This window comes from Hyphomicrobium sp. (assembly GCF_036833075.1).
Taxonomy (GTDB): domain Bacteria; phylum Pseudomonadota; class Alphaproteobacteria; order Rhizobiales; family Hyphomicrobiaceae; genus Hyphomicrobium_C.
The window spans coordinates 1-45,565 of record NZ_DAITQL010000032.1; the positions used below are offsets into that span (position 1 = coordinate 1).

General features: G+C 64.6%; 40 protein-coding genes, 2 tRNA genes and 2 pseudogenes. 25 read left to right on the top strand and 19 right to left on the bottom strand.

Going from position 1 to position 45,565, the window contains the following annotated elements:
• Window positions 1-240: 240 nt before the first annotated feature.
• Window positions 241-1,548: an O-acetylhomoserine aminocarboxypropyltransferase/cysteine synthase family protein gene (locus tag V7082_RS10965; RefSeq protein WP_334148446.1), complete on the bottom strand. Its 1,308-nt coding sequence runs from the start codon at window positions 1,546-1,548 to the stop codon at window positions 241-243.
• Between the two features lie 126 nt (window positions 1,549-1,674).
• A complete protein-coding gene (gene hemP, locus V7082_RS10970; protein ID WP_334148448.1) occupies window positions 1,675-1,857 on the bottom strand; it encodes a hemin uptake protein HemP in 183 nt (60 codons plus the stop codon).
• Window positions 1,858-2,175: 318 nt separating this feature from the next.
• Here hemP and V7082_RS10975 point away from each other — a divergent pair, with 318 nt between their 5' ends.
• Both V7082_RS10975 and V7082_RS10980 read left to right on the top strand, forming a co-directional pair.
• A complete protein-coding gene (locus tag V7082_RS10975; protein WP_334148450.1) occupies window positions 2,176-2,661 on the top strand; it encodes a hypothetical protein in 486 nt (161 codons plus the stop codon).
• A gap of 93 nt (window positions 2,662-2,754) precedes the next feature.
• Window positions 2,755-4,434: an OmpA family protein gene (locus V7082_RS10980; protein ID WP_334148452.1), complete on the top strand. Its 1,680-nt coding sequence runs from the start codon at window positions 2,755-2,757 to the stop codon at window positions 4,432-4,434.
• Between the two features lie 158 nt (window positions 4,435-4,592).
• Here the strand turns inward: V7082_RS10980 and V7082_RS10985 are convergent, their stop codons facing one another.
• On the bottom strand, window positions 4,593-5,939 hold the full coding sequence (locus V7082_RS10985; protein ID WP_334148454.1) for an NAD(P)/FAD-dependent oxidoreductase: 1,347 nt from the start codon (window positions 5,937-5,939) through the stop codon (window positions 4,593-4,595).
• Between the two features lie 105 nt (window positions 5,940-6,044).
• Complete coding sequence (locus tag V7082_RS10990; protein WP_334148456.1) at window positions 6,045-9,308, bottom strand: O-linked N-acetylglucosamine transferase family protein; 3,264 nt, start codon at window positions 9,306-9,308, stop codon at window positions 6,045-6,047.
• A 229-nt stretch (window positions 9,309-9,537) separates the two neighbouring features.
• Here V7082_RS10990 and rfbC point away from each other — a divergent pair, with 229 nt between their 5' ends.
• The 11 genes from rfbC (at window position 9,538) to ccmE (ending at window position 20,782) form a co-directional block, all read left to right on the top strand.
• The gene (gene rfbC / locus V7082_RS10995; RefSeq protein ID WP_334148458.1) at window positions 9,538-10,080 is read left to right on the top strand and encodes a dTDP-4-dehydrorhamnose 3,5-epimerase; all 543 of its coding nucleotides are present in this window, start codon (window positions 9,538-9,540) and stop codon (window positions 10,078-10,080) included.
• A gap of 241 nt (window positions 10,081-10,321) precedes the next feature.
• Window positions 10,322-12,040 carry a multiheme c-type cytochrome gene (locus V7082_RS11000; protein WP_334148459.1) on the top strand — a complete coding sequence of 573 codons (1,719 nt, stop codon included), beginning with the start codon at window positions 10,322-10,324 and terminating at the stop codon, window positions 12,038-12,040.
• A gap of 84 nt (window positions 12,041-12,124) precedes the next feature.
• On the top strand, window positions 12,125-13,159 hold the full coding sequence (haoB, locus tag V7082_RS11005; protein WP_334148461.1) for a hydroxylamine oxidation protein HaoB: 1,035 nt from the start codon (window positions 12,125-12,127) through the stop codon (window positions 13,157-13,159).
• 211 nt (window positions 13,160-13,370) lie between these two features.
• On the top strand, window positions 13,371-14,210 hold the full coding sequence (locus tag V7082_RS11010) for a PLP-dependent aminotransferase family protein (RefSeq protein WP_334148463.1): 840 nt from the start codon (window positions 13,371-13,373) through the stop codon (window positions 14,208-14,210).
• Window positions 14,207-14,911, top strand: coding sequence for an aminotransferase-like domain-containing protein (locus V7082_RS11015; RefSeq protein ID WP_334148465.1), 705 nt, complete (start codon window positions 14,207-14,209; stop codon window positions 14,909-14,911). The genes V7082_RS11010 and V7082_RS11015 overlap by 4 nt, the downstream gene beginning before the upstream one ends.
• The gene (locus V7082_RS11020; RefSeq protein ID WP_334148467.1) at window positions 14,908-16,908 is read left to right on the top strand and encodes a heme lyase CcmF/NrfE family subunit; all 2,001 of its coding nucleotides are present in this window, start codon (window positions 14,908-14,910) and stop codon (window positions 16,906-16,908) included. Before V7082_RS11015 ends, V7082_RS11020 begins: the two co-directional genes overlap by 4 nt.
• Window positions 16,905-17,474, top strand: coding sequence for a DsbE family thiol:disulfide interchange protein (locus V7082_RS11025; RefSeq protein WP_334148469.1), 570 nt, complete (start codon window positions 16,905-16,907; stop codon window positions 17,472-17,474). The genes V7082_RS11020 and V7082_RS11025 overlap by 4 nt, the downstream gene beginning before the upstream one ends.
• Window positions 17,471-17,935 carry a cytochrome c-type biogenesis protein gene (locus tag V7082_RS11030; protein ID WP_334148471.1) on the top strand — a complete coding sequence of 155 codons (465 nt, stop codon included), beginning with the start codon at window positions 17,471-17,473 and terminating at the stop codon, window positions 17,933-17,935. The genes V7082_RS11025 and V7082_RS11030 overlap by 4 nt, the downstream gene beginning before the upstream one ends.
• Window positions 17,932-19,035: a tetratricopeptide repeat protein gene (locus tag V7082_RS11035; protein ID WP_334148473.1), complete on the top strand. Its 1,104-nt coding sequence runs from the start codon at window positions 17,932-17,934 to the stop codon at window positions 19,033-19,035. Before V7082_RS11030 ends, V7082_RS11035 begins: the two co-directional genes overlap by 4 nt.
• Window positions 19,036-19,124: 89 nt before the next feature.
• Window positions 19,125-20,324 (top strand): 5-aminolevulinate synthase, encoded by a 1,200-nt coding sequence (hemA, locus tag V7082_RS11040; protein ID WP_442909779.1) that lies wholly within the window; start codon window positions 19,125-19,127, stop codon window positions 20,322-20,324.
• Between the two features lie 26 nt (window positions 20,325-20,350).
• Complete coding sequence (gene ccmE / locus V7082_RS11045) at window positions 20,351-20,782, top strand: cytochrome c maturation protein CcmE (protein WP_334148477.1); 432 nt, start codon at window positions 20,351-20,353, stop codon at window positions 20,780-20,782.
• A gap of 83 nt (window positions 20,783-20,865) precedes the next feature.
• Here the strand turns inward: ccmE and V7082_RS11050 are convergent, their stop codons facing one another.
• Window positions 20,866-21,558: an MOSC domain-containing protein gene (locus tag V7082_RS11050; RefSeq protein WP_334148478.1), complete on the bottom strand. Its 693-nt coding sequence runs from the start codon at window positions 21,556-21,558 to the stop codon at window positions 20,866-20,868.
• A 218-nt stretch (window positions 21,559-21,776) separates the two neighbouring features.
• Between V7082_RS11050 and pdxR the strand changes: the two genes are divergently transcribed.
• Together pdxR and nhaD are read left to right on the top strand one after the other, a co-directional pair.
• Window positions 21,777-23,288: a MocR-like pyridoxine biosynthesis transcription factor PdxR gene (pdxR, locus tag V7082_RS11055; protein WP_334148479.1), complete on the top strand. Its 1,512-nt coding sequence runs from the start codon at window positions 21,777-21,779 to the stop codon at window positions 23,286-23,288.
• A 215-nt stretch (window positions 23,289-23,503) separates the two neighbouring features.
• The gene (gene nhaD, locus V7082_RS11060) at window positions 23,504-24,895 is read left to right on the top strand and encodes a sodium:proton antiporter NhaD (RefSeq protein ID WP_334148481.1); all 1,392 of its coding nucleotides are present in this window, start codon (window positions 23,504-23,506) and stop codon (window positions 24,893-24,895) included.
• Between the two features lie 30 nt (window positions 24,896-24,925).
• On the opposite strand, the gene V7082_RS11065 is transcribed toward nhaD, so the two are convergent.
• From V7082_RS11065 to V7082_RS11085, 5 genes and pseudogenes are all read right to left on the bottom strand, one after another.
• Window positions 24,926-25,378 (bottom strand): MgtC/SapB family protein, encoded by a 453-nt coding sequence (locus V7082_RS11065; protein WP_334148483.1) that lies wholly within the window; start codon window positions 25,376-25,378, stop codon window positions 24,926-24,928.
• Window positions 25,379-26,458: 1,080 nt separating this feature from the next.
• The gene (locus V7082_RS11070) at window positions 26,459-27,061 is read right to left on the bottom strand and encodes an ANTAR domain-containing response regulator (RefSeq protein ID WP_334148485.1); all 603 of its coding nucleotides are present in this window, start codon (window positions 27,059-27,061) and stop codon (window positions 26,459-26,461) included.
• Window positions 27,062-27,190: 129 nt separating this feature from the next.
• Window positions 27,191-28,342, bottom strand: coding sequence for a transporter substrate-binding domain-containing protein (locus tag V7082_RS11075; RefSeq protein WP_334148487.1), 1,152 nt, complete (start codon window positions 28,340-28,342; stop codon window positions 27,191-27,193).
• 591 nt (window positions 28,343-28,933) lie between these two features.
• Complete coding sequence (locus V7082_RS11080; protein WP_334148489.1) at window positions 28,934-29,113, bottom strand: hypothetical protein; 180 nt, start codon at window positions 29,111-29,113, stop codon at window positions 28,934-28,936.
• Window positions 29,114-29,455: 342 nt separating this feature from the next.
• A pseudogene (locus tag V7082_RS11085) lies at window positions 29,456-30,251 on the bottom strand (SDR family NAD(P)-dependent oxidoreductase).
• A 102-nt stretch (window positions 30,252-30,353) separates the two neighbouring features.
• Here V7082_RS11085 and V7082_RS11090 point away from each other — a divergent pair.
• Window positions 30,354-31,344, top strand: a pseudogene (locus tag V7082_RS11090) (GlxA family transcriptional regulator).
• A gap of 99 nt (window positions 31,345-31,443) precedes the next feature.
• Here the strand turns inward: V7082_RS11090 and V7082_RS11095 are convergent.
• A tRNA-Tyr gene (locus tag V7082_RS11095) sits at window positions 31,444-31,528 on the bottom strand.
• Window positions 31,529-31,746: 218 nt separating this feature from the next.
• On the opposite strand from V7082_RS11095, the gene rlmB reads away from it, so the two are divergent.
• Entirely contained in the window at window positions 31,747-32,601 is an 855-nt protein-coding gene (gene rlmB / locus V7082_RS11100; protein ID WP_334148491.1) for a 23S rRNA (guanosine(2251)-2'-O)-methyltransferase RlmB, read from the top strand.
• Window positions 32,602-32,661: 60 nt separating this feature from the next.
• On the opposite strand, the gene V7082_RS11105 is transcribed toward rlmB, so the two are convergent.
• Together V7082_RS11105 and V7082_RS11110 are read right to left on the bottom strand one after the other, a co-directional pair.
• The gene (locus V7082_RS11105) at window positions 32,662-32,976 is read right to left on the bottom strand and encodes a hypothetical protein (RefSeq protein WP_334148493.1); all 315 of its coding nucleotides are present in this window, start codon (window positions 32,974-32,976) and stop codon (window positions 32,662-32,664) included.
• A gap of 190 nt (window positions 32,977-33,166) precedes the next feature.
• Window positions 33,167-33,538 (bottom strand): hypothetical protein, encoded by a 372-nt coding sequence (locus V7082_RS11110; protein WP_334148495.1) that lies wholly within the window; start codon window positions 33,536-33,538, stop codon window positions 33,167-33,169.
• A gap of 171 nt (window positions 33,539-33,709) precedes the next feature.
• On the opposite strand from V7082_RS11110, the gene galE reads away from it, so the two are divergent.
• Window positions 33,710-34,687, top strand: a complete 978-nt coding sequence (gene galE, locus V7082_RS11115; protein ID WP_334148497.1) for a UDP-glucose 4-epimerase GalE — start codon at window positions 33,710-33,712, stop codon at window positions 34,685-34,687.
• Between the two features lie 73 nt (window positions 34,688-34,760).
• A tRNA-Thr gene (locus V7082_RS11120) sits at window positions 34,761-34,835 on the top strand.
• A 166-nt stretch (window positions 34,836-35,001) separates the two neighbouring features.
• On the opposite strand, the gene fae is transcribed toward V7082_RS11120, so the two are convergent.
• Window positions 35,002-35,535, bottom strand: coding sequence for a formaldehyde-activating enzyme (gene fae, locus V7082_RS11125; RefSeq protein ID WP_334148499.1), 534 nt, complete (start codon window positions 35,533-35,535; stop codon window positions 35,002-35,004).
• Window positions 35,536-35,740: 205 nt separating this feature from the next.
• Between fae and V7082_RS11130 the strand changes: the two genes are divergently transcribed.
• Window positions 35,741-36,601: a TIGR01459 family HAD-type hydrolase gene (locus V7082_RS11130; protein WP_334148501.1), complete on the top strand. Its 861-nt coding sequence runs from the start codon at window positions 35,741-35,743 to the stop codon at window positions 36,599-36,601.
• Between the two features lie 60 nt (window positions 36,602-36,661).
• Here V7082_RS11130 and ribA read toward each other — a convergent pair whose 3' ends face one another.
• Entirely contained in the window at window positions 36,662-37,297 is a 636-nt protein-coding gene (gene ribA, locus V7082_RS11135) for a GTP cyclohydrolase II (protein ID WP_334148503.1), read from the bottom strand.
• 153 nt (window positions 37,298-37,450) lie between these two features.
• On the opposite strand from ribA, the gene bglX reads away from it, so the two are divergent.
• A complete protein-coding gene (gene bglX / locus V7082_RS11140; protein ID WP_334148505.1) occupies window positions 37,451-39,658 on the top strand; it encodes a beta-glucosidase BglX in 2,208 nt (735 codons plus the stop codon).
• Between the two features lie 36 nt (window positions 39,659-39,694).
• Here the strand turns inward: bglX and V7082_RS11145 are convergent, their stop codons facing one another.
• The 3 genes from V7082_RS11145 to V7082_RS11155 all read right to left on the bottom strand — a co-directional run bounded on the left by V7082_RS11145 (window position 39,695) and on the right by V7082_RS11155 (window position 41,541).
• Complete coding sequence (locus V7082_RS11145; protein WP_334148507.1) at window positions 39,695-40,102, bottom strand: VOC family protein; 408 nt, start codon at window positions 40,100-40,102, stop codon at window positions 39,695-39,697.
• Complete coding sequence (locus V7082_RS11150) at window positions 40,103-40,915, bottom strand: enoyl-CoA hydratase (protein ID WP_334148521.1); 813 nt, start codon at window positions 40,913-40,915, stop codon at window positions 40,103-40,105.
• A 62-nt stretch (window positions 40,916-40,977) separates the two neighbouring features.
• Entirely contained in the window at window positions 40,978-41,541 is a 564-nt protein-coding gene (locus tag V7082_RS11155; RefSeq protein ID WP_334148509.1) for a hypothetical protein, read from the bottom strand.
• A gap of 452 nt (window positions 41,542-41,993) precedes the next feature.
• Between V7082_RS11155 and rplM the strand changes: the two genes are divergently transcribed.
• The 4 genes from rplM to argC all read left to right on the top strand — a co-directional run bounded on the left by rplM (window position 41,994) and on the right by argC (window position 44,738).
• Window positions 41,994-42,455 carry a 50S ribosomal protein L13 gene (gene rplM, locus V7082_RS11160; RefSeq protein WP_334148511.1) on the top strand — a complete coding sequence of 154 codons (462 nt, stop codon included), beginning with the start codon at window positions 41,994-41,996 and terminating at the stop codon, window positions 42,453-42,455.
• Window positions 42,456-42,458: 3 nt separating this feature from the next.
• On the top strand, window positions 42,459-42,938 hold the full coding sequence (gene rpsI / locus V7082_RS11165) for a 30S ribosomal protein S9 (RefSeq protein WP_334148513.1): 480 nt from the start codon (window positions 42,459-42,461) through the stop codon (window positions 42,936-42,938).
• A 145-nt stretch (window positions 42,939-43,083) separates the two neighbouring features.
• A complete protein-coding gene (locus V7082_RS11170; protein WP_334148515.1) occupies window positions 43,084-43,812 on the top strand; it encodes a TerC family protein in 729 nt (242 codons plus the stop codon).
• The gene (gene argC / locus V7082_RS11175) at window positions 43,809-44,738 is read left to right on the top strand and encodes an N-acetyl-gamma-glutamyl-phosphate reductase (RefSeq protein ID WP_334148517.1); all 930 of its coding nucleotides are present in this window, start codon (window positions 43,809-43,811) and stop codon (window positions 44,736-44,738) included. The genes V7082_RS11170 and argC overlap by 4 nt, the downstream gene beginning before the upstream one ends.
• Window positions 44,739-44,949: 211 nt before the next feature.
• On the opposite strand, the gene V7082_RS11180 is transcribed toward argC, so the two are convergent.
• Window positions 44,950-45,565: COX15/CtaA family protein (locus tag V7082_RS11180; RefSeq protein WP_334148519.1), on the bottom strand; the 616-nt coding region annotated here is incomplete at its 5' end.

Genomic DNA, 45,565 nt, shown 5'->3' on the forward strand with positions numbered 1-45,565 from the left:
TCACACTGTGGGCTTCGGGCCAGAACCTCACGGACGAGTTCTACGTTTCCGATCGTAGCGACGGCGCAAAGCCCGGTGTCGGACGCACTCTGTGGGCAGGCTTCACGCTCAAGTTCGACTAAAGATCCGGGGTTCTAGGACCCAACTGCGCACATGCTTCGGGCCCGATGATGTTCCAACCCATCATCGGGCCCGGAGTTTTTATCTCCTCGGAAAGCCGACATTCGCGCTGCGGGAAATTTACCGGGATGCGGCGTCAAGCGCTTGGCTGAGATCGGCGAGAATGTCGTCGATGTGCTCGAGACCGATCGAAAGGCGCACGTAGCCGTCCGTGACGCCGGTGGCGGCGAGCTCATCGCCCGACAGCTGGGAGTGCGTCGTCGAAGCCGGATGGATGGCGAGGCTGCGCACGTCCCCGATGTTGGCCACATGATAGAAGAGCTTCAGCGCGTCGATGAAGCGGCGCCCGGCGTCGCGGCCGCCGGCCAGCTCGAAGCCCAAGAGGCCGCCCTCTCCACCTTTGAGATAGCGTTCCGCCCGCGCGCGGTCGGCGCCCGTCTGCTGCGAGGGGTGGATCACCCGCGTGATCTCCGGGCGCGTCGTCAGCCAGCGCACAACGGCCGCCGTGTTCTCGCAATGGCGCGCCATGCGCAGCGGAACCGTCTCGATGCCCTGGAGAAGCAGGAAGGCATTGAACGGCGAGAGCGCCGCCCCGAGGTCGCGCAGCAGCGTCACGCGCGCCTTGATGATGTAGGCGATGGGACCGAGCGGCTTCACAGCCTCGTTCCAGACGGCGCCGTGGTAGCTCGGGTCGGGAGAACTCAGCGCCGGCTGGCGCACGGGATGCGCCGCCCAGTCGAAATTACCGCCGTCCACGATCACGCCGCCGATCGAGTTGCCGTGGCCGCCGAGATATTTCGTCGACGAGTAGACGATGATCGCGGCGCCGTGCTCGAGCGGGCGACAGAGCACGGGGGCGGCAGTGTTGTCGACGATCAGCGGGATGCCAAGCGGGCGGCCGATCGCGGCCACCTCAGCGATCGGGAAGACGGTGAGCTTGGGATTGGGCAGCGTCTCGGCGTAGTAGGCGCGTGTGCGCTCGTCGGTCGCGCGGCGGAAATTCTCGGGATCTGACGGATCGACGAAGCGCACCTCGAGCCCCTGGTCCTTCAGCGTGTTGGCAAAGAGGTTCCAGGTGCCGCCATAAAGGTTGGTCGAGCTCACGATGTTGTCGCCGGCGTGGGCGATGTTCTGCAAGGCGTAGGCGGACGCGGACTGGCCGGAGGCGACGGCAAGCGCCGCAACGCCGCCTTCGAGGGCCGCGACGCGTTTTTCCAGCACGTCGGTCGTGGGGTTCATGATGCGCGTATAAATGTTGCCGAGCTCTTTCAGGGCGAACAGGCTCTCGGCGTGCGCGGTGTCGCGGAACTGGTAGGACGTTGTCTGGTAGATTGGCACGGCGACGGCGCCGGTCGCGGGATCGGCGCGCCAGCCCGCGTGAAGCGCGATCGTCTCCGGGTGCAGCGCCTTGCTCGTCTCGTCGCTCACGGTGGTCCTCCCTCAACCTCTCATGCCAGGACGGAGATCCTTAGCGCAGGTGTTTTATCCCAGCGCTTCGCTCGCGTCATGAGGGAGTTGGGTGCCGGCGCGCCCAGGAAAACCGAGCGATCTTCACTATTTGGTCAGGATCAGCCGGCCTCGCGCCGTGATGCGCAAGCGATACTCCGCCCCGTCGTGCAAGAGGATCGCCTCGCGCCCCCCGCCGAGAAGATCTGGGATGGCGTATCTCGGGATCGCACCGTCCCCCTCCTTGGGGGAGGGCTTCTTTTCGCGATCTTTTTCGTCGTCGGGCGGCATGCGCTGCATCCAGGGAAAAACGGCGATCTGCGGCGCAGGGTCGAATATCTGCTCTCGCGTGCTCTTTATTGTTGACTATATAATTCCACATTACTATGGTGCGCAAGTCCGCAGCGTCCTGCGGGCACCGCATCCAAAGGCGGACTTTCCGCCATCCGAGTCTTGGGGCCCAGTCTCCTCCCGCACTGCCTGGGACCCCCAAGTTGGCGGCGGCGCACCTCCCCGGTTGTTCTTCCGAGACCGGACCATGCGCCGCCGCCCTTCGGCTCGCCCGCTCAGCTTGCCGGCGTCCCGAGGCGACGCCTTGGAGGTCTCCGCATGTGCACCCGAGATCATGCTCTCACGGATATCCAATCGACCAACCTCGGCGAGATGGAACGCGAGTGGCTGCATCTCCTGCGGCTGCACTGCATCAGCTTCGAGCACAACCGTGCGGACGGCCTGGACCGCGCGATCGATCACGCCGAGGCGCGTTACGGCGCGGACGACGGGCCGGCGATCGCCTCACGGATCGCCGTTCTCATCCGGGCCATGCGCGCGGAGCGTCGCGGAGGGTTCGGCTATCTGTCCCCGTTCTGCCCCAATTGCCGGCGGAACGTGACGGATGATGAGTGCCAGTTGCTGACGCTCATGCAGGCCGGCTACCGCGGCATTCCGCACGAGATCGAGGAAGCCGCGGCCGGAGTTGCCCGCCGCGCCGAGGCTCCGGTGCTGACGGCGGCTGCGGCCCGGTTCGGCAAAGCCGTCGCCGCCGCCCTGTGCCCGGGCCGCGCGCCTCCTCCGGTGCGCGCCACGCTGCATTAAGCTCGATCAAGCTCGACCATCATTTGCGCGTGTTCAGGATCTAAGGTGGCGCAATCGTGCCGATTTGGCATCGCATCAGCCGCTGGACATCCCATGACCGCTATCCGTGCCTTCCTTGCCTCTTTCCTTCTCGCTCCCCTGGCCATTGCTACCGATCCCGACGCATCGCGCGCCGGGACGATCGCGCATGAGCAGGCCGGGGCGCGCGCCGGAAACGACGCCGGGCCGCTTCTGCAGCTCGCGCAGAAAATCGATGCCGTCAAAGAGGACAACAAGCGGAAGGGGAAGGGTAAGAACAAGGGCAAGGAGGCCAAGCCGAAGGGCGGCAGCCCTCCGTCCGGCGACAAGGCTGAGGGAAAGCCACGCAAGGGTAAGGACGCGCAGAAATCCAAGCCCCAAGCGCGCAAGCAGAAAGAGCCTGAGCAGAACCAGCCGAAAGACCAGGTGCAGCCGCAAAAGCAGGACGCCGAGAGGGCGCGCCGGAAGGACCTCGACGAGAGACGCCGCGAGCTTCAGCAGACGAAGGACAACGCCCGCAAGCAGAAGCAGCTCGAGGCGCAGCAGGCCAAGGAGAACGCCCTCAAGGCCAGGAAGGACGCGGAGGCGGCAAAGCAGAAAGCGATCCAAGACAAGCGCGATGCCGATGCGGCCCGCCTCAAGGCCATCAAGGACAAGCAGGAAGCGGACGCCGCGCGCCAGAAGGCTCTTCAGGACCAGAAAGGCAAGGACGGCCGGGCCAGCCCGCGCCGCCCCGGCAAGTTCGACCGCGCCAAGGCGGACCAGGAGTTCGAGCGCGCGCGCAAGGACGCGCAGCGGAAAGGCGGAAGCGGGCGCGACGAGACGTTCAAAGCTTCCAAGGCGACCAAGTTCGAGACGTTGCGGCGGGAGCGCAAGGTGCGCGAGGCGGGCTCGCGCGACATCATCGTCGAGCCCGACAAGCGCGTCATTGTCCGCGACGACAAGCGCCTCTTCATCCGCCACGACGACGGCGAACGGTTCCGGCGCAAGGGTAAGGAGGTCCGCCGCGAGCGGCGCAAGGACGGCACATGGATGGTCATCACCGCGAGTCTCGCCGGGGCCTTGATCTACTCGATCCTGGACGACAACGACCGCGTCCTGCGCCGCAGCCGGCGCGACCGGGACGGGCATGAATACGTGTTCTTCGACGACCGGCGGTCTTATCGCGATCACTACGGCCCGGAACACTATTCCTACATCGACCTGCCACCACCGATCGTGCGCATCCCGCGCGACCGCTACATCGTCGAATACGACCGTGCGTCTCCGGACGACCTCTTCGAGGCTCTCAACGCGCCGCCGATCGAGGTCCTGGACCGCGGCTACACGCTCGACGAGGTGCGGCAGAACTACAGCGTTCTCGAGCGCATGCGCCGCGTGGACCTCAATGTGATCAATTTCGAGTTCGCGTCGTGGGATGTGGCGCCCGAAGAATACTCCAAGCTCGACCGCATCGCGCACGCCATGCAGCGCGTGCTCGACCGCTCGCCGGGAGAACTCTTCCTCATCGAGGGGCATACGGATGCCGTCGGCTCGGAGATCGACAACCTCTCGCTTTCCGACCGGCGGGCGGAGGCGGTCGCCATCATCCTCACGGACGAGTTCGGCATTCCACCCGAGAACCTCACCACGCAGGGCTACGGCGAGGAGTATCTCAAGGAGCCGACGGAGGGGCCGTCCTGGGTCAACCGGCGCGTCGGCGTGCGGCGCGTCACGCCACTGCTCTCCCGCGAAGGGTGGGACGATGCGGGTTGATCAGTGCAGGGCCCCCTCACCCGCGCAGCTCACGCTATGCGACCTCTCCCCAGTGGGGAGAGGTCGCCAGCGATCGTCATGGCGGAGCCATGCTCCGCATGGACGATCGCTTACGGGTGAGGGGGACGGGCGATTCAATCCAGATAGACTTTAGCCGCTCAGATGTTTGCCGCGTCGCGGATGCGGTACCACGTCTCGACGACCGGCACGGCCTGCTTGGCGACAGAGTGCACGGGAAAGCTCGGGAAGGCGAGATCGTCGAATGCCGTGCGGCCTCCGGCGTCGCCCAGCACCTGCAGCGCGATCTTGTGCCCGAAGTAGGTGGCGCGGGAGACACCGGTTCCGCAATAGCCGATGGCGTAGTGGACACCCCGGGCGGTGCGGCCGAGGTGCGGGACCTCGTCATAGGTGTAGCCGATCCGGCCGTCCCAGACGTGCGTGACCGGCACCTCTGACAGCGCCGGGAATACGTGCAGCATGTCGCGCGCGAGATGGCGAAAGGCCTTCGGCGAGGTGTCGGCAGCCAGCCGGCCCGCGCGTCCGCCCCAGATGATGCGGCGCTCGCCGGGCGCGGTGCGGAAATAATAGAAGACCCGGTTTGTGTTCCCGTAGGCGCGGTCCTTCGGCAGCAGCCCCGAGAACACGGCCTCCCCAATCTCGCCCGTCGCGATGAGACCCGATCCGATCGGCACGATCCGCCGCCCCAGCTCGGGCACCAGCCCGTCCGTGTGGCCATTGGTGGCGATGACGACATTCCTGCACGTAATCTCGCCCAATGGCGTGCGGACGGTGAAACCCGTATCGGTATGGGATATGGCCTCTGCCGCGGCGTTGCCAATGACGTGGCCGCCCGCGTCCGCGATGCGCTGCATCAGTCCGGCATGATAGAGGCCGGGATGCAGCGTCGCATCGCCGGGCAGGACGGACCCGCCGAAAAACACGTCGGACCCGATCTCGGTCCGCTGCTCGGCACGCGGCACCATGAAGCTCTCGACGCCGGCAATGCGCTTCAGATCCTCCATGTCGCGCGCCATCGCCTCGTAGTGCTCCGGGCGGACGGCGGCCCGAAAGCGGCCGCAACGGCTGAAGTGACAGTCGATCTTTTCCGTCTCGACCAGCTGGCCGATGTAGGCGAGCATCTCGACGCCTTCGCGCAGCAGCGCCTCCGCCTTCCTTTGACCCCTGAGGGCAATCAGCGTCTTGACGCGGAATTTCTGATTGCCGCTCCCGATCTGACCGCCGTTGCGCGTGCTGGCGCCGAAGCCCGGAACGCCGCGCTCGAGAACGACCGCCGAACGACCCCGCCGCAACAGCGTCAGCGCGGCAGACAGCCCGGTGAAGCCCGAGCCGACGATGACGACATCGGCTTCGTTGGGAAGCGCGGCAGAGGACGGCGGGCGCGGTGCGGCCTCCCACCAATAGGGCTGGTAGGCAAGCTTGGCCCCCGGCGCCACCTGTCCGCGCGCGAGCTCGGCAACCGTCGGCACGTGGCTTTCTTCACCCATGGATCTCAGGCCGCTCGCAGGTTCATCCCTCGTGCTCTATCGCATGTTTCATGCGCGCAAGGCAGGGGCTGCGCCCATCGCCCCGGCCAGGCTCGGCGCCGCGGATCAGACTTTGATGGCGATCAGTTCCATTGAGCTCGGTTCGCTCGCGCCGATGTTGTAGTCCACGACCTTGAAGCCATGGCGCTCGAGAAGTCGCCCGAGCCGCTCGCGCGTGAAGTTGTGGCAATGCTCGATCTCGCCCCAATAGGGATTGGCCCCCGAGGCATCGAGCAGGCGCCATTCGATGGTGTCCATGTTCGGGAGCGACAGGAACAGCGCGCCGCCCTTGCGCATCATGCGGTGCGCGGCCGCGAGCGCGCGAGCCGGGAACGGCTCGCGCTGAAGCCCGTGCGCCATGCTGACGACGCTGAAGCGGTCGACGGATTCGATCTCCTCGATGCCGTTCCAGTAGGCCATGTAGCCGAGCCGTAGAATGAGCTCGACGTTGTCGATGCGCAGATCGGTGGCGGACACCTTGTAGCCCCACTCGGCGGCCGTAAACAGAAGTGAGGCGTTGCCGGCGGCAACGTCGAGCCACTCGCCGCCCGGCGCATGGCGCGCGACACGCTCGACGATGCGGGCTGAGAGCTTGCGTCGTCCGGCGGCGTCGTTACCCACCTCGGACCGCGGCTCGTTCGAGCCGAGAACGATCTCGCGCGCTTCGGGCGTGAAGTATCCTTCGGTGAAGACATGCCCGCAGCCGGCACAGCTCCGCCATTTCACGGTTGGCGGAAGCTCCGGCTTCCAGAGAGGGTGCGCCGTCAACCGCGCTTCGATCTGGTAAGGGATGTCGGCGCCGTCGCACAAGGGACACCGGTCATAGGGAACGCGCGCCGCGCCGGCGGAGACCGGGGGCGCAGTCACGGGCGGCTGAAGCTCGGCGACGGCGAATGGGCGTGGGGCCTCTCCGTGTCTCATGATGTCCACCATCGTCTCGTATGCGCGTTCGAGGTTGCGGGTATAGCGGGCCGTATCGAACAAAGGCGACGTTTTGCGCCCGGCGGCGATCTTTCCGCGGATCGTCTCGAGGCGGCTTCGGTCCTCGGTCAGCGCGAGCGCGATCCGCTCATAGTCGTCGAGGCTTTCGGCGATCAGCTCCGGGAGGTTCATGGCCGAGAGAAGGCTCGCGGCGACGCGGCCGGAGAACGTCTCGCCGATGCATGTGAGGACCGGCAGTCCGGCCCAGAGCGCGTCGCTCGCGGTCGTATGCGCGTTGCACGGCAGCGTATCGAGGAAGAGGTCGGCCAGCCGGTGGCGCGCCAGATGCTGCTCGATCGGCATCTTGTTGGCGAACACGAGCCGGACGGGGTCTATTCCCCGCTCCTCAGCCCTCTTTCTCAGGTTCGACCGGCAGCCCTCGTCGCCCGCAAGGATCCAGAGCACGGAGCGCGGAACACGAGCGAGCAGCCGCATCCAGACATCGAAAACCTGCGGCGTGATCTTGTAGGTGTTGTTGAACGAGCAGAAGACGAAGGCGTCCTCGGGGAGAGCGAACCCGGCGCGCGTCATCGGCTCATCCGAGATCGGGCGGCGGCGGTCGTTGGGCTGGTAGCAATTGGGAAGATGCACGATGCGCTCGGCATAGTGCTCCTGATGCTCCATCGGCGCGATCGTGCTGTCGGCGATCACGTAGTCGATGAAATCGGCACCCATGGTCCCCGGATAGCCGAGGTAGTTCACCTGGATCGGCGCCGGCCTGAAGCCCAGGATCTCCGTCCGCGCGTCACGCGTGTAGCCCTTGAGATCGACCAGGATGTCGATGCCGTCGTCATGGATCTTCGCCGCTGCATCGCGGTCCGTCATGGACTTGACGACGGTGAAATGATCGAAGGCGTCGATGACCCGGCGGCGCAGATCGCTGCCGTCGTCCTCGCTATAGCAGTACCCGAATAGCTCGAAGCGGTCGCGATCCGCGGCCTCGAGCACCTCCGCGAGCAGCATCGCCGTGGCATGCGCGTGGAAATCAGATGAGAGATAGCCGATCCGGATGCGCCGCGCGCCCGCCAGGCGCTGCGGGTCGCTGCGGACCCTCATCTCCTCCGGAGCCGCCTTCAGGGCCGCGAAGCGGCGCGCGCACGCGAGCTGGTCAGCGCGCGTCGAGGCCATGGAGATGAGAAGAAACGGCGCGACGCCGCCTCGCGTCGTCGTCCGCAGGAGCTCGAGACAACGGCCCTCCTCGTCCTCGAGGCCGTGCCAGTCGCATATCGTGCGCCGGAGATCGTTCCTCTCGAAGCGGTGAGTCAGCGCTTCGGGCGCCGCTTCGATCGCGCAGTCGAACGCGGCGCGCGCCTCCTCGAACCGGCCCAGGAGCTTGCACGTCGTGGCGAGGTTGTAGTGAGCGTCCGCAAGGCGCGGGTCCAGCTTCGCGGCGTGCTCAAAGGCCGTGATCGCGCCCGCGTACTTGCCCATCTTGCGGAGCAAGGAGCCTACGTTCTTGTAGGCCACGGCGTCGTTCGGAGCGATGGCGAGGCCGGCCTGGTAGGCCGCCAGCGCCGCCATACCCTCCGCGGCTCCGTCGAGCGCGGCGGCGAGATTGAAGTGATACTCGGCCTTGTCCGGCATGCACGACACGGCGCGACGCTGGATCGGAACTGCCTCCTTGAACAGCCGCCGGGCGCGCAGGAACGACGCCAACTCGTCGTAGAGGCGCGCCTGCCCGGCCGGGTCGCCGGTCCGCGCCGCGATCCTGGCCTCGGCCGCCTCCAGCTCCCCGGTCGCGGCAAGAACGTGCTGCTCGAGCCCTTCGGCCGCCGCGTTACCGGGATCGATGTCGAGTGCCCGGCGGCAAAGTGTTGCCGCATCCGCAGTCCTGCCCGACTGCAATCGCAGCTCTCCCAGTTTCACGAGCACCTTCGGCTGGTCGGGGTTCTCTGCGAGGGAGCGCTCGTAGGCTTCCGCCGCCTCGTCCGTCCGTCGTGCGGCCTCAAGCAGATGGCCGAGGATGGCGTTGGCCTTGGCGTCCTTCGGCACCAGAGCGAGACAGCGGCGGCACGCCTCGGTCGCCTCGTCCAGCCGGCGCTGCTCGGCCAGCATGAGCGCCAGGTTCTGCCATGCCGTCGGGGCACCGGGATCGATCGCCAGGCTCTGGCGCATGTAATCGACGGCCTGCTGCGGCGCCTTGCTCCGGAACGCGATGAGACCAAGGTTGTGCAGGCTCGGCGCGTGGCGCGGCACCCTTGCCAGCACGCGCCGGTGCGCGTCCTCCGACTGTTTCAGGCGCCCGGCCTCGAGATGCTGCACGGCCTCGCGAAATTCGCGCGCAATATCGCCGCCCGACGCCTGTGCCCTACGCGCCCCCGACTGTATAAGCGGCTGTTTCCGGGTCATCTTCCCTCGATCGCCGACGAGCGCATCGCACGGTTCGACCTGGCTTATAGGCTGCAAATCCTGCGTGAGGCTGGCGCAAAGGCCGCAGCCCCCACCGGGACGCGCCGGGTTCGCCGCGGCTCGTCAAGCCTCACTCAAGCCCGGCGATGGATAAGCGCCGGATGGCCGATTTCTGCACTCGCGCGGCGGACCGTTTCGCTGCCTTTGCGCATCGTATCGCGGGGCTCGGATGAAGCTCCTCCCGACGGCCGTGGCCGGCGCCTTCATCGTCGAGGTCACGCCGCACGCCGACGACCGCGGGCTTTTCGCCCGTACCTTCTGCGCGGACACGTTTGCGGCGCATGGGCTCCCGTCCGTCTATCCGCAGTGCAACGTCTCGCAGAACCACAAGCGCGGCACGCTGAGGGGCCTCCATTATCAGGGCGACCCGAAGCCCGAAGCCAAGCTCGTGCGGGCAACCCGGGGGCGGGCCTTCGACGTTGCGGTCGATCTCAGGCGCCAATCGGAGAGCTACCTGAAATGGGCTGCGGTCGAGCTCGACGCCGTCAGGCATAATGCGTTCTATATCCCGGCCGGATGCGCGCACGGCTTCCTCACGCTCTCGGACGACTGCGAGCTCTTCTATCAGATGTCCGAGCGCTACGTGCCGGAGTTGCAGCGCGGAGTCCGCTTCGACGACCCCGCCGTCGCCATCGCCTGGCCGTTCGCACCTGCGGTCATCAGCGCCCGGGATGCCGCCTTCGCCAGCATCGCCCCCGAGGCTGCGCGCTGACGCCGAGATAATACTGCGTGTACAGACACCTGGCTTGCGCGAGGCGCGCGAGCGCGCTGACGGCCGCCTGCCGATCGCGTGCGCTTCGCGCTTTCGCATCCGCGAAAAATCCGTGCCTGCAAGGGTTGCCTCGCCGCGAACTGGTACCAAACGGCTGCGCGCCGGTGGTGCTTTTGTCCCTCCTCAATCGGACTAGAAACGATCTCATCGGGAGTCTCCCATCGGACGGAAGGGGAGTGGCATGACAAATTTCGCCAACGTGTTGAAGCGCGTTTCCTACGGCGCAACGGCGCTCGCGGCAGGTGCAATCGCTTTGCTCGGCGTTTCGGGCCCGGGGGCGCGCGCGGATATCCCCGACGAGACCTTCAAGGCGTTGAACCTCGACCGGAGCGCCTCGCCCAAGGAACTCTATGAGGCGCTGACCAAGCGCTACAACGATCCGGCCCAAGGCGCCGGGAAAGGGTCGTTCGCCGAGTTCTGGGAGCCGATCCCGATCTCCAAGTATCTCAACCCGCGGGATTTCTACACGCCGCCCGACAGCGTCGATGTGGATGCGACGCGCGCCCAGTGCGTGGAGTGCCATACCTCGATCACGCCGGGATGGGTGCATAGCTGGCAGAAGAGCGTGCACAGCAACCTGGATGAGATCCGCAACCTGCCGGATGCCGACTCGCGCGCCTACAAGAAGAAGATGATCACCGAGGTCGAAGGCAACCTCCGCTCCATGGGTCTTCTCAAGGACGGCGAGCCCCTGAAGGAAGTCGGCTGCATCGACTGCCACATCGGCGTGGGCCGCGATCACGGGCAGCACAAGACGGAGCTGCATATGCCCGATGCCGCCGCGTGCGGGCAGTGCCATGTGAAGGAGTTTGCCGAGCGGGAATCGGAGCGCGATACATTCACCTGGCCGCAGGAGCAGTGGCCCGCCGGCCGGCCATCGCACGCGCTCTCGTACAAGGCCAACGTCGAGACGGCGATCTGGGCCGCCATGGAGCAGCGGGAGGTGGCGGAAGGCTGCACGTTCTGCCACACGATGCAAAACACCTGCAACAGCTGCCACACGCGCCATGAATTCTCCACGGTGGAGGCCCGCAAGCCGCAGGCTTGCTCGACGTGCCATAACGGCGTCGATCACAACGAGTTCGAAGGCTACATGCTCTCGAAGCATGGCGTCGTCTACCAGACGCGAGGCGACACGTGGGATTGGAACGCGCAGCTTGCCGACGCGCTCGACAAGGGCATGAACGCCCCCACCTGCCAGTTCTGCCACATGGAGTACCAGGGCCAGTTCTCGCACAACCTCGTCCGCAAGGTTCGTTGGGGATTCGAGCCGACGACGAAGATCGCGGAGAACCTCGACCATCCGTGGTTCAAGGACCGCAAGGAAGCCTGGGTCGGCACCTGCTCGAACTGCCATTCGGAGCGCTTTGCGCGCGCCTATCTCGAGTTCATCGACAAAGGTACGATCGATGGCATCAAGATCACCGAGGACGCAAAGGTCGTGCTGACGAAGCTCTACGAGGACGGCCTGCTGCCCGGACAAAAAACCAACCGGCCGGCTCCGCCGCCGCCCGAGAAAGAGGACGGTGCCGGCAACTTCTTCGGCCTCTTCTGGCACAAGGGCAACAATCCGACCGTCGTCGAGTACGAGTTCGCCGAGATGTGGGAGCACCATAAGATCAAGCACTTCAAGGGCCTCGCCCATGCTCATCCCGGCGGCTTCACTTACTCGGAAGGCTGGTCGCAACTCATCAAGAGCGCCGTTCGCATCAACGACGAGGATACGAGGCTTCGCGATGCGGCCGCCGTCAGGGCCAAGCTCGAAGAGCTCGCTCCGCAGAAGCGCGGAGACCTCCTGAAGCTCGACACGCCCTTCAAGCGCGCGGCGATCGGTGGATTGGGCGGAATGCTTCTGGTCGCAGGCGTGGCGATGATCCTTCGCCGGCGGCGTGAGGAGTAGGACGCCCCCCAGGATCCGGACAGCCCGGAGGTTCGCCTCCCGCGGCTGCCCGGATCGCCTCTGTCTCGCACGAAGGTGATGCCGATGACGACCGATCGCGTAGGGCCTCTTTCCGACAAGCAATCTTTTGGAAAGCGGATTGCCGTACCGGCGCTTCTGGTCAGCGTGGGGCTTGCAGCGATCGCCTTCGCCGCGCTTCCCGTTGCGAAGCCGTCGGCGGAGGTTCCCTATACGACCAAGGTGACGTCCGTACCCGTCGCCGAGATGAAGGGAACCGAAAGGCCGCCCGAGGACGTCGGCAAGATCGACAAGCTCGAGCTCAACGTCCCCGGGTCCCATCAGCCAGTCGCACAGGCGCTGATCGCGCGCGAGGCGGACGGGCGGGCGGTCGCGCTCAACTGGCAGAACAACGTGACGGAGCCGGTCCTCGCGGCGGATCTCACGACCGCCGAGGTGGAGAAAGTCACGAAGGCGATCCACGATCACGTCCCAGCGGACGCCCCGGTGCTCAGCTGGTGGGATCACTCGCGCAAGATCCGGCTCGTATCGCAACGGAACGCGCTGCTCGACGATCCGCTCGCGCGCGGCCTTCTGGTTCCGGCGGCGTGGGCGGTCGAGCGCCCCATGATCGAGAGCAAGGAGCGCGCGTATTGGGGCGAGGCGGTGCCCGCGCAGGACGGAGACGCCTTCTCGAAGTTCATCGATGCGCTTCTCCTCGACGAGGAGAAGGGCGCTGCGTCGCTCGCCGCGCTGGCGCCGGGAAAGACGACCTACGTCGTCGTCCATCTCTCCGATATCTGGAAGCTCGCGATGGAGCGGCCCGAGAGCCTCAGCATCGCGTCGAAGGATTTCCCCGGCAGCGCCTCGCACGGAGTCATGAAAACGGTGACCCGGTGGCTCCGGGATCAAAAGCTCGATGCCTCTTACGCGGTGGAGCCCATGGGCAACGCCGTAAGGGTGCACTATCTTTCCAACCCCGCCGACGCGGACCGCCTGATCGCGAAGATGCTTCCGTTCACGTCGTCCAACCCCGTGCAGCTCACGCACCTCAAGCTGGTGTTCCAGCACAGGGGCTTCTGGATCTACAGGCTCGATGCCGGCCAGCCCGCGAGCGGCTGACTTCGGCTCTTTCCAATCCGCCTAACATCGCCGGGACATCATCCCTTGCTGTTTTGCGCACCTGCACCATGGCGATGTGCAAGTGCGTGGCCCTATCGAATGGCACCTTTGTGGACCTTTTCGCATCCACTCGGCCGACCTAGCATTTTTTAATCAGGCCACGATCTTTTTTTACAAAAAAAATCGACTTTATCGCTGGGGGAAGCGGCTCGTGCAATTGCCGTTGAAAGTCGACGCCCATCAGAAAGCGACTCTCCAGAGTCAAATCGTCGAGCAGATCCGCCTGATGATCCTCGACGGACGCCTTCGCAGCGGCGATTTTCTTCCGACGACGCGGGCGCTTAGCGAGCAGGTCGGAATATCCCGCAACACGACGATGCAGGCGTATGAGCGTCTCATGGCGGAGGGTTATATCCAGACCCGCCCGTATGTCGGGACGTTCGTTTCCGCGGAAATTCCGGAGAATGCCTTCTGCGCGAATGTCTGCACTTGCGAGGCGGACGCCGCGGAAATCAGAACCGCATTCTCGGGACCGCCGCTTTCTCCCCGCCTCGACGCTTTGCGCGCTCACGGCATCGTCAACCCCAACGCCGACCGGCTCGTTGCGGATTTCTGGGTGGGACGCCCGGCCCCCGAGGCCTTCCCGCTCAAGGAATGGTCCAACCTCGTGCGTCGCCGGCTGACGCGGTCCGGCCGGGCCCTCGCGGAGTACAGGGACCCAGCGGGCTTCATCGATCTCCGGCAGGCGATTGCCGATCATCTCGGCCCGACCCGCGGCCTCACGACCGATCCCGATCAGATCGTCATCGTGGGCGGCACCCAGGACGGCCTCAATCTCATCGCGCGGCTTCTGCTCGAATCCGAAACCCCGGTGGTCCTCGAATCGCCCTGCTATCAGGGTGCCGCCTATCTTTTTTTGAAAGCTTCGGGGCGGATCTCCTGCCCGTTCCGGTGGACGCGTGCGGGATCGACATCTCGCAGCTCCCGGACGTCGAGCGCGGTCTCATCTACGTCACGCCCTCCCACCAGTATCCGCTTGGCGTCACGATGACGCTCGAGCGGCGCCTGGCCCTCCTCAACTGGGTCAACGAGCGCAACAGCTATATTATCGAAGACGACTACGACAGCGACTTCCGCTTCGTCGGTTCGCCCGTCACCGCCCTCAAGGGCTTGGACCGGCGCGACCGGGTCTTCTATCTCGGCACGTTCTCGAAATGCATGGGCCCCTCGCTGCGGCTCGGCTTCGTCGTGCTTCCGAGCGCGTTCGTCAAGCCTGCAAAGGCGCTCAAGGCGCTCATGAACAACGGGCAGCCGTGGCTCGAGCAAGCAGCCATGGCGGATTTCATGATGAGCGGGGCCTATGCGCGTCATCTGCGACGCCTGAGGCAGATGTACCTGTCACGGCGCAACGTCGCGCTTGCGGCCTTGGAACGGCATTTCGGGCCGGTGGAGGTCGTCGGAACGGAGTCGGGAATGCATTTCGTATGGCGCCTGCCGGACGGCTTCCCCGCGGCCGGAGACATCGAGCTCCGCGCGCTCGATGTCGGTGTCGGCGTCTATACGCTCAGCACCGGCGCGGCGCATCACTTCGGAGGACGGGCGGCGAGCGACCGGCATCTCGTGCTCGGCTATGCCGCGCTCTCCGAGACGGAGATCGACCTCGGAATCGCACGACTGGCGCAATGCCTGGGCCGCAGCAACGGCTCGGTGCCGCGCGCGCCCCGCAACTTGATCTCGGGAGCGGTGCGGTGAGCGGATCCCTGATCGAGCTCGGCATGGCCGCGGCGGTTCTGGCGCTGATACTTTCGGTCGTCGCAAGCGTGCTCGCGCTCCTCGGAGAGCGCCTCGGACATCCGTCCTATGTCGTCGTCGCGCGCCAGGCACTCCTCGCCAACTTCGCCCTCGTCACGCTGTCGTGCTTCACGGTCGTCTGGTCGTTCGTGCAGAACGATTTCTCGGTGGCTTATGTAGCGCAGAACTCGAACACGCATCTGCCGCTCATCTATCGCCTCACGGCGCTGTGGGGCGCGCACGAGGGATCGCTGCTGCTCTGGCTGTGGCTTCTCACGCTCTATTCGGCGCTTGCCGTCATCTGGCATTGGGAGACGCACCCGCGCTCCATGCCGTACGTGATCGCAACGCTGGCCGTCGTGCAGTTCGGCTTCCTGGCGCTCATCGTGTTCCTGTCGAGCCCGTTCACGGAGCTCGTGCCGCCGCCGATCGAGGGACGCGAGCTCAACCCGCTTCTCCAGGATCCGGGGCTCATCATTCATCCCCCCCTGCTCTACCTCGGCTATGTCGGCTTCGTCGTTCCCTTCGCCTTCGCCATCGCCGCCCTTGCGCGCGGCTCGGCCGGCGTCGAATGGGTGCTCGCCATCCGGCGCTGGACGCTCTTTGCCTGGCTCGCGCTCACGAGCGGCATCATGCTCGGCGGCTATTGGGCCTACTACGAGCTCGGCTGGGGCGGCTACTGGGCGTGGGATCCGGTGGAGAACGCGTCGCTCCTGCCTTGGCTCACGGGGACGGCGCTCTTGCACTCGGTGATGGCGCAGGAGAAGCGCAACCTGTTTCGCGGGTGGAACGCCTCGCTCGCCATCGCGACGTTCGCCTTGTCGTTGCTCGGGACGTTCCTCGTGCGCTCGGGCGTCCTGACATCGGTTCACTCCTTCGCCGTGGATCCCTGGCGCGGCATGTATCTCCTGGGCTTCCTGGCGGCCATCACGCTCGGCGGGTTCGGTCTTCTGATTGCGCGCGTGGACACGCTGCGCACCGCGGCGCGGCTCGATGGAACGCTGTCGCGGGAATCCGCTCTTCTGTTCAACAACCTGTTCCTCATCGTGACGGCCGCGACCGTCTTCGTCGGCACGCTCTACCCGCTCGCGGTCGAAGTTTTCACGGGAACCCGTCTCACGGTCGCGGCGCCCTATTTCAACAAGGTCGTCCTGCCGATCATGGTCGCCATCATCATGCTGATGTCGATCGGCCCGGTGATCCCCTGGCGGAAGGCGAGCATGACGGAGATCCGCCGGTTCCTCGCGGTTCCGGGGCTCGCGATGGTGGCTTTCGTGGCCATCGCCGTCGCATTTGGCGTGCGCGGGCTCGTTCCGCTCGCGGCCGTCGCCGGCATGGGCCTCGTGATCGCGAGCATCGCCGCGGACGTCGCGCGCTCGGTGCGCAACCGCTCGGCGGTCTCTGGCAAATCCCACGTCTCGAGCCTGATCTGGCTGGCGCTTTGGAACCGGCGCCGCTACGGCGGCCTCATCGTCCACATCGGCGTCGTCATCGTCGCCTTCGGCATCCTCGCCTCGGGCCTCTTCCAGGAGACGAAGACGGTCGCCCTTAGTCCGAACGACCGTTTCGAGATCGGCGGCTATACGCTGGTCTTCCAGAACCTCTCCTCGGTGGAAGGCGCGAACTGGGCCGCGCGCCAAGCCAATATCGAGGTCCGCCAGGGCGACGAGAGCCTCGGCACCATACATCCGCAGCGGCGCAGCTATCCCCGCGGCGACATGGTGACCACCGAGTCCGCGATCCGCACGACGCTCGCCGGCGACCTCTACGTCGTCCTCGGCGAGGAGCTCGGCGGGGGGCGCGCCTCCATTCGCGCGTACTACATTCCGCTGGTTATCTGGATCTGGTGCGGCTGGATGGTGATCATCGCGGGGTCGCTGTTCGCGCTCTCGCAAGGGCGGCAGCAGGCGGTCTCCATGGCTGCGCAAAGCGGCCGGCGCGCGGAGCAGACGCCATGACCGAAACCCACAGCACAGAGAACGCCGTCGCGGTGCGGAGCTGGTGGAAGCCGCTGCTCCTGGGGCTGCTCTGCGCCTTGATGATCCTGTTCGGCTTGAGCCTCGGCCGCGATACCTCCACGCTACCCTCGGCGCTGGTCGGAAAGCCGGTGCCCGCATTCGCACTGCCGCGGCTCGGCGGCGGCGAGGCGGTGCGTCTCGAGGCGGACGGCGGCGGCACGGCCACCATCGTGAACTTCTGGGCCTCCTGGTGCGGCGCATGCCGCACGGAGCACGAGGTTCTCGTGGAGCTCGGAAACGGCGCCGCGCAGGACGGCGTGCGTCTCATCGGCGTGAACTACCGCGACACGGCCGCCAATGCGCAGAAATTCCTCGACGAGCGTGGCAGGTTCCCGTTCCCGTCAGGCGTCGACCCGGACGGGCGCGCCGGCATCGACTTCGGCGTTTACGGGCTCCCCGAGACATTCTTCATCGCCGCCGACGGCACGGTGCTTGCGCGGCACGTCGGCGCCCTGACGCGCGAGGATGCCCAAGGCTATCTCAGCAAACTGGGGGGGCGGCCATGAGAACCCGAGGACTCGCTCTTGCCGTGCTCATCGTATCGCTGGCGTCATCGGCCACCGCCGGCGTCGTCCGGGAGGAGGATCCAGGCGAGCAGCGCCTCAAGGCGATTGCGGCCGATCTCAGGTGCCCCGTGTGCCAAGGCGAGTCGATCTACGATTCCCATTCGACGGTTGCCGGGCAGATGAAGGCGCTGATCCGCGAGCAGGTCTCCGCCGGCAGATCGGACGATGAGATCAAATCGTTCTTCGTCGATCGTTATGGCGAGTTCATCCTGATGGAGCCGCGCGCGAGCTGGCGAACCGCCCTCGTCTGGGTCTTTCCCGGCGCGGCATTCTTCGGCGGCGCGGCGATTTTCTTTCTCCTGCTGCGTCGGCGCATGCCCGGCGCGCAGCCGGCGGCCGTCTCGGCGGCGGACGTTGACAGCGCAGATCTCATCAACCGCATCGAGCGATTGGAACCGTGACCACAGCCATTGCAACGCTGCTTCTGTGCTCTGTCGTTCTCGCCTGGACGCTGTTTCCGCTCTGGGTGAAGTCGCTCGACCGCGATCCGGGAGACGGGCTCGAGAAAGACGATCGCGTCACGAAGTGGCGTGAGGAAAAAGACCGGCTGGTCGCGGAGATGGTGTCCTTGGATATGGCGATCACCGAGCGGAAGATCGACAGGGAAAGCTACGACAACGAGAGGGCGAGAGTCATGGCCGAAGCGGAAAGTGCCGTCGAGGAGCTGCGCAAGGCGCGCGCCGGAGCGTCGGAAAGGAAGAACGCCGCGCGGACCTATCCCTTGCTCGGCGGAGCGCTGGCGGGCGTGGTCGCCATCGGCGCCATCACCCTCATCGTCGCTCTCGACTCAAACGACCTGCGCACGGACGCAAGCCCTCATGCGAGCGGCCAGATCCCGCTTTCGCCCGAGCAAATGGCCGCCGGCATGCCAGACGGGGCCAAGCCGATGCCCAATATGCCCAATCCGCATGTGGCGGCAGGCCAGGCCGGCCCGCCTCTCGGGCCCGATGGAACCCCCGACGTCGGGGCGATGGTGGCCAAGCTCGAAGCCAAGGTGCAGGCCGGCGGCGCCTCGCTGGATGAGGTCATGATGCTGGCGCGCAGCTATCGCGTGCTCGGCCGCGAAGCCGAATCGCTCGCCATGTACCGGAGAGCCAGCGACATGGCGCCGGACGAGCCCCAGCTCGCACTGGTCCTCGCCTCCGCCCTGCTGCGGTCGGACAGCGAGACGGATCGCTCGGAAGCGGAGCGGATCGTCGACAAGGCCCTCGACACGGAGCCCTCGAAACCCGAAGCGCTCTGGCTCAAGAGCATCGGCCTGATCCGCCGTCACGATATCGAGCCGGCGAAAGAGATCCTTGGAAAGTTGCAGAGTATCGTCGGCGAGAACTCCGAAGCTAGGGCTGCGGTCTCCGGCCTGCTGGCGGAGCTCAACAACGCGCAAATTCCGGCCGATGCGCCACCGTCCAAGACGGATGCCGACAGCCTCGGCGTCTCGCCGCCTCCCGCGGGCGACACCTCCCCATCGAACCCTGTCGCTCCGACAGACGCTGCGCCTTAAGCCCGGAGATGGTCATGCACGATATGCTGAAGCAAACCGCCTCGATGTCCGCCGCGCAGGCTGCTCCGTGCAAATGGAGCCGGTCGCGCGTGGACTACACCAGCGTGCTCGAATTCCAGTTGGAGGAACTGAAGCAGGAAGGGCGCTACCGCTATTTTCTCGAGAATGCACGCTGCGCCGGCGCGTTCCCGCAGTCGATGGCACGGACCGCCACGGGCGAGATGGCGATCACCGTCTGGTGCTCCAACGACTATCTCGGCATGGGGCAGCACCCGAAGGTGCGCGCGGCCATGCACGAGGCCATCGAGCGCGTGGGAGCCGGGTCGGGCGGGACGCGCAACATCTCCGGGACGACGCACTACCACGTCGAGCTCGAGAGGGAGCTTGCCGACCTGCATGGCAAGGAGACCGCGCTGGTGTTCTCGTCCGCGTTCGTCGCCAACGAGGCGGCGCTCTCGACCCTTGCCCAGCTATTGCCCGGATGCGTGATCCTTTCGGACGAGAAGAACCATGCGTCCATGATCGCCGGCATCCGCAACGGACGGGGCGCCAAGATCATCTTCCGCCACAACGATCTCGAGGATCTGGAGGAGAAGCTTGCGGCGCTGCCGCCCAAGACGCCGAAGATCATCGCGTTCGAGAGCGTTTATTCCATGGACGGCAACATCGCGACGATCGGCGCCATCTCAGATCTCGCCGATCGGTACAACGCGCTCACCTATCTCGACGAAGTGCACGCGGTTGGCCTCTACGGCCCGCGCGGCGGCGGGATCGCCGAGCGCGACGGGGTCATGCAACGGGTCGACATCATCAACGGCACGCTGGCGAAGGGGTTCGGCGTCATGGGCGGCTATATCGCGGCATCGCGGACGATCTGCGATGCTGTTCGCTCGTTCGCTCCGGGCTTCATCTTCACCACCTCGCTCTCGCCCGTCATCGTCGCAGGCGCGCTCGCCTCGATCCGCCATCTCAAGGTCTCCCAGAACGAGCGGGATACGCATCGCGACCGCGTGCGCGCGGTGAAGCAGCGCCTTGCACGCGCGAAGCTCCCCGTGATAGCGGGCCCGAGCCATATCGTGCCGGTTCTGGTCTCCGATCCCGTACGGTGCAAGGCGCTCTCGGACACGCTGCTCCGCGAGCACGGGATCTACGTGCAGCCCATCAACTACCCGACCGTGCCCAGGGGCGCGGAGCGGCTCCGTATCACGCCGGCTCCGCAGCATACGGACGCCATGATCGATGCGCTCGTCCTGGCGCTCACGGCGTCGTGGCAATCCGTTCCCGGATGAGCGGCTGCAATCGAACGGAGCGCGCGATGACGAGAAAATCGAAGCGGGGCGTCCTGGTCGCCCTGTCGGTCGGACTTCTGACGGGAGCTTTTCTTCTGCTTCTGGCCGCCATGCGGGACAACGTCGTCTTCTTTCATACGCCGACGGAGCTCGTCACGGGCAAGGTGGCGAGCGGCCAGCATGTGCGCATCGGCGGGCTCGTCGAAAAGGGGAGCATCGAGCGGTTTCCGAACGGGCTCGATGTGGCTTTCCGCGTCACGGACGGAAATCTCACCCTGCCCGTGCGCTATACCGGCATCCTTCCGGACCTCTTCCGCGAAGAGCAGGGCGTGGTTGCAGAGGGCTCGCTCGAGCGGGACGTCTTCAACGCGACCACGGTTCTGGCCAAGCACGACGAGAACTATATGCCGCGCGAGGCCGCCGCGGCCCTCGAGGCATACAAGACGAAGGTGCCGTAGCCCCTTCTGACGGCGGCGCATACCTCCCGATCCGCCGGGCGCACCTCGCAGCAGAAGCCCTTCAAAAAAGCGATCCGCGCTGCCTAGGGTCGCGGCCCGTCGAGCCTCTGGCTCCAATCTTCCGTTGCGCGCGTTTGGATCCGGCGCGACGCGAGATCTCTCCAGCCGGTTGCCAACTCCTCGAGCGCGGCCATCTGCTCGAGCTCGCCGTAGCGGTCCTTGTCGCGGTACAAAAGCGCGATGAGCCGGCTCAGCGGCCATTCGGGACGCGGCCGCGCAACGAGCGTCAGCCGATCGCCCGGCTCCGCCGCGCCCTCCTCGAGGACGCGATAATACCACCCCGTCCGGCCGCTCTCCTGGCTTCTCCGGGCGATGTCGCCGCGTCCGAAGTAGGCGTTCAGCTTCCAGCACGGCTGCCGGCCCTGGCTCACCTGGAGCAAAGCGGATCCGAAGCGGACGACGTCACCGATGTGAACCGTTCTTTCGGTCCATCCCGCGGTGGAGAGGTTCTCTCCGAACGCACCCGGGACGTCCAGCAAGGGATGCGTGCCAATCTCGTTCCGCCAGGCCCCGTAGTGGTCGCGAGGGTAGTGGTGGATCGCCTTCTCCGGTCCGCCGTGATGCTTGAGATCGGCCTGCGCATCGCCCTTGAGGCCGAGACGGGCGATCTGCCAGGGGCCGTCGATCGGGGCCTTCGCGATCGCGCTCACCTGGTCGCGTCCCGGGAGCGCTCGAATTCCGCCGCAGAGAACCACGGGTGAGACGGGAGGCAGCATGTCCAGGCTCTGTTGACGGAACGAAGAATTCCCAGAGGCGATGATCACATCATTCCGAAGCATTCGTGCATTCTCCGGATCCCGGCCGAACCACGCGCCAAATGGGAGCGTGGCTTTAGCAGATCGGCAGTCTGTGGCTGTATTCAAGAGCCATAATCTCCCTATATCATGGTGCCACAGAGCGCCACGCAATCGGTGAGCTCGGGGAGGAAATTCTCGTGTCCCTGCCACTTAAGCTCCAATCGCCGAGCCCGATCGGCCTGCAGACGCAAATCTTCGAGCAGGTGCGGGAGATGATCCTGCAAGGGCGTTTGAGACCGGGAGAGCCATTGCCGGCAACGCGCTCGCTCAGCGAGCAGCTCGGAATTTCCCGCAATACGGCGGCGCTCGCCTATGAACGCCTCGCCGCCGAAGGGTACATCGAGACGCGCCATTCCGTCGGCACGTTCGTCTCGATGCAGATCCCCGAGCATGCGCTCCATGCCGCGACACGCAAGGACATCGCGCCGGCCAGGACGGCACGACGCACGAAAGCCGTTTCGGGGCACCGGGATTTTCGTTCGCAAGCGCTCGTCAATCCGCACGGGCGACGGCTCGTGGCGGATTTCTGGGTCGGCCGCCCGGATCCGGACTCGTTTCCGCGCAAGACCTGGGCGCGCCTCATCCTTCGCCGGCTGCTGAGCGCCGGATCGGCGCTGACGGAATATCGGGATCCGTCGGGCCTGATCGATCTCAGGCAGGCGATTGCCGACCGCGTCCGCCCGACACGCAACATCGCGACCAATGCCGACGAGATCATCATCGTGGGCGGCTGTCAGGATGGCCTCAATCTCGTGAGCCGTCTTCTTGTGACACCCGGCTCGACCGCGGTGGTTGAATCGCCCTGCTACCAGGGAGCCGCCTTCCTCTTCGAGAGCTTCGGCGCCACCATCGTTCCAGTGCCGGTCGACGACCGCGGGCTCGATTGCCGGCGCCTGCCCGATGTCCGGAATGCAATCGCTTACGTCACGCCCTCGCATCAATACCCGCTGGGCGTCACCCTTTCACTGGAGCGGCGGCTCGGGCTGCTCGCGTGGGCGGCGGAGACCAACTCCTACATTCTCGAAGACGACTACGACAGCGACTTCCGCTTTCATGGCGCGCCAATCGCCGCCCTCAAGGGATTGGACCGCACGGGGCGCGTGATCTACCTTGGCACCTTCTCCAAATGTCTCGGCGCGGGTCTACGCCTCGGCTACGTCATCCTTCCTCCGGAGCTGGTCGAGAGAGCGCGGCACATGAAGACGCTGATGAACAACGGCCAGCCGTGGCTCGAACAAGCGACGCTTGCCGACTTCATGCAAAGCGGAGGCTACGAGCATCACGTCCGCCGTATCCGCAAGCTCTATTTTTCACGGCGGAATGCGCTTCTATCCTCGCTTTCGGAGCATTTCCCAGGCGGAGAGACGATCGGCGACGAAGCTGGGATGCATCTCGCCTGGCGACTGCCGCGCCACCTGCCACCGGCGAGCAAGGTCGAGAGCTTGGCGATCGAAGCCGGCATCGGGGTCTATACGCTGGCGTCGGGGGCGGCCGTGAATTTCGATGCATCGGCCGAGAGCGATCGGTTTCTCGTCCTCGGTTTTTCCTCCCTCAAGGAACGGGAGATCGCGATCGGGATATCGAAGCTCGCGGACGTTCTTGCCAAAGGCCCGACATCCCCGCGCCGCTCAAAATCCGCTCGCGGATGACCGCATGACGAGACTTCGGATGGAGCGGCTCTGACGCGCGCGTGCAGTTGCACCTTGATCGGCCGCGCTGATCCCGCCTATGCTCACTCACGGTACGTATTGTTGCATAGCCGTTTTTCCCGGGGGACGCTCCCGACAATCGATCCATGCCACCGCCCGAAGCGCGCTCCGCCGCTTTGCGGCGTACGTCGTATTTATAGTACTGGGGGGATGGAATGAAGCGCGCGACCGGAACAGCGTGGTCCCTGGCCGCTTTCGCTTTTCTCACCTTGCTCGCCACCCCGGCTCACGCGCTGGACGCCGCCCAGCGCATCGACTTGACGCGGCACCCTATCGGCTACCTGACGCTCCTGATCTTCTTCGTCGCCTACGGGTTCGTGGTTGTCGAGAAGGCCATTCAACTGCGCAAATCGAAGCCGGTCATGCTGGCCGCGGGCCTCATCTGGGCGCTGCTCGGCATTGCCTATGCCATGAATGGCGAGAGCGCGGCGCTCGAGGCCGCCGCAAAGCATGTGATCCAGGACTACGGCGAGCTGATGCTGTTCCTGGTCGTGGCCATCACGTACGTGAACACGATGCAGGAGCGGCGCGTCTTCGACGCGCTCCGAACAAAGCTCGTCAGCTTGGGGCTATCGTATCGGCAGCTTTTCTGGCTGGTCGGCGGGCTGGCGTTCGTTTTCGGCCCGATCATCGACAATCTGACCACCGCGCTCGTGATGGGCGCCGTGGTGGTGGCCGTTGGCGTCGGCAATTATCAGTTCATCGTGCTTGGCTGCATCATCATCGTGATCGCGGCCAACGCAGGCGGTGTTTTCTCGCCGTTCGGAGATATCACGTCGCTGATGGTATGGCAGAAGGGCCGGTTGAGCTTCTTCGAGTTCTTCCACCTCTTCCTACCGTCTCTGGTGAACTTCCTCGTACCGGCCTGCTTCATGCATTTCAGCGTTCCGAAAGGAACCCCGGACTCGGGAGGCGAGGTCAAGAGCCTGAAGACCGGCGGAGCCGTCGTGATCTGGCTGTTCGTCGCCACCCTGGCGACCGCCGTCCTGTTCAAGAGCGTCTTCAATCTGCCGCCCGCGCTCGGGATGATGCTGGGTCTCGGATACCTGCAAATGTATGCTTACCTCCTGCAGCATATCGGGCGCCGACGCGCCGACGACAGCATTGCGTTCGATTCCTTCCGGGAGATGCGGCGCGTGGAATGGGACACGCTGCTGTTCTTTTTCGGCATCATCTTCGCCGTCGCCGGGCTCGACGTGGTCGGCTATCTGGCGCAGCTGTCGCACTTTCTCTATGTCGACATCGGGCCCACCGTGGCCAACATCGCAGTCGGCGTGCTCGGCGCTGCGTTCGACAACATCCCGCTGATGTTTGCTGTTCTGACCATGAACCCAGAAATGTCGAGCGGCCAGTGGATGCTCGTCACGCTGAGCACGGGCGTCGGCGGCAGCCTGGTGTCCATCGGCTCGGCTGCGGGCGTGGTGCTGATGGGGCTGGTGCGCAACCACTACACGTTCCTCAACCATCTTCGATGGGCGTGGGCCATCGGGCTCGGCTACGTGGCAAGCATCCTGACCCATCTTTGGGTCAATGCCGCGCTCATGTAGAGGCGGATCGGCGCCGAGAAATCCGGCTGCTCAATCAACATCCATGTTTCGCATCGCGAATATGTGCTTGAGGACAATGAGCACGATCAAACCTATGAGCGTCGCGAAACCGACCACCAGCCATTGACCAAGGCCGCATGCTATCCCGAGCGCTGCCGCGACCCAGACCGTCGCGGCCGTCGTAAGCCCCCTGACGATGTCGTGCTCGGGCTTGCGAATGATGACGCCCGCACCAATGAAACCGATGCCGGCCATCACACCTTGAATAAGACCCTGAACAACGCGGCTCAGCGCATCCTTGTTGTCAAACAATCCCGGAACATTGATCGTCGCGACGGCAAGAGCTGCAGCACCGAGCGAGACGAGAGCCAGTGTGCGAGCCCCGATGGGCTTTCCCTCGTAGTCGCGGTCGATCCCAAGTGCGGCACCGACCAAGGCCGCGGCAACCAGCCTGAGCGCGATGTCTCCAATCTCAAGCGGCACTGCGAACCTCTTTCATCCTGTGTCGACGCGGCCCCCCGTGAACCAGAATGCGGCTTGAGCGTTGTTGTTCACGCTCCTCTCAAGAATATGCACAACACACGATCGCGAGACGCCTCATGGCGAAATCGCCATGAGGCTTCCCGCCCTACGCCACTCTGGCGCCGAAGGCGTTGTTCCTGAATTTTCAACGGCGTAAGGTTATGATTTGAAGATGAACCTTTGCGCGTAAAACTCGCTTATCAAGCTCGCGGCTTCGGTCACGCCCACCAAACGGCGAAAACCGGCGCGATCGACGCGCCGGTTTCTAATGAGTGATTTGTAACGGTTACCGGGTATTTATCGGGACAATGATGTTCGTCCAAAGAACCGTTTCCTTGCCAGCCGGACGCGCGATCTATCCATTGAGGTTTTCTCCCTATTTCAATGTTTGATTTGGCGCAGCACACCGTTCGCAGAAAGGCTGCGTTCTGCATGCCGTCGAAAAATTTGGAACTTCAATCAACAGCCGCTTAGGCTGACTGGTACGATTCCAAATTTCTTGATGTGCGGATTTCCTAAACGGACGACTTCGGCCGTATCTCGATGGTACAAAACACAAAAAGCCCTGCAGGTTTCCCTACAGAGCCTCTTTGCCCATATATATATTCATCGCACCCTTGCGATGAAATACTCGTATGTCATACAGAAAAAAACGAGTCAATAATATTTTGCTATGATGCCGGTGTTTTTTTCTATCGAAGCTGCAATGCAATATTGCAATGCGGAATTGTTATGCAGCGCACTATAGTACCGCAATTTATAGTTGTGATTTTTATTGCAAGCAATACCTCGTGCGCCCGAGCCACGACTGATCTGAAATCTCCAAATGGCGTCACCTTCAAACTCTGTAGAATCAAAAGAATTGGGCACGTCCTCGACGCGCCAGCAGACTATGACCCCATCGCATTCGACTGCGCCTTAGGTCCCCTCGCGCAATCCTTTTCTCCAGCGCCGAAATAGCGCGAACGATGCGGTGGACGCACCCGATCCCCAAGCGCTATTTTTATGCTTTTCCAGGAAGTTGACAGAAAGAAATTCGACTTAATTGCTGGGCAGAAGATTGAGCATATTGTTGGCTCTGATAACCGATTCGGCAATTTCTTCAATAGTGGTGCGATTGTTCATCGCCTGCTCGCGGAGCGTGCTATAGGCGACTTCTTCAGACACCTTATTGGCCGCCATTAGGATCGATTTTGCCTTATCTATGTTGCGTTGCGCCCGGAGTTTTGCGGTCAGGCGATTGATACGGAGACGGAGTCGCGCTTCACGGCGATGATTGTTGACACTGAGCATTACGCTTGAAAGAATACCGAGGGGTTGCAGGGGGAGACTGATTGCTGCCTGCGCGCGAAAACGCAGCATTTTTTCGACGACGATGGGGTTTTCGTAATCCACAATGGCGATGAGGACGGCATGCGGGTCGTCTGCGTTCCAGTTCAAAGCGATGTTGTCTTCGACGAGCGGGCGCGCGGCAACGAAAACGACGTCGATATCCTGTGGAATTTGCTCCGGCGGCGGCCAGTTTCTGCGGACAAGGCACCCGATGCGATTGAGATGCTGCCAAAGCTCCTCGCCCTCGCAACTTTCAGGCTGAAGCAGGAGCACGCGCAGCTTCCGAAGATCCTTGACGACGACAGGATCCATTTGGTCGTCGGGCCGCAAGTGGGACGGAGGAACTATCATTGTGTCGGTCCTCGCCGTGTGGACGACGGATGCGTGCGTCAGGATCGGCCTTCGTTGAGCGACGTCGGCGAAACCCCATGATCGGAAATGCTAGATATAGGCTGCGACCGATCGATCATCCTGTGGCGCTCGATAGAAACTGGCGAGATAGGGATCCGGGGCTATTCGCCCGTATGTCGCCACGATATCGAACTGGCCGTCATCGCGGGCGCGTCCTATCTTGGGCCAAACGTGGGCATGTGCACTCGAGGGATCGAGTCTCACCCGCCCCTGCGGCGCATTGAATTCTGTTCCGAGAACGGCGGCGCGAAGGTCGTCGACGTTGTCGGAATTAACCGCACGGAGCGCCTCTGCGATCATCAGCACCTGAACGTATGCCGCTTCCCAGCACATATTTGTCACCACCGGTCCGCCGACCTTGCGTCTGTATCTTTCAAGGCAGGCAGCGTTCTGAACGCTTTCATGAGATTGGAAGTAGGTCGCCGACGTTATATGACCGGCTCCGACGTCGCAGCCCATTGCCTGAATATCGGTTTCGCTGGTGGTCAAACTGGCGATCGGCATCACTTTCGACGACAGTCCGGCCTCGGCAAAGGCCTGATAAAAGCGAACGATGCTTTGACCGACGAAATTGCAGAAAATAACGTCCGGCTGACGGGATTTGATGTCATTTATGAGACCTGAAATGGCTTTGCGGGGGGCGTCGAGCTTGAGATATGCGCGCCCGGCGATCTCACCGCCATCCTGCAGCACCATCTCGGTCATGATGCGATCCGATTCGCGCGGCCAGATATAATCCGAACCGACCATGTAGAACCGCTTTCCAATATATCGCAGAAGGTATTCGCCCAATTGGAAGCTGTTCTGGTTCGGCACTGCTCCGAAATAGATAGCGTTGCGCGAATATTCGAAGCCTTCATATTGTGCAGGGTAACAAAGCAGCGCATTCTGGCGATCAACCGCACGCAACGCCGCCTTGCGGGAACTCGACATGTAACAGCCGAAAATGATCCTGGCGCCGTGCTCGACGAGAAGCTGCTTGGCGAGATAATAGTAAGCCGTTAGATCTCCAGCCGGATCGAGGTGAATGGGAACAAGCTCACGCCCGTTTATTCCTCCCGCGGCGTTAACCTCGTCGATCGCGAATAGCGTGGCATCTGCCATGCTACTTTCCATGACGGACGTCAGGCCAGTTCTCGAAAACAGAACACCGATTTTTATCGGCCTATCGAACAAGCCCATCCTCCATCAGCCGCAGCAGATACCAGGCGCGTTAATTTAGAAACGCAAAAAGGCGCTCTATGCAGAGTCTCCTGCACGAGAGCGCCTTTGCTCGTCCGATAACCTCGACGTTATCGTAGGAAAGTATGACGTGACGCGGGTGGCATGTCAACTTGTTTCGGGTCGTATCGTCGCATCCGCGCAACATCGCGAACCGAACAATGATCAAATTATGAGCACGACGTCCGGCGACTTACAGGCCTGTCGGTCAAGATAAAATATATGCTCGAAATGACTACGATGCCGGAGCCTAAGAGGGTCCAGCGATCCGGAACGTCACCAAATACAAAATATCCGAGCGCAACCATTACGAGCAGTTGCCTGTAGAGAAAAGGCGAGATTGAGGACACGTCCGCCAGCCTGTGGGCGAGAAATGAAGATGTAGTGGCCTATGCCGCCGAAGAGCCCGAGAAGGGCGAGCAACAACCATGTCAGCACACCCTCGGGTGGTATCCACTGCACGAACGTGAGCGGTGCGCACAAGACCGTGCCGGCCAGCAAAAGAGTAAACCAGCGTGACGGCGGACGGATCGTGAGCCACCAGATAGCGCGTCAGAAGACGTAGCGAGCCCATACGACCTGCAAGACGGAAAGGTCTTTACGCGTGATCAGATACTTCGCCGTGGTATCGAGCAGCGCGAAGAGAGAAACGGCAAGCACCAGCAGGGCGACGGCGCGCAAGCGGTCCGCAGGATGAGACACGCGGATCTGAACACTCGCGGTGTCATCCATCGCCAGACCGCGATCGTGTACGCGGCCTCGCAGCACACCTTACGATTGCAGGAGGGCGCGTCGGCGCGCGCGCTATTTGTACGCTGGAGCAACCGTAGCCAGGAGTTGCGGCGCAGACCTTCGACGGCGTGAACCAGGCAGACGGTGCCCTGATCGTATCGCGACGGCGATACGATCAGGGCAAAGGTACATTCCTGGGATATCTTGAGGGGCATCGCGCGGGCCGCATCTAGGTTGGGGCCCCGTTGCCGGTGCCCGACACCTAACATCTCCGGCGAAGGGATTAATCGATCCGTTGGTTGGCGGGCGGCTGCGAAACATCCCGGACAGTGCGAAAGCACTTCACCCGTATCTCGCGGCCGGCTTTGCGTTGCCGAACTTCTTCGACAGCTCACGGCGATCCGCTTCCCACTTCGTCCATGCATCCCCATCGTGCAGGCTGGGGATTGTGACGAGTTCTCCGCCATCAAGCCCGGCAAGGGCCGCGTCGTCGACGCAATCTTCGGCCGACATCGTGATGGCGGCGGTCTTCTGCGCTGCGTAGCCGGCCACATCCCAGAATTCCGTGGCCGTGGCACCGGGCAGAACGGTCTGCACGCGCACGCCTTTGTCCGCGAGGTCCTTCTGAAGCGAATGGCCGAAGCTGATGACGTAGGACTTCGACGCGCTATACACGCCATTCAGCATCTCGGCTGCAATGCCGACAACCGAAGCGATATTGATGATCGTGCCGCTGCCGCGGGCGGCGAACGTCGGCGCGACCGCGTAGGTGAGCCGTGTCAACGCCGTGATGTTCAGCGCGATCATGTCGGTGACGGTGTTCACGTCAGCCTGCAGGATCGAGGGCGACCGAGCCCACGCCGGCATTGTTGACGAGGAGGGTGATGGATTTGTCGTCCCTCAGCAGAGCCTCAACCTTGGCGAGGCTCGCGCTATCGCTCAGGTCCGCCGGAACAACTGTAACCTTGCGGCCCGTTTTGCTCTCGACGCGGCTGGCCACCGCTTTCAGACGCTCTTCATTTCGCGCCACGAGGATCAGATCGTAGCCGCGCTTTGCGAGTCGGTCGGCGTAGACCGCACCGATGCCGGACGACGCGCCTGTCACGACCGCAACGCCTTTGGAAGCCGGGCTGCTCATTGGATGTCTCCTTCTATCGTGTTGCTGCAAGAGACATACGCTTGCGAGCGCGCGACCTAAATGTCATATATGCGTAAATTTAGGACATTAGGTCCCTGAGCCATGCGCCGTATCACGTTCGTCGTCTATCCCGGGTGCTCAGCCATCGCGCTGGCCGCGCTGTCGGTCTTCGAAACAGCCAACATGTTCGAGAAGCGGGGCCTATTCCTTTCGCTTTGTTTCGGAGACCGGTGGCGCGGTCAGCACTTCGCTGAGTCTGCAGCTCGAGACCGAACGGTTCAGCAACAAGCCCGGCAACACGCTCATCATCGGCGGCGGCGCAACCTCGCGGGAGCCGCCTCGTCCTGCCATGACCAAGTTTGTTCGCGCGGCGGCGCGCGCGCATCGGCGTGTAACGGCGATCTGCACGGGAGCGTTTGTACTAGCGGAAGCGGGCCTTCTCGACGGGCGCCGCGCGACCACGCACTGGCTTTATGCGCGCGAGCTGCAGAAGCGGTTTCCAACCGCGAGGATCGATGAAGATCGGATCTTCATCAACGATGGCCCTATCTGGACTTCGGCCGGCATGAGCGCCGGCATCGATCTCGCCCTCGCACTTGTTGAAGATGATCTCGGAGCCGAGGTCACAAAATCGGTCGCTCGAAAGCTGGTTCTCTATCATCGGCGAGGCGGCGGACAATCTCAGTTCTCGACGCTCCTCGAACTGGCGCCGAAGTCCGATCGGATTCAGACGGCCCTCGCCTTTGCGCGCGAGAATCTCCACACGCCGCTGACCGTGCCCGAGCTTGCCGAGGCGGCGCATCTGAGTCCGAGGCAGTTCAGCCGCGCGTTTCGAGCGGAAACCGGACAATCACCGGCGAAGGCGATCGAGAACCTTCGTGTGGAGGCGGCACGAACCCTCATGGAGCAAAGCAGGCATCCGATCGAGGTCGTGGCGCGCCAGACCGGGTTCAGCGATCGAGACCAGATGCGCCGCGCCTTTCTGCGTGCCTTTGGACAACCCCCGCAAGCGCTACGGCGCAATGCGCGAAACGAGGCAAGGGACTCGCAGGACCAAGTGCGGCTCGATCAATCCCGAGCATCTCAAGCTTAGCCGTGACCAAGCGTGCGCGGGTAAGACAAATAGTGTCAATGAATCTAGATGCTTAGCTTACGGGAAGAGACAGGTTGGCATGACCTGAAATTGGAGGACTGGTGGAGGGGGCTGGATTCGAACCAGCGTAGGCGAAGCCAACGGATTTACAGTCCGTCCCCTTTAGCCACTCGGGCACCCCTCCGTGACCAATCCTCGTGCGCCGGGCTGGCGCCGCGCCGTCGCGCGCCGTTCATCGCCATCCCAGTGCTCAAACAAAATCGCCCTGCGCTCGCCGAGCGGCAGGGCAACGCCCGTCCTTATGGTAATCCGCCCTTCCGATGTCAATTGGAAAAGCGCGCTAAAACCCGTATGGCTTCGGGTCCGAACGAGGGCTTGCGGCGCGGGGAGGCGAAGGGGACGATGGCAGGCGGCACTGCCGGAAAAAAGGGGGCTCGAAAGCCCTATTTCCGCGGGAACAAGGGCCCCGCGCGGGCCTCCCGCGCCGGCATGCCCAAAGCCGGCGGGCACGGCGCGACGCCAGCCGGCGACGGGCTGGTGCGGCTGTTCGGCAGCCATGCGGTCGAGGCGGCCCTCGGGAACCCGCGTCGCCGGGCGGTGCGGCTGCTCGCAACGGAGAACGCCGAGCGGCGGCTGGCCGAGGTCATCGCAGCAAAGGGCGTCGCGGTCGACCGCGCTACACCGGGCGACCTCGATCACCTGCTCGGCGCGGACACGGTGCACCAGGGGCTGCTTCTCGAAGCGGAGCCGCTGCCGGAGCCAAGTCTCGACGAACTCGTCAGAGCTGCCGAGCGGTCGGGCCCGCTCGTGCTCCTCGACCACGTCACGGATCCTCACAACGCCGGGGCCGTGCTCCGGTCCGCTGCCGCCTTCGGAGCCGCGGGGCTCATCGTCACGCGCCGGCACAGTCCGCCGCTCAACGGTGTGCTGGCGAAGGCGGCGTCCGGTGCGCTCGATCTCATTCCCGTGCTGCCAGTACAGAACCTCGCGCGCACGATGCTCGACCTCAAGACGCTCGGCTTCCGGCTGATCGGGCTCGAGGGAACCGCGTCGGCACCACTCGAGGACGAGACGTTCAGTGGGCTCTCGGCACTCGTGCTCGGCGCGGAGGGAAAGGGCCTGCGCGAGCTTACGCGAGAGACCTGCGACCGGCTGGTGTCGATCACGACGGCAGGACCGCTCGCCAGCCTCAACGTGTCGAATGCCGCAGCCGTCGCACTGCATTGGGCGGCTCTTCAACGTCGACGGAGCATATGAGAAAGGCGGCGCACCCGGCACCGCCTCTCAATCTCACTCCGCTCAAGCTTACGATCAGGATCAATCGCAATACGTCGGGCGCCAGCAGGTCCAGCGGCCGCCGCGGCAGACCGTATCGCCCCAGCTGTTGGTGTAGCAGCGGCGGTTCTTCCAGCCGCACTCCTCGGGGCCGGGATGGCAGCGTTCGCGCGCATAGTAATAGTCGCGATCGCGCTCGTGGGCATAGGCGCCGAGCAGGCCCAACCCGATGATGCCAGCGGCCACACCGGCCGCGACCCTTCCACCGTGGCCGGCCTCGGCAGGCTGCATCGTCGACACCGTGACGCCGGCGACAAGCATCACCGCCATCAGCGCGCTCATAATCTTCTTCATCATGGGTCTCTCCCCAAGCCGTTCCCGTCTCCGCCGACAACGCAAAACAGCGGAAAAAAGTTCATGCGAGCAGAAAACATATGAGCAATGAATTGGGCATGAACGCGGAGCCTTCGTGCCGGAAAAGCGCCAAAAAGCCGCTTTCACAGCGGCATTCCGGCGTCGTGCATTGACTGCGCGCGAGCCGCGCGACCTAACGACGACGGACCCTGCGGCCTTCGCGCGTCGGATAACCCCACGCCTGATAATAGGGCGGCAACGCCGCATAGGGGCGGAAGCGATCGCGACGATACCGCAGCTCATGCGTGGGGCGCCAGTGGCCCGAGTTGTAGTACGGATAGTAGCGGGGCTTGGTCGCATCGTAGGCGTGGGGGTCGTAGCGCCAGTCCGAGCGATAATGGCGATGATAGAAGGGAGTGTGCGCCTCCGCCCAGCCACGGTGATTGTAGCCGGAATGATGCGGGTGGTGATGCTGAACATGGCGACGATGGCCTGCCTCGGCGGCAGCCGGAATCGCGGCCAATCCAACGGCAGCCACGAACAGGGCAATGACCCGTAAACGCATGACAGAGCTCCTCGCTGTCGATCTGAGCAAAATTCTCCATCACATTATGCCAAAAGGCATAACATTGCTTTAACTTCGCCCGACCCTCACGGCGTCAACCCTTTGTTTACCGTCCTGCACGCCGCGCAGGGCGGCACTCTTTATGAACCAGTTCCGTGCTAAGTGGCCCTCATGACCGTACTCGTCACAGGCGGCGCCGGATACATCGGCAGCCACATGGTGCTGGCGTTGCTCGACGCCGGCGATAGCGTGGTGGTCGTCGACAACCTGTCGACGGGTTTCCGCTCGGCCGTGCCGGCTCCCGCCGTGCTCGTCGAAGGCAATTGCGGCGATCAGGATCTCGTGCGGCGCGTCATCGCCCGGCACAACGTGCGGGCCATCATCCATTTCGCCGGCTCGATCGTGGTGCCGGATTCGGTCGCCGATCCGCTCGGCTACTATCTCAACAACACCGTGAACTCGCGCGCGCTCATCGAGGCGGCGGTGAAGGGCGGCGTCAAGCCCTTCATCTTCTCCTCGACGGCAGCCGTCTACGGCAATCCGAAGGCGATCCCCGTCAAGGAGGACGCGGACCTCAAGCCGGTCTCTCCGTACGGCACATCCAAGCTCATGACCGAGCTGATGCTGGCCGACACGGCCTTCGCACACGATTTCCGCTTCGTGGCGCTGCGCTACTTCAACGTTGCCGGCGCGGATCCTGCGGGGCGGGCGGGGCAATCCACACCGCGCGCGACGCACCTCATCAAAGTCGCGTGCGAGACGGCGCTCGGCAAGCGGCCGGCCATGGACGTGTTCGGCACCGACTACGCGACGGCGGACGGCACCTGCGTGCGCGACTACATTCACGTCACGGACCTGGTTGCCGCGCACATGGCGGCGCTCGCCTATCTCGAGGGCGGCGGCGCATCCGACGTCTTCAATTGCGGATACTCGTCGGGCTATTCGGTGATCGAGGTGATCGAGGCCGTGAAGCGGGCGGCGGGCGCGCCGTTCCCGGTCAACCTCGCGCCGCGCCGGCCGGGAGACGCGGAGGCCATCGTCGCCGACTCAGCGAAGATCCGCGGTCGGCTCGGCTGGCAGCCGAAACTTGCGAACCTCGACCTCATCGTCGCCCACGCGCTGGCCTGGGAACGTGCGCTCGAACGGTGAGGCGGAAGGGGCTTTTTCGCGCCCGACAAGTTCTGTACAAGGGGCCAACGCGCGTGTCCCGCGCCCGCGCCAGGCCGGCATAGCTCAGTGGTAGAGCAGCGGTTTTGTAAACCGTTGGTCGGGAGTTCAAATCTCTCTGCCGGCACCAGTCTTTTAGAACAAGCGCTGTCTGATCCCATATGCGCCTCGCCGCGCGGAGAAGCGTGCGGACGGATCTGGAGTGCGGTGTTCCGATTCACCGCGCTCCAGCTTTGATGAGACGTGACGCCCGATAGGGTCCGAAGCGTCACGGTCGAGACGACCTCGCTTCGAGGTCAGTCGAGAACGCCTTCAAGAGCGTAGTGCTGGATCTTGTCGCGGTTGGCGATCAGCTCCTTGACCGTCGGCTCGCCCTTCATGGCGCGGCCGATCGCGATCTTCGTCGCCTCGTAGTTGGTGCGGTAGAGATCCTTCTTGTCGAGGTTCGGATCGTCCGGGCAGCGCGGGTCGAGCCAGACCGTGATGATCATGCAGACCTCGTCTGCGATCTCGGGCGGCAGGATGCCTTCCTTCAGACAATCGACGATCGCATCGCCCAGCGCGGCCTGCACGACGCCGCCGAAGAGATCGACATAGGCGGCATTCGGAATGGTGACCTTCGAGGTCATCATCGTGGCCGGCCGAACCATCTGGTTGAGGTCGCGGATCACGAAGAAGCGCGTGTGGCCGACGGCCTGACCCATCATCGACGCGAATGCCGTACCGACCGGCCCTTTCACCGAGCCGATGACAACCTCGGGCATAGCGTCCGTGACCTGCCCTTCCTTCGCCAGAACGGTTGCCTCACCGGCGCGAAACCAGATGTCCATCGTGTTTTCTCTCCTCATGGCTTGCCGTGATCGACGGCACGGTACTCCGCATATCGGGCTTCACGTGAGGGCTCAAGCATTCCAGCGCACACGGTGCCGGGCCGGCTCCAATGGAACGAAAACAGATGACGGCCGGCCGAGAACGGGCTTAAACCGCCGCTGCTCCTTTCATCTCCTGGATCACCCGATGCCTTCAGAAATGCGCATGCCGCCGATCATTACCAGCGCAGAGCCGATTCTCACGCGTTACGAGGTGCTGTTCTGCGACGTGTGGGGCGTCGTGCACGACGGCGTCCGCGCCTACCCACACGCGGTCGATGCCCTCCTCCGATTCCGGGAGCGCGGCGGCACGGTGGTGCTCCTCACCAACGCGCCGGTGCCCGTGCACCGCGTCGAGGCGATGCTCGAGGCGCGGCACGTCCCGGAGGAGGCTTACGACGCCATCGTCTCCTCGGGCGAGATCGCGCTCGCCCACATCGCGGAGAAGGGCTATCGCACGGGCTATTTCATCGGCCCTCGGGTGCGCGACGCGGCGTTCTTCGAACGGTCGGCCGCGGCGGAAGCGCCGCTGGAGCGCGCCGAGGCGATCCTGTGCACGGGGCTCACGGACGATGTCAACGAGACGGTCGAGACCTATCGCGACGTGCTGACGCAGGCACAGGCGCGCGGCCTGCCGTTCGTCTGCGCCAATCCGGATCTCGTCGTCGATGTCGGCGGACGCCTCTTTCTCTGCGCCGGCGCGCTGGCCGATGCTTACGCGCACATGGGCGGGACGGTCTTCTGGGCTGGCAAGCCGCATGCCTCGGCCTACAGCACGGCGAAGGCTGCGGCCGAACGCCTGCGCAAGGCGCCGGTCGAGCTGAGCAGGATCCTCGTCATCGGAGACGCCGTCCGCACCGACCTTACGGGCGCCGAGCGGGCCGGGATCGACGCCCTCTTCGTTGCCGGCGGCATCCACCGCCACGAGACGATGACGGACGGCGCCATCGCCCCCGACAAGCTCGCGGCCCTATTCGTGCCCGGCACGCCGCCTGCGCTCGGCGCCATGGCAGGGCTCGCGTGGTGATTTCATCTCCCGCGTGACGGAGGGCGCACCCTCCGAAGCGAGACCGGACGGTGAGAAATCCTAGAGTTTGTGCGACATGCGGCGGCGCTTGGTGTCGAGATAGCGCTCGTTGTGGGTGCCAGGTTGCACGACCACGGGAACGCGGTCCACGATCTCGACGCCGGCTTCCTCCAGCGCCTCGATCTTGGCCGGATTGTTGGTCATGAGCCGGATCCGCGTGAAGCCGAGATCGTGCAGGATTCCGGCCGCCAGCTCGTACTCGCGCGCGTCGATCGGCTCGCCGATGCCGATGTTGGCGTCGACCGTATCGAGCCCCTGGTCCTGCAGCGCATAAGCCTTGATCTTCTTGAAGAGGCCGATGCCCCTGCCCTCGTGGAACGGCAGATAGATGAGAACGCCGTTGGGCGTCGCCGCAATCCGCCTCAGCGCGGCTTCGAGCTGCGCGCGGCAGTCGCAGCGGAGCGAATGAAAGATGTCGCCCGTGACGCATCCCGAATGCACGCGCACGAGCGGAATCTCGGCCGCCTCCGCGCCTTCGCCGTGGTTGATCAGGGCCATGGCCTGGGTGTGCTCGTCCTTGCCCTGGTAGGCGCGCGCCTCGAGCACGACCTCGCGGCCGTCGAGATCGATCGGCAGCATGGTACGGGCTGAAAGATCGGTGTCGAACGTCTTCTTTTGCACGCCGGTCAGCGGCATCTCGGTCTCCTCAATCTTGACCGGCTCTTTTTGGAGAGGTCGCGGCAGGGAATATCTTGTAGCACATCAGCGCGTTCACAAGATGCGAAATGGACGCGCGGGGCTCCTCTCCCTATACCATGCCCTGGTCGAGATCAGCGAGGGCCCTCGTCGATGCGGTTACTGCGTATCTTTCTGTTCCTGCTCCCCTCTTTCGCATCCTTCCCGGCTCATTCGACCCCCTCCCCCACCCCTCCGCCGGCGCGTGCCGTGGAGGCGGACATCGAGGCCAAGGTCTCGGCGCTGATCGCCCGCATGACGCTCGCGGAGAAGATCGGGCAGCTCAACTTTCCATCCCTCGCCTTTCCCTACGAGTCCCAGCTCGAGGCGGTCAAGCAAGGGCGCATCGGCAACATGCTGAACGTGGTCAACCCCGGCCATCTCCGGTCGTTCGAGGCTGCCGCCCGAGGGTCCCGCCTCAAGATCCCCCTCCTCTTCGCCATCGATGCCGTCCACGCCTTCCGCGTCACCTTCCCGGTGCCGATCGCGTGGGCGGCGACGTGGCGGCCCGATCTGGCTGAGCTCGCGGCGGAGATGGTGGCGCGCGAGACGGCGCAGGACGGCATCAATCTCACGTTTGCGCCGATGATTGATGTCTCGCGCGATCCGAGATGGGGGCGCGTGATCGAGGGCGCGGGAGAGGATCCGTTCCTCGCGTCCGCGTTCGCCGCGGCGCGGGTCAGGGGCTATCGCAAGGGCGGCCTCGCAACAGCGGCGAAGCATTTCGTGGGCTATGGCGCGCCGGAAGGCGGACGCGACTACAACGGGGCGCAGATCTCGATCGCCGAGCTCTTCGACCGCTACATCCCTCCGTTCGAAGCCGCCATCGGTGCCGGAACGGAGACGGTGATGGCCTCCTTCAACACCGTCAACGGCGTGCCCGTCACCGCCAACCGCTGGCTCCTCACCGACGTCCTCAGGGAGCGACTCGGTTTCGGCGGCATCGTCATGTCGGACTTCTTCGCGGTCCCCGAGCTCATGAACCACGGCGTTGCTGCAGATCTCGGGCAAGCCTCCCGCAAGGCGCTTCATGCCGGCATCGACCTCGACATGGCGGGAGAGGCCTATCGCCGCCATCTCGGCACGGAGGTCGCCGCAGGGCGGGTCTCCATGGACGAGATCGATGCGGCCGTGCGCCGGGTGCTCACCGTCAAATACCGGATGGGGTTGTTCGAGGACACGCCGGGCGGCGCGCGCAAGATCCCGTCGGCGGTGACGGACGCGCGCGTGCGTGCGGCGGCGCGGGCGGTCGCGCGCGAGAGCTTCGTGCTGGTCAAGAACAGCGGGGCGACGCTGCCGATCACGCCGCAATCGGGAACCGTCGCTCTGATCGGGGCGGCTGCGACCTCGATCAGCGATCACTCCTGGTACGGGCCGGCCCGTCTCGAGAAACCCAAGACCGAAACCCTCGAGCAGGCACTCAGACGCCGAATCGGAGCGACGCAGACCCTTCTCTTCGCGGCAGGCTTCGCGGACGCATGCGGCCACGCCTTCAAGGACAAGGCGGAGGCCATCGCGACGGCACGGGCCGCCGATCTCGTCGTGCTCATTCTTTCGGAGGACTGCGCGGTCTCGGGCGAAGGCGCCTCGCGGACGGACCTCGGGCTTTCGGGCGTGCAGGAGGAGATGCTCGACGCGCTGGCCGAGACCGGCAAGCCTATCGCGCTCGTGGTGGAGACGGGACGTCCCCTCGCCCTCACGTCAGCGCATGAGAAGGTTGCGGCCCTGATGATCGCCTGGCACCCGGGGACGGAGGGGCGCACGGCGCTGGCGGAGGTCCTTGCCGGAGAGATCGCGCCGTCCGGCAAACTGCCCATGACCTTCCCGCGCTCGGTCGGTCAGGTGCCGATCTCCTACAGCGACCTGCCGACCAGCCGCCCCGCGACAGCCGACCGCTATACAACGGGGTACGTGGACGAGAAGCCGACGCCGCTCTATCCCTTCGGGCACGGGCTCAGCTACACGACCTTCTCCTATTCGGGGCTCGAGATCAGCGCCCCGCGCATGACGCGCGACGGCGCGATCGAGGTTCGCGTCGAGGTCGAGAATACGGGACCGCGGGCCGGCCAGGAGGTCGCGCAGCTCTACACGCGCCAGCTCGTCGCGGAGCGGTCGCGGCCGTTGCGCGAGCTCAAGGGCTTCCAGAAGATTGCGCTCGCGCCAGGCCAGCGAAAGACGGTGCGCTTCACGCTCAAGGCTTCCGAGCTCGCCTATCACGACGACGCGGGCCGGCCCGTCGTCGAGCCGGGCCGGTTCCGCGTGTTCGTCGGCAGCAGCTCTACGGCCGAGCTCGCGGGCAGCTTCGAGATCGTGGCCGACTAGCGGCCGCCGATCAACCGCGCGTGTCATACGGCAGCGTCACCCGGCCCGCAGCGTCGAGCGGCATGAGCGGGTTGCAGGCGACCTCCCACAGGTGGCCGTCGGGGTCTGCGAAGTAACCCGTCTGCCCGCCCCAGAAGGCTCCGACGTCCGCACAATCCTGCCGCCGGCCGCTTCCGCCTCCGCCAGCACGCGCGCGACCTCCTCAATAGTCGGGACGTTGTGGGCCATGGCGATCCCTCGGAAGCCCGCACCCTCGCTGGAGATGCCGGCGTCCTTGGCGAGGTCGGCACGTCCCCACAAGGCGAGCACGACACCGCCTGCGTCGTAAAACGCCACGTCATCGGTCGAGGCCAAGGATGGCTTGAAACCGAGCTTCTCGTAGAAGGCCCGCGCGCGGGTGATGTCAGCAACACCGAGCGTCACGAAAGACAGGCGCGGTTCCACCTAGCACCCCTTCCAGACCGGAGGCCGCTTCTCCAGGAACGCGCCGATTCCCTCGGCAGCGTCGCGCGCCATCATGTTCTCGACCATGACGGATGCGGCGTAGGCGTACGCCTCGGCGAGCGGCTGTTCGATCTGCCGGTAGAAGGCTTCCTTGCCGATGGCGACGGTCACACGCGATTTCGCTGCAATGATGCGTGCCATGCCGAGCGCCTCCTCGCGCACGCGCGCGAGGGGGACGACGCGGTTGACGAGGCCGTGGCGCTCCGCGTCCTCTGCCGACAGCATCTCGCCAAGCAGGAGCATCTCCATGGCGCGCTTGCGTGACACGTTGCGCGCGAGCGCGACCATCGGCGTCGAGCAGAAGAGGCCGATGTTGACGCCCGGCGTGGCGAACGTGGCCGTGGTCGCGGCGACGGCGAGGTCGCATGTGGCGACGAGCTGGCAGCCCGCCGCGGTGGCGACGCCTTCGACGGCGGCGATGACCGGCTTGGGACTGCGCACGATGCCCTGCATGAGACCGGCGCACGCCTGCATCGTCTCGTCGTAGAAGGCACGCCCCCCGTCAGCATCGCCGCGGTGGCGCATGAGCTCCTTGAGGTCGTGTCCGGCGCAGAACGCCGGGCCCGTCGCCGCGAGCACGACGGCTGCGACATCCGGGTCTTCCGACAGCGCCCCGATGGCGTCGTCGAGGGTTGCGATCATGCGGCGCGAGAGACTGTTGCGGGAGGCCGGCGCATCGAGGGTCAGCACGGCGATGCCGGCTTCTGGCCGCGAAACCCGAACGAGCGCCGTCCCATCGCCGGCGCCCGCCAGCGGGGCGGATGTCTTTTCGGTCTCGCTGGTCGACACCGGGCGGTCTCCGCAGATCAGGCCGCCTATGGCGCGGGCGGCTCGCCATCTTCCGGACCGCTCTCGCCGGCCTCGTCGGGGATCAGCGCCTCGATCTCGGCAACGTGCTTCTTCACGACCTCGATGTTGCCCTTGTGCTCGAGCGGCTTCGAGGCGGCGATCTCCTGCGTCAGGTCGTCGACGGCCAGCTTCTTGTCCTCGGCCGGAATGGTGTCGTCGGCCTTGATGTCCTCGAGCTCCTTTTTCATCTTCTCGATCGGGTCGGTGAAGGCGCCCGTGGAGCGGTCGAGGCCATCGAGGACGAGGGTGATGTTCGCGCCGACATCCTCGAACTCGGCGAAGCTCGCGAAGCCGTGCTTCTTGGCGATCTCCTCGAGCTCCTTGGTCAAGGCCACGTCCGGCTGATCGCCGCCTTCGACGAGCTTGCTCGCGAGCGGCGCAAAATCCTTCTGAGCGGCGATGAAAGCCATGACCTTCTCGTCGCTCAACTCGATCTGCTTGAACTCCTGCGCCGCGGCCCCCAGCGCCACACCCGCGCTCAGGCCGAAAACCAGCGCCAGCGACTTGAGGCGCGAAAGAAACATGCTCATCAGGCTCAACCTCCCATTCCCATACCAGGATCGCGCTGCCGCCCCGGCGCGCCGCGATTGCCCGAACCTAAGATCAGAAGTGAGACCGATCTAAGAACGGGCGACGCCGGACCTCGGGTCTCCTGGCAACGCGGGGCCGGTCAGCACGAGGCTGGCCCGGATCCCGCATGAAAAAGCTGAGGCACGTCGCATGCAATGGGCTACACCGGCCGGGCAGCGGCGGCAATACTCTCCGGGCCGAACGGAGGAGCGGATACTGTCGTTATGAGGTAATATATAACCACATATGAGGTTATGTATTACCTCAATATGTATCTTATTGTTTTATCTTGATTATTTATTTCTATCCGTAAATTGACGGACACGACGATGTCACGTAATGAGTGCGCTTCGCAACCGGGGCTTTTCATGTCGCCGGTCCTTCCAACACTCAGGCCGGAGCCTATCCCGCCATGAAGACATTCGTCGCCAAGCCCGGCGAAGTGGAAAAGAAGTGGGTGGTGATCGACGCCGAGGGCCTCGTCGTCGGGCGTCTCGCCACCATCATCGCCACGCGCCTCAAGGGCAAGCACAAAGCCATCTATACTCCGCATGTCGACTGCGGCGACAACGTCATCGTCGTCAACGCCGAGAAAGCCGTCTTCACCGGCAAGAAGCACGACGACAAGATCTACTATCGCCACACCGGCTATGCGGGCGGCATCAAAGCCACGACGCCGCGGCGCATCCTCGAAGGCAAGTTCCCCGAGCGGGTGATCGAGCTTGCCGTCGAGCGCATGCTCGCCCGCGGCCCGCTGCAGCGCCGCCTGATGCGCAATCTCAAGATCTACAAGGGTGCCGAGCATCCGCACGCGGCGCAGACGCCGACCACGCTCGACATCGCGAAGCTCAATCGCAAGAACTCGAGGGCATAAGCCATGGTGCAGGAAACCAAGTCCCTGGACGATCTCGGCGCCCTCAAGGGGGCTGTCTCCGCAGAGGCGCCCGTGCACGTCCAGAAGCTCGACAGCCTCGGACGCGCCTACGCCACGGGCAAGCGCAAGGACGCCGTCGCCCGCGTCTGGATCAAGCCGGGCAAAGGCGTGATCACGGTCAACAAGAAGGACTACAAGCAGTATTTCGCGCGCCCCGTGCTGCAGATGCTGCTCCAGCAGCCGCTCGCGGCCGCCAACCGCGCAACGCAGTTCGACATCGTCGTGACGGTGGCGGGCGGCGGGCTCTCGGGCCAGGCCGGCGCGGTGCGCCACGGCATCTCCAAGGCGCTCACCTATTACGAGCCGGAGCTGCGCCCCGTGCTCAAGAAGGGCGGCTTCCTCACCCGCGACAGCCGCACCGTCGAGCGCAAGAAGTACGGCCGCATGAAGGCGCGCCGCAGCTTCCAGTTCTCGAAGCGCTAGAACGCCGCGCCTCCTTACGTGTTCTTTGCAACGGCCCGCCCTCGCGGGCCGTTGTTTTTGTACTAAATATGGTGTTGTTCTCTGCTGCCCATCGGACTGGCGCCGCATCAGGCGATCTCGCCGTCCTCCCCGAAAGGCGCCCTGGATGCTCGAAGCCCTGTTAACCGAGATCACCCACCTCGCAAGTCCTTCCTGGTGGGCCGCCAATGCCGTTCCCCTCTTCAACATCCTGATCATCGACCTGACGCTCGCCGGCGACAACGCCATCGTCGTCGGCATGGCAGCCTCCCGCGTCCACCCCTCTATGCGGGCCAAGGTCATCTTCTGGGGCATCGCCGGCGCGGTCGTGCTGCGCATCCTCTTCTCCGGCATCGCCCAGCAGATGCTGCAGGTCATCGGCCTCACGCTCGCAGGCGGCCTGCTCCTGCTGTTCGTCTCCTGGAAGATGTACAGGCAGATCGTCGACGGCCACGCGCACTCGATCGACGACGTCGAGAACCAGCTCGCCTCCAATACGGTGCCGCACAACGAGACCGGATTCTGGTCGGCGCTCTGGACCATCATTCTGGCCGACGTGTCGATGTCGCTCGACAACGTGCTCGCGGTCGCGGGCGCGGCCGGCGAATCGACGCTCGTGCTCGTGATCGGCCTCGCCATCGCCATCGTGCTGATGGCGGTCGCCTCGACCTACATCGCCAAGCTGCTCGCCCGCTACCCCTGGATCGCCTGGATCGGCCTGATCATCATTCTTTACGTCGCGCTCGACATGATCTACCGCGACAGCCACAAGATCGTCTGCGCCGCCTATGGCGTCGGCTGCTCGGAGACGATCTTCCAAGGCATCCTGCATCGGCTGGGGCTTCTGTGGCCATGACGAAGCGCATCTTCATCGACGGCGAGGCGGGCACCACCGGCCTCGAGATCCGCGAGCGGCTCGCCGCCGAGAGCGCCGTTCGCGTGGCCAGCATCGCGCCCGAGGCGCGCAAGGATCCTGAGGCGCGCCGGTCGATCATGGGCGAGGTCGACCTCGTCGTGCTGTGCCTGCCGGATGCGGCGGCCATCGAGGCCGTATCGCTCGCCGACCAGCTCGGCAACCGCGCGCCCCGGATCGTCGACGCCTCGACGGCGCACCGGGTGGCGGACGGCTGGGTGTACGGCTTTCCCGAACTCGACGCCGCGCAGCCCGATGCCATCCGCACGGCCAGCCGCGTTACCAATCCCGGGTGCTATCCGACCGGGGGCATCGCGCTCATCCGGCCGCTGGTCGATGCCGGACTGCTCCCGGCCGACTACCCCGTCACCGTCAATGCCGTCTCGGGGTATTCGGGCGGCGGAAAGTCGATGATCGAATCCTACGAGGTCGCGCATACGGCGCCGGACTTCGAGCTCTACGGGCTCGGCCTCGCGCACAAGCACGTGCCGGAGCTCACGCGTTACGGCGGGCTTTCGCGGCGGCCGCTCTTCGTGCCGTCGGTCGGGAACTTCCGCCAGGGCATGCTGGTCAGCGTTCCCCTGCATCTCGATACGCTGCCCGGGGCGCCCGCGGCCGACGACCTCCAGAACGCGCTCGAAGCGCATTACCGCGGCGCGGAGCTGGTGCGTGTCGCCCCTCAGGCCGAGGTCGCCAAGCTCGGCGGCAGGCTCGATGCGTTGTCACTCAATGGTACGGACACGCTCGAGCTTTACGTGTTCGCCAACGAGGCGCAGCGGCAGGTGGTGCTCGTCGCGCGGCTCGACAACCTCGGGAAAGGCGCGGCCGGCGCGGCGGTGCAGAACATCAAACTGATGCTCGGGCTTTGAAACGCGCCTGTCCCGGGGGATCTGTCACCCGGGGAACTGCACGCCTCGAAAGATCGAAGCACTCTCGGGCATCAACCGAAGGAGGGCTTTGACATGGCGCTGCTCACACTTGTCGTCCTGGTCGGAGGTGCGTTCGCGATCGCGGTGATCGCCTCGGAGCGGCATTTCAGCCATCCGCGCCGCCGCGGAAGGTAGTGCCCTTCGAGGGCGATCAGGCCGGCCGCGAGGCAACGTGAAGGTGGCGCACGGCCAGCACGAGCAGAACCGCCGCGCCCGCCTGGTGGGCGATACCGAGCCCGAGCGGCACGGCTTCGAGCAGGGTCCAGATACCGAGCCCGGCCTGAGCGATCACGCCGGCCGTCAGGAGCCCCGCCGAGGCGCGCGCCCGGCCCGCCGCTCCGGACGCGACGGTGCGCCAGGCCTCCACCGCCACCAACGCCACCATCAGATAGGCGACCAGCCGGTGGTTGAACTGCGCCGTCACCGGGTTCTCGAACGGGTTGTGCCACCAGGGCTCGATCGTCATCAGGTCGTAGGGAAGAAGCGCGCCGCCCATGCTCGGCCACGTGTTGTAGACGAGGCCACCCTTGAGGCTTGCGACGAAGGCGCCGAGCACGACCTGCAGAAAGATCACGCCGACGATCAGAAGCGGGAGCGTCCTCAGTCCGCGCGAAGCGCGCTCGTCCTTTTCGGGAATGCCCAGCTCGAAGGCGAGCCATACGACCAGCGCCAGGATCAGGAAGGCGACGGTCAGGTGCAGCGCAAGGCGGTACTGGCTGACGTCGACGCGATCGACGAGGCCGGACTTCACCATGTACCAGCCGATG

Bases quoted from the DNA above. Each gene is read 5' to 3' on its own strand.
- V7082_RS11110 (WP_334148495.1), bottom strand. From the start codon at position 33,538: ATGCGTTTACGGGTCATTGCCCTGTTCGTGGCTGCCGTTGGATTGGCC.
- ribA (WP_334148503.1), bottom strand. From the start codon at position 37,297: ATGCCGCTGACCGGCGTGCAAAAGAAGACGTTCGACACCGATCTTTCA.
- V7082_RS11070 (WP_334148485.1), bottom strand. From the start codon at position 27,061: ATGGATCCTGTCGTCGTCAAGGATCTTCGGAAGCTGCGCGTGCTCCTG.
- rpsI (WP_334148513.1), top strand. From the start codon at position 42,459: ATGGTGCAGGAAACCAAGTCCCTGGACGATCTCGGCGCCCTCAAGGGG.
- V7082_RS11080 (WP_334148489.1), bottom strand. From the start codon at position 29,113: ATGGATGACACCGCGAGTGTTCAGATCCGCGTGTCTCATCCTGCGGAC.
- V7082_RS10980 (WP_334148452.1), top strand. From the start codon at position 2,755: ATGACCGCTATCCGTGCCTTCCTTGCCTCTTTCCTTCTCGCTCCCCTG.
- V7082_RS11030 (WP_334148471.1), top strand. From the start codon at position 17,471: ATGAGAACCCGAGGACTCGCTCTTGCCGTGCTCATCGTATCGCTGGCG.
- rlmB (WP_334148491.1), top strand. From the start codon at position 31,747: ATGGCAGGCGGCACTGCCGGAAAAAAGGGGGCTCGAAAGCCCTATTTC.
- argC (WP_334148517.1), top strand. From the start codon at position 43,809: ATGACGAAGCGCATCTTCATCGACGGCGAGGCGGGCACCACCGGCCTC.
- V7082_RS11170 (WP_334148515.1), top strand. From the start codon at position 43,084: ATGCTCGAAGCCCTGTTAACCGAGATCACCCACCTCGCAAGTCCTTCC.
- V7082_RS11025 (WP_334148469.1), top strand. From the start codon at position 16,905: ATGACCGAAACCCACAGCACAGAGAACGCCGTCGCGGTGCGGAGCTGG.
- bglX (WP_334148505.1), top strand. From the start codon at position 37,451: ATGCGGTTACTGCGTATCTTTCTGTTCCTGCTCCCCTCTTTCGCATCC.
- V7082_RS11130 (WP_334148501.1), top strand. From the start codon at position 35,741: ATGCCGCCGATCATTACCAGCGCAGAGCCGATTCTCACGCGTTACGAG.
- nhaD (WP_334148481.1), top strand. From the start codon at position 23,504: ATGAAGCGCGCGACCGGAACAGCGTGGTCCCTGGCCGCTTTCGCTTTT.
- V7082_RS11075 (WP_334148487.1), bottom strand. From the start codon at position 28,342: ATGGGCTTGTTCGATAGGCCGATAAAAATCGGTGTTCTGTTTTCGAGA.
- V7082_RS10990 (WP_334148456.1), bottom strand. From the start codon at position 9,308: ATGACCCGGAAACAGCCGCTTATACAGTCGGGGGCGCGTAGGGCACAG.
- fae (WP_334148499.1), bottom strand. From the start codon at position 35,535: ATGGACATCTGGTTTCGCGCCGGTGAGGCAACCGTTCTGGCGAAGGAA.
- ccmE (WP_334148477.1), top strand. From the start codon at position 20,351: ATGACGAGAAAATCGAAGCGGGGCGTCCTGGTCGCCCTGTCGGTCGGA.
- rfbC (WP_334148458.1), top strand. From the start codon at position 9,538: ATGAAGCTCCTCCCGACGGCCGTGGCCGGCGCCTTCATCGTCGAGGTC.
- V7082_RS11105 (WP_334148493.1), bottom strand. From the start codon at position 32,976: ATGATGAAGAAGATTATGAGCGCGCTGATGGCGGTGATGCTTGTCGCC.
- galE (WP_334148497.1), top strand. From the start codon at position 33,710: ATGACCGTACTCGTCACAGGCGGCGCCGGATACATCGGCAGCCACATG.
- hemP (WP_334148448.1), bottom strand. From the start codon at position 1,857: ATGCCGCCCGACGACGAAAAAGATCGCGAAAAGAAGCCCTCCCCCAAG.
- V7082_RS11000 (WP_334148459.1), top strand. From the start codon at position 10,322: ATGACAAATTTCGCCAACGTGTTGAAGCGCGTTTCCTACGGCGCAACG.
- haoB (WP_334148461.1), top strand. From the start codon at position 12,125: ATGACGACCGATCGCGTAGGGCCTCTTTCCGACAAGCAATCTTTTGGA.
- V7082_RS11050 (WP_334148478.1), bottom strand. From the start codon at position 21,558: ATGCTGCCTCCCGTCTCACCCGTGGTTCTCTGCGGCGGAATTCGAGCG.
- V7082_RS11155 (WP_334148509.1), bottom strand. From the start codon at position 41,541: ATGAGCATGTTTCTTTCGCGCCTCAAGTCGCTGGCGCTGGTTTTCGGC.
- V7082_RS10985 (WP_334148454.1), bottom strand. From the start codon at position 5,939: ATGGGTGAAGAAAGCCACGTGCCGACGGTTGCCGAGCTCGCGCGCGGA.
- V7082_RS11015 (WP_334148465.1), top strand. From the start codon at position 14,207: ATGACGCTCGAGCGGCGCCTGGCCCTCCTCAACTGGGTCAACGAGCGC.
- rplM (WP_334148511.1), top strand. From the start codon at position 41,994: ATGAAGACATTCGTCGCCAAGCCCGGCGAAGTGGAAAAGAAGTGGGTG.
- V7082_RS10975 (WP_334148450.1), top strand. From the start codon at position 2,176: ATGTGCACCCGAGATCATGCTCTCACGGATATCCAATCGACCAACCTC.